This is a genomic window from Nocardiopsis codii, from assembly GCF_036327455.1.
GTDB classification, from domain to species: Bacteria; Actinomycetota; Actinomycetes; order Streptosporangiales; family Streptosporangiaceae; genus Nocardiopsis; species Nocardiopsis codii.
In genome coordinates, this window is sequence record NZ_JAUZMY010000001.1 from 115,344 (window position 1) to 173,014 (window position 57,671).

Annotated in this window: 43 protein-coding genes (2 of these 43 cut by a window edge); 18 read left to right on the plus strand and 25 right to left on the minus strand. The window is 73.5% G+C overall.

All coding sequences use genetic code 11. The features are described 5' to 3' along the window. The 4 genes from Q8791_RS00475 to Q8791_RS00490 form a co-directional block, all read right to left on the minus strand. Positions 1 to 2,024: the 5' portion of a DNA translocase FtsK gene (locus Q8791_RS00475; RefSeq protein ID WP_330089527.1), read on the minus strand. Its footprint begins 469 nt before the window's first position; only the first 2,024 of its 2,493 coding nucleotides appear in the window; it begins with the start codon at positions 2,022 to 2,024; the stop codon falls past the left edge of the window. Between the two features lie 278 nt (positions 2,025 to 2,302). Beyond that, positions 2,303 to 3,988, minus strand: a complete 1,686-nt coding sequence (locus Q8791_RS00480; RefSeq protein ID WP_330089528.1) for a ribonuclease J — start codon at positions 3,986 to 3,988, stop codon at positions 2,303 to 2,305. Beyond that, positions 3,985 to 4,956, minus strand: coding sequence for a 4-hydroxy-tetrahydrodipicolinate synthase (dapA, locus tag Q8791_RS00485; protein ID WP_330089529.1), 972 nt, complete (start codon positions 4,954 to 4,956; stop codon positions 3,985 to 3,987). Before dapA ends, Q8791_RS00480 begins: the two co-directional genes overlap by 4 nt. A 366-nt stretch (positions 4,957 to 5,322) precedes the next feature. Beyond that, entirely contained in the window at positions 5,323 to 5,703 is a 381-nt protein-coding gene (locus Q8791_RS00490) for a phage holin family protein (protein ID WP_330089530.1), read from the minus strand. A gap of 87 nt (positions 5,704 to 5,790) precedes the next feature. Here Q8791_RS00490 and Q8791_RS00495 point away from each other — a divergent pair, with 87 nt between their 5' ends. The 3 genes from Q8791_RS00495 to Q8791_RS00505 all read left to right on the plus strand — a co-directional run bounded on the left by Q8791_RS00495 (position 5,791) and on the right by Q8791_RS00505 (position 8,217). Continuing rightward, positions 5,791 to 6,345 carry a GNAT family N-acetyltransferase gene (locus Q8791_RS00495; protein WP_330089531.1) on the plus strand — a complete coding sequence of 185 codons (555 nt, stop codon included), beginning with the start codon at positions 5,791 to 5,793 and terminating at the stop codon, positions 6,343 to 6,345. 149 nt (positions 6,346 to 6,494) lie between these two features. Beyond that, positions 6,495 to 7,367, plus strand: a complete 873-nt coding sequence (locus Q8791_RS00500) for a 1,4-dihydroxy-2-naphthoate polyprenyltransferase (protein ID WP_330089532.1) — start codon at positions 6,495 to 6,497, stop codon at positions 7,365 to 7,367. Between the two features lie 160 nt (positions 7,368 to 7,527). Continuing rightward, a complete protein-coding gene (locus Q8791_RS00505; RefSeq protein WP_330089533.1) occupies positions 7,528 to 8,217 on the plus strand; it encodes a class I SAM-dependent DNA methyltransferase in 690 nt (229 codons plus the stop codon). Positions 8,218 to 8,338: 121 nt separating this feature from the next. On the opposite strand, the gene dapB is transcribed toward Q8791_RS00505, so the two are convergent. From dapB to Q8791_RS00555, 10 genes are all read right to left on the minus strand, one after another. Then, positions 8,339 to 9,082 carry a 4-hydroxy-tetrahydrodipicolinate reductase gene (dapB, locus tag Q8791_RS00510; RefSeq protein ID WP_330089534.1) on the minus strand — a complete coding sequence of 248 codons (744 nt, stop codon included), beginning with the start codon at positions 9,080 to 9,082 and terminating at the stop codon, positions 8,339 to 8,341. Between the two features lie 232 nt (positions 9,083 to 9,314). Further along, a complete protein-coding gene (egtD, locus tag Q8791_RS00515) occupies positions 9,315 to 10,289 on the minus strand; it encodes an L-histidine N(alpha)-methyltransferase (RefSeq protein WP_330089535.1) in 975 nt (324 codons plus the stop codon). A gap of 66 nt (positions 10,290 to 10,355) precedes the next feature. Beyond that, a complete protein-coding gene (locus tag Q8791_RS00520; protein WP_330089536.1) occupies positions 10,356 to 11,147 on the minus strand; it encodes a class II glutamine amidotransferase domain-containing protein in 792 nt (263 codons plus the stop codon). Further along, the gene (gene egtB / locus Q8791_RS00525) at positions 11,147 to 12,493 is read right to left on the minus strand and encodes an ergothioneine biosynthesis protein EgtB (protein ID WP_330089537.1); all 1,347 of its coding nucleotides are present in this window, start codon (positions 12,491 to 12,493) and stop codon (positions 11,147 to 11,149) included. Before egtB ends, Q8791_RS00520 begins: the two co-directional genes overlap by 1 nt. Further along, positions 12,490 to 13,785, minus strand: a complete 1,296-nt coding sequence (egtA, locus tag Q8791_RS00530; protein ID WP_330089538.1) for an ergothioneine biosynthesis glutamate--cysteine ligase EgtA — start codon at positions 13,783 to 13,785, stop codon at positions 12,490 to 12,492. Before egtA ends, egtB begins: the two co-directional genes overlap by 4 nt. Positions 13,786 to 14,595: 810 nt before the next feature. Next, positions 14,596 to 15,684: an ABC transporter ATP-binding protein gene (locus Q8791_RS00535; protein ID WP_330089539.1), complete on the minus strand. Its 1,089-nt coding sequence runs from the start codon at positions 15,682 to 15,684 to the stop codon at positions 14,596 to 14,598. 34 nt (positions 15,685 to 15,718) lie between these two features. Further along, positions 15,719 to 16,738, minus strand: a complete 1,020-nt coding sequence (locus tag Q8791_RS00540) for an ABC transporter ATP-binding protein (protein ID WP_330089540.1) — start codon at positions 16,736 to 16,738, stop codon at positions 15,719 to 15,721. Beyond that, positions 16,735 to 17,718, minus strand: a complete 984-nt coding sequence (locus tag Q8791_RS00545; protein WP_330089541.1) for an ABC transporter permease — start codon at positions 17,716 to 17,718, stop codon at positions 16,735 to 16,737. Before Q8791_RS00545 ends, Q8791_RS00540 begins: the two co-directional genes overlap by 4 nt. Beyond that, positions 17,715 to 18,785 carry an ABC transporter permease gene (locus tag Q8791_RS00550; protein WP_330089542.1) on the minus strand — a complete coding sequence of 357 codons (1,071 nt, stop codon included), beginning with the start codon at positions 18,783 to 18,785 and terminating at the stop codon, positions 17,715 to 17,717. The genes Q8791_RS00545 and Q8791_RS00550 overlap by 4 nt, the downstream gene beginning before the upstream one ends. Continuing rightward, a complete protein-coding gene (locus Q8791_RS00555) occupies positions 18,782 to 20,629 on the minus strand; it encodes an ABC transporter substrate-binding protein (RefSeq protein ID WP_330089543.1) in 1,848 nt (615 codons plus the stop codon). Before Q8791_RS00555 ends, Q8791_RS00550 begins: the two co-directional genes overlap by 4 nt. A gap of 272 nt (positions 20,630 to 20,901) precedes the next feature. On the opposite strand from Q8791_RS00555, the gene Q8791_RS00560 reads away from it, so the two are divergent. The 6 genes from Q8791_RS00560 (at position 20,902) to Q8791_RS00585 (ending at position 28,045) form a co-directional block, all read left to right on the plus strand. Beyond that, positions 20,902 to 21,615: a metal-dependent hydrolase gene (locus Q8791_RS00560; protein WP_330089544.1), complete on the plus strand. Its 714-nt coding sequence runs from the start codon at positions 20,902 to 20,904 to the stop codon at positions 21,613 to 21,615. A gap of 375 nt (positions 21,616 to 21,990) precedes the next feature. Beyond that, positions 21,991 to 22,491 (plus strand): beta-class carbonic anhydrase, encoded by a 501-nt coding sequence (locus tag Q8791_RS00565; protein ID WP_330089545.1) that lies wholly within the window; start codon positions 21,991 to 21,993, stop codon positions 22,489 to 22,491. 107 nt (positions 22,492 to 22,598) lie between these two features. Then, positions 22,599 to 23,258 carry an O-methyltransferase gene (locus tag Q8791_RS00570; RefSeq protein ID WP_330089546.1) on the plus strand — a complete coding sequence of 220 codons (660 nt, stop codon included), beginning with the start codon at positions 22,599 to 22,601 and terminating at the stop codon, positions 23,256 to 23,258. A 61-nt stretch (positions 23,259 to 23,319) separates the two neighbouring features. Further along, positions 23,320 to 24,477, plus strand: coding sequence for an exonuclease SbcCD subunit D (locus Q8791_RS00575; RefSeq protein WP_330089547.1), 1,158 nt, complete (start codon positions 23,320 to 23,322; stop codon positions 24,475 to 24,477). Further along, entirely contained in the window at positions 24,477 to 27,506 is a 3,030-nt protein-coding gene (locus tag Q8791_RS00580) for an SMC family ATPase (protein WP_330089548.1), read from the plus strand. The genes Q8791_RS00575 and Q8791_RS00580 overlap by 1 nt, the downstream gene beginning before the upstream one ends. Before the next feature lie 110 nt (positions 27,507 to 27,616). Beyond that, positions 27,617 to 28,045, plus strand: coding sequence for a hypothetical protein (locus tag Q8791_RS00585; RefSeq protein WP_330089549.1), 429 nt, complete (start codon positions 27,617 to 27,619; stop codon positions 28,043 to 28,045). 202 nt (positions 28,046 to 28,247) lie between these two features. Here Q8791_RS00585 and Q8791_RS00590 read toward each other — a convergent pair whose 3' ends face one another. Further along, a complete protein-coding gene (locus tag Q8791_RS00590) occupies positions 28,248 to 30,467 on the minus strand; it encodes a cytochrome c oxidase assembly protein (protein WP_330089550.1) in 2,220 nt (739 codons plus the stop codon). Between the two features lie 403 nt (positions 30,468 to 30,870). On the opposite strand from Q8791_RS00590, the gene Q8791_RS00595 reads away from it, so the two are divergent. The 4 genes from Q8791_RS00595 (at position 30,871) to Q8791_RS00610 (ending at position 35,604) form a co-directional block, all read left to right on the plus strand. Then, the gene (locus tag Q8791_RS00595) at positions 30,871 to 32,100 is read left to right on the plus strand and encodes an amidohydrolase family protein (RefSeq protein WP_330089551.1); all 1,230 of its coding nucleotides are present in this window, start codon (positions 30,871 to 30,873) and stop codon (positions 32,098 to 32,100) included. 177 nt (positions 32,101 to 32,277) lie between these two features. After that, positions 32,278 to 33,399 (plus strand): alanine dehydrogenase, encoded by a 1,122-nt coding sequence (gene ald, locus Q8791_RS00600; protein ID WP_330089552.1) that lies wholly within the window; start codon positions 32,278 to 32,280, stop codon positions 33,397 to 33,399. Between the two features lie 421 nt (positions 33,400 to 33,820). Beyond that, positions 33,821 to 34,975, plus strand: coding sequence for an enolase C-terminal domain-like protein (locus Q8791_RS00605; RefSeq protein WP_330089553.1), 1,155 nt, complete (start codon positions 33,821 to 33,823; stop codon positions 34,973 to 34,975). A gap of 173 nt (positions 34,976 to 35,148) precedes the next feature. Then, on the plus strand, positions 35,149 to 35,604 hold the full coding sequence (locus tag Q8791_RS00610) for a MaoC family dehydratase (RefSeq protein ID WP_330089554.1): 456 nt from the start codon (positions 35,149 to 35,151) through the stop codon (positions 35,602 to 35,604). Between the two features lie 78 nt (positions 35,605 to 35,682). Here the strand turns inward: Q8791_RS00610 and Q8791_RS00615 are convergent, their stop codons facing one another. The 6 genes from Q8791_RS00615 to Q8791_RS00640 all read right to left on the minus strand — a co-directional run bounded on the left by Q8791_RS00615 (position 35,683) and on the right by Q8791_RS00640 (position 46,674). Next, positions 35,683 to 37,368, minus strand: coding sequence for a glycosyltransferase family 2 protein (locus Q8791_RS00615; RefSeq protein ID WP_330089555.1), 1,686 nt, complete (start codon positions 37,366 to 37,368; stop codon positions 35,683 to 35,685). Next, positions 37,365 to 39,395 (minus strand): glycosyltransferase, encoded by a 2,031-nt coding sequence (locus Q8791_RS00620; RefSeq protein ID WP_330089556.1) that lies wholly within the window; start codon positions 39,393 to 39,395, stop codon positions 37,365 to 37,367. The genes Q8791_RS00615 and Q8791_RS00620 overlap by 4 nt, the downstream gene beginning before the upstream one ends. Positions 39,396 to 39,558: 163 nt before the next feature. Continuing rightward, positions 39,559 to 41,223, minus strand: coding sequence for a glycosyltransferase (locus Q8791_RS00625; protein WP_407941934.1), 1,665 nt, complete (start codon positions 41,221 to 41,223; stop codon positions 39,559 to 39,561). After that, positions 41,220 to 43,232, minus strand: a complete 2,013-nt coding sequence (locus Q8791_RS00630) for a glycosyl transferase family 2 (RefSeq protein ID WP_330089557.1) — start codon at positions 43,230 to 43,232, stop codon at positions 41,220 to 41,222. The genes Q8791_RS00625 and Q8791_RS00630 overlap by 4 nt, the downstream gene beginning before the upstream one ends. Positions 43,233 to 43,289: 57 nt before the next feature. After that, a complete protein-coding gene (locus tag Q8791_RS00635; protein WP_330089558.1) occupies positions 43,290 to 44,324 on the minus strand; it encodes a class I SAM-dependent methyltransferase in 1,035 nt (344 codons plus the stop codon). 286 nt (positions 44,325 to 44,610) lie between these two features. Next, positions 44,611 to 46,674: an acyltransferase family protein gene (locus tag Q8791_RS00640; protein WP_330089559.1), complete on the minus strand. Its 2,064-nt coding sequence runs from the start codon at positions 46,672 to 46,674 to the stop codon at positions 44,611 to 44,613. 479 nt (positions 46,675 to 47,153) lie between these two features. Here Q8791_RS00640 and Q8791_RS00645 point away from each other — a divergent pair, with 479 nt between their 5' ends. After that, on the plus strand, positions 47,154 to 47,768 hold the full coding sequence (locus tag Q8791_RS00645) for a superoxide dismutase (protein WP_330089560.1): 615 nt from the start codon (positions 47,154 to 47,156) through the stop codon (positions 47,766 to 47,768). Positions 47,769 to 47,953: 185 nt separating this feature from the next. Here Q8791_RS00645 and Q8791_RS00650 read toward each other — a convergent pair whose 3' ends face one another. Next, positions 47,954 to 49,429 carry an aminotransferase-like domain-containing protein gene (locus Q8791_RS00650; protein WP_330089561.1) on the minus strand — a complete coding sequence of 492 codons (1,476 nt, stop codon included), beginning with the start codon at positions 49,427 to 49,429 and terminating at the stop codon, positions 47,954 to 47,956. Positions 49,430 to 49,509: 80 nt separating this feature from the next. Between Q8791_RS00650 and Q8791_RS00655 the strand changes: the two genes are divergently transcribed. Beyond that, complete coding sequence (locus tag Q8791_RS00655; protein WP_330089562.1) at positions 49,510 to 50,028, plus strand: DUF3291 domain-containing protein; 519 nt, start codon at positions 49,510 to 49,512, stop codon at positions 50,026 to 50,028. A 130-nt stretch (positions 50,029 to 50,158) separates the two neighbouring features. Here the strand turns inward: Q8791_RS00655 and bioD are convergent, their stop codons facing one another. After that, positions 50,159 to 50,860 carry a dethiobiotin synthase gene (gene bioD / locus Q8791_RS00660; RefSeq protein ID WP_330089786.1) on the minus strand — a complete coding sequence of 234 codons (702 nt, stop codon included), beginning with the start codon at positions 50,858 to 50,860 and terminating at the stop codon, positions 50,159 to 50,161. Between the two features lie 159 nt (positions 50,861 to 51,019). Next, complete coding sequence (locus Q8791_RS00665) at positions 51,020 to 52,372, minus strand: adenosylmethionine--8-amino-7-oxononanoate transaminase (protein WP_330089563.1); 1,353 nt, start codon at positions 52,370 to 52,372, stop codon at positions 51,020 to 51,022. A 374-nt stretch (positions 52,373 to 52,746) separates the two neighbouring features. Here Q8791_RS00665 and Q8791_RS00670 point away from each other — a divergent pair, with 374 nt between their 5' ends. Together Q8791_RS00670 and Q8791_RS00675 are read left to right on the plus strand one after the other, a co-directional pair. Further along, positions 52,747 to 54,021 (plus strand): 8-amino-7-oxononanoate synthase, encoded by a 1,275-nt coding sequence (locus Q8791_RS00670; protein WP_330089564.1) that lies wholly within the window; start codon positions 52,747 to 52,749, stop codon positions 54,019 to 54,021. Positions 54,022 to 54,070: 49 nt separating this feature from the next. Beyond that, entirely contained in the window at positions 54,071 to 55,423 is a 1,353-nt protein-coding gene (locus Q8791_RS00675; RefSeq protein WP_330089565.1) for an SGNH/GDSL hydrolase family protein, read from the plus strand. 162 nt (positions 55,424 to 55,585) lie between these two features. On the opposite strand, the gene rocD is transcribed toward Q8791_RS00675, so the two are convergent. After that, entirely contained in the window at positions 55,586 to 56,860 is a 1,275-nt protein-coding gene (gene rocD / locus Q8791_RS00680; RefSeq protein WP_330089566.1) for an ornithine--oxo-acid transaminase, read from the minus strand. Positions 56,861 to 57,223: 363 nt separating this feature from the next. Between rocD and Q8791_RS00685 the strand changes: the two genes are divergently transcribed. After that, on the plus strand, positions 57,224 to 57,671 hold the 5' end (the start) of the coding sequence (locus Q8791_RS00685; protein ID WP_330089567.1) for an acyl-CoA synthetase. 1,256 nt of this gene lie beyond the right edge of the window; 448 of the gene's 1,704 nt are visible here — the first part of the coding sequence; the start codon lies at positions 57,224 to 57,226; its stop codon lies beyond the right edge, outside the window.

The following is a 57,671-nucleotide window of genomic DNA, read 5'->3' on the forward strand; positions in this document are numbered from 1 at the left end:
CTGGACGTCGCGAAGGCGAGGCGGGAGGGCACGTTGGCCTTGATCAGGCCGGTGACGACGTCGACGCTGGGGCGCTGGGTGGCGAGCACCAGGTGGATTCCCGCCGCGCGGGCCAGCTGGGTGATGCGCACGACCGCGTCCTCGACGTCGCGGGGGGCGACCATCATCAGGTCGGCGAGCTCGTCGACGATGACCAGCAGGTAGGGGTAGGGCTCGTACACCCGCTCGCTGCCGAGGGGGGCGGTCACCTCCCCGGTGCGCACGGCGGCGTTGAAGTCGTCCACGTGCCGGTAGCCCGAGGCCGCCAGGTCGTCGTAGCGGCGGTCCATCTCCCCCACCACCCACTGCAGTGCCTCGGCGGCCCGCTTGGGGTTGGTGATGATGGGCGTGATGAGGTGCGGGATGCCCTCGTACATGGTCAGTTCGACCCGCTTGGGGTCGACCAGGATCATCCGCACCTCGTCGGGCGTGGCACGCATCATCAGCGAGGTGATCAGCCCGTTGATGCAGGTGGACTTACCGGCGCCGGTCGCACCGGCGACCAGCACGTGCGGCATCTTCGCCAGGTTCGCGACCACGTTGGAGCCCTCGACGTCCTTGCCCAGGCCCACCAGCATGGGGTGGTCGTCGGAGGTCGCGGCCGAGGAGCCCAGGACGTCGCCCAGGCTCACGATGTCCTTGTCGGTGTTGGGGATCTCGATGCCGATCGCGGACTTGCCGGGGATCGGCGACTGGATCCGGACGTCGGCGCTCTTGACCGCCAGGGAGATGTTCTTGGCCAGGGCGGTGACCTTCTCGACCTTGACCGCCGGGCCCAGCTCGATCTCGTACCGGGTGACGGTCGGGCCGCGGGTGAACCCGGTGACCTCGGCGTCGATGCCGAACTGGGTCAGCACCCCCGACAGCGCGGCCACCACGTCGTCGTTGGCCTTGGTGCGCGGCTTGACCGGGCTGCCCGGCTTGAGCATGACCGGTGAGGGGAGTTCGTAGTCGCCCTCGACCACCCGGGAGGGGATGGTCATCTGCTCCGTGACGGCGGGGGCCGGCGTGGGGTCGGGGACGTCGGCCTTCCTGCGGCCGGGCTTCTTCCTCGCGGCCCCGGCGGCTCCGGCGGCCCCGGCCTCCTCCTCGTCGGTGAGCGCGGGCGAGAGGGGTTCGGCGGGCAGCACCGGGCTGTCGTAGGGGCGCTCGTGGTCGCCCGCGACCGTCTCGGCCTCTGCCTCCGGGGCCTTCCTCGGCTTGCGCTTGCGCGGCTTGGCCTGGGCGGGTGCGGGGTCCGCGCCCAGCAGGCCGATGCCGGAGTCGGGTCCGGTGTCGCGCTCCATGAGCGCGCCGAACAGCGTCTGGAGGCGTTCGGGGATGCGCCTGATGGGTGTGGCGGTGACGACCAGGATGCCGAAGACCAGGACGAGGACGAGCAGCACACCGGTCAGCCACGGGGTGACGACGGCGCTGAGGGGGCCCGCGGCGACGAAGCCGATGAGTCCGCCCGAGTCCTGGAGCGCCTCCAGTCCGTCGGAGGGTTCCGGGAGGCCGTTCGCGATGTGGATCAGCCCGAGCAGGCCCAGCATGATCGAGGCGGAGCCGATGAACAGCCGCCCGCCGTCGCCCTCCCGGCCCGACCCGGGGGTGCGCATGAGCTTGACGGCGACGGGCAGGAACAGCAGCGGCAGGATCGGCGAGAACGTGCCGAAGCCGCCGACCACGACCATACGGGTGTACTCCAGCAGCGGCCCCTCGCTGCGCCACCACACGGCGGCGGCGACGAGGACCCCCGAGGCCAGCAGGATCAGGCCGATCCCGTCGCGGCGCAGGTCGGGGTCGAGGTCGCGCGCGCTGCGGCCGACCGCGCGCGCCGCGCCGCCGACCGTGTGCGCGATCAGCTTCCACAGCACGAGCAGGAACTGCCCGAACATGGTGAAGGCGAAGGCGATGGGCCCGTCGGGCATGCGCTTCTTGGGGGCGGGTTTGCGGGCGGCGGGCTTCTTGCGTCCGGAACCACCGGAGGAGGCGCGCGTGGGCATCGGGGTCACCTCCACGGGGGACGGGGTCGGTCGGGCGATCGGGCAGAACGGCCCGCCACGGCGGGCAGCCTACTGGGGCGTCCACGCCGTTGGCCCGTACCGGCACGGCGTGTCGCCCGAATCGCCCGGGCGGTAGAGCACGCCGGGAGGGCGTGGCCGGGCGCGCGTGCTCGCCGGCGGCGGCGGGCGGGCCCCGCCACCAGAACGGCCCGAGCGCGCTGGAGCGCGGCTCGGGCCGTTCTGGTGCTGTGGTCCGGGGCGGCCCCGGACCGATGGGGTCAGACCTCGACCAGGACAGGGATGATCATGGGACGACGCCGGTAGGTGTCGTTGACCCAGCGGCCCGTGTTGCGGCGGATGAGCTGCCGCAGCTGGTGCGGGTCGTTGACCCCGTCCCGCGCCGCCTTGTCCAGGGAGTCCTGGATCTTGTCGATGACGTCGTCGAAGGCGGCGGCGCCGATGCCCGCGCCCCGGGTGTGGATCTCGGGCTCTCCGAGGATCTTGCCGGTGCCGGAGTCCACCGCGACGACGACGGAGATGAACCCCTCCTCGCCGAGGATGCGGCGGTCCTTGAGCGAGGCGTCGGTGACGTCGCCGACCGAGGAGCCGTCGACGTACACGTAGCCGGCCTGGACCGCGCCCACGATCTTGGCCCGGTGCTTGTGCAGGTCCACGACCACGCCGTCCTCGGCGATGATGATCCGGTCGGAGGGGACGCCCGTGAGCTTGGCCAGGTCGGCGTGGGCGCGCATGTGCCGCCACTCGCCGTGCACCGGCATGAAGTTGCGCGGACGCACCATGTTGAGCACGTACAGCAGCTCACCGGCGGACGCGTGCCCCGACACGTGCACGAGGGCGTTGCCCTTGTGGACGACCTTGGCGCCCCAGCGGGTCAGACCGTTGATCACCCGGTTGACCGAGTTCTCGTTGCCGGGGATCAGCGAGGACGCGAGCAGGACGGTGTCGTCCTGCTCGATGCGGATCTGGTGGTCGCGGTTGGCCATCCGGCTCAGCGCCGACATGGGCTCGCCCTGCGAGCCCGTGCAGATCAGCACGGCCTCGTCGGGCCGCATCTTGTCGAGCTGCTTCACGTCGATGATCGTGTCGCCCGGGATGCTCAGGTAGCCCAGGTCGCGCGCGATGTTCATGTTGCGGACCATCGAGCGGCCCACGAACGCGATCTTGCGGCCGTGCGCCGAAGCGGCGTCGATGACCTGCTGGACGCGGTGCACGTGGGAGGCGAAGCACGCCACCACGATGCGCTTCTCGGCCTGCCGGAACACCTTGTCGATGGCCTCGGACAGGTTGCGCTCGTTGACGATGAACCCGGGCTGCTCGGCGTTGGTGGAGTCCGACAGCAGCAGGTCCACGCCCTCGTCGCCGAACCGGGCGAACCCGGCCAGGTCGGTGAGGCGGCCGTCCAGCGGCAGCTGGTCCATCTTGAAGTCGCCGGTGTGCAGCACCGACCCGCCGGGGGTGCGGATACCGACGGCCAGCGCGTCCGGGATGGAGTGGTTGACCGCGAAGAACTCCAGGTTGAACGAGCCGAACTCGTGCCGCTCGCCCTCCTCCACCTGGATGGTCTCCGGCTTGATGCGGTGCTCGCCGAGCTTGGCGGTGATCAGCGCCAGGGTCAGGCGGGAGCCGACGATCGGGATGTCGGCCCGCTCGCGCAGCAGGAACGGGATACCGCCGATGTGGTCCTCGTGCCCGTGGGTGAGCACGACCGCCTCGATGTCGTCGAGCCGGTCCCGGATGTAGTCGAAGTCCGGCAGGATCAGGTCGACGCCGGGCTGCTCCTCCTCGGGGAAGAGCACGCCGCAGTCGACGATGAGCAGGCGGCCGCCGTACTCGAAGACCGTCATGTTGCGGCCGATCTCACCGAGGCCGCCCAGGGCGACGACGCGCAGAGCACCCTTGCCCAGGGGCGGGGGCGAGGTCAGTTCGGGGTGCGGGTGGCTCATACAGATCCCTCCGTGAGGCGCTCGACGCGCACGGCGCTGGCGGGGACGGCCTGGTGCGGGGCCAGACCGATGGGGCCCTTGACGCCGGCGGCGGCAAGGTCTTCGCGCAGCAGTGCCTGGAGCTCGACCGACGCGTCGGTGAGCGGGGTGCGCACGGGACCGGACGGCAGCCCGAACTGGTTCAGGATGGCCTTGGTGGTGATGACGCCCTGCGTGCGGAACATGCCGGTGTAGACCGGGGTGAGGCGGCGGTGGATGGCCAGGGCCTGTCCGACCTCGCCCTTCTCGAAGGCGTCGATCATCTCGCGCAGGTCGGCGCCGACGATGTGGCCGACGACGCTGACGAACCCGGCCGCGCCCACGGACAGCAGCGGCAGGTTGAGGATGTCGGTGCCGCAGTAGAAGGCCAGGTCGGTCCGCTCCATCACCCAGGAGCTGGCGCCGATGTTGTCCTTGGCGTCCTTGTTCGCGACGATGCGGGGGTGCTCGGCCAGGCGGACGAGGGTCTCGGAGGCGATCGGCGTGCCGGTGCGGTGCGGAATGTCGTAGAGCATGACCGGCAGGTCGGTGGTGTCCGCGATCTCGGTGAAGTGCCTGATCAGGCCTTCCTGGGGCGGCTTGTTGTAGTAGGGCGTGACGGTCAGCAGACCGTGCGCGCCCGCCTTCTCCGCGGCCTTGGCGAGCCTGACGCTGTGGCGGGTGTCGTTGGTGCCGACCCCGGCGATGACCCTGGCGCGGTCACCGACCGCCTCCACGACCGCCCGCAGAAGGCGGTCCTTCTCGTCGTCGCTGGTCGTCGGCGACTCACCCGTGGTACCGCTGATGATGAGGCCGTCGTTGTTCTGCTCGTCGACGAGGTACGTGGCCAGTCTGGCCGCGCCCTCGTAGTCGAGTTCGCCGTCGTCGAGCATGGGCGTGACCATCGCGGTCAGCATCTTGCCGAACGGGCGGTTCTTGGTGTCCACCATCGTGTGTGAAAGGCTTCCGGATCGCCGCCGGTGGGCGGTGGGTCCGGGGGTGCCCCTCCTCCTCTCGGTGTGCGTCAACAGCTGGATGTGTCCCGTGCACATGTCGCGTGCACGGGTGTGCGGCGCTGCGTGTCCGCCACCGCGACCGGCGGTACGCGCTCCGGTCGCGGGAAAGTTCCTTTGGTGCCCCGTCTTGGGTCGGGCCCGGGGTCGTGCCCTGCGCGGCCGCCGTCCTCGTGGGTCGAGGTTGACGGGCCGGCTATGTGAACCTACCCGTCCCGGGCCCGCGCCATCCGGCCGGGCCCGGGATCCGCGCGCAGGTCAGGGCCGCGGAAGGGGGTTGTTCGGGCTGTTGCCGCCCTGGGCTCAGTCGTCCTGTCCGTCCGGAAGGAACATGCTCAGAAGCCAGCTGACGAGGGTGACGACGATCGCACCCCAGAACGCGGGCCAGAACCCCTCGATGTGGAACGGGAGGGTGAACAGGCTCGCGATCCAGTTCGTGAGCATGAGCAGCAGCGCGTTCACCACCAGGCCGATCAGCCCGAGGGTCAGCGCGTAGAACAGGCACCCGACGGCCTTGACGATCGGTTTGATGATCGCGTTGACCACACCGAAGATGGCGCCGACCGCGAGGTAGACGCCGATCTGACCAGCGGTGGTCTGGGCCGTGACGTCGATCCCGTCGATCAGGAAGACAGCCGCCCAAAGGGCGAGCGCGTTCACGATAACTCTGATAATGAGGCTCACAACGTAGATGTTCCCATGCCGAGGCAAGGTCCGGAAACTCCGGCATCGGTGATCTTGCCGCGGCCCGCTCCCCCAGGAGGCTCCGCCGTGTCCAGTGCCCAGTTCGTCCGCCCCGCCCGTGCCACCGACGTGGACACCGTCGTGGAGGTCCAGGTGGCGTCGTGGCGGGCGGTGTACGGGACGCTGCTGCCCGACGCCGTGGTCGCCGAACTCGGCGGCGCCGACGCCCGGAAGCAGTTCCACGAGCAGTGGACGGCCGCCCTGGAGTCGCCGCCGACCTCCCGGCACCGACTGGTGGTGGCCACCGACGAGGTGGACGGGGTGCGGACCGTGACGGGGTTCGCGGCGTTCGGCCCGGCGGGCGACCCGGACCTGTGGCCCGCCACGGACGCGGAGGTGTTCGCCCTGCACGTGGACCCGGAGCGCGCGAGGGAGGGGCACGGCAGCCGCCTCGTGAACGCGTGCGTGGACCACCTCGTCGACGACGGTTTCGGCACGGTGCACGTGTGGGTGCCGGAGGCCGACAACGCCCTGCGCGCGTTCTTCGAGGCGTCGGGGTGGCGCGCGGACGGCGCCCGCCGTGAGATCGACCTGGGGACGCCGCTGCCGATGGTCCGGCTGCACGCGGCCATCTCGCGGTAGGCCCCGGCGTCCGCCCGTCCCGCGGTTCGGGCACGCACGCGGGGGTCGCCGCCGGTTGGGCCCAGCTCCGGACAGGGACTACCGTTGGGTGGTTGTCTGCGCTGTGCACCAGGTACCGCGCAGTGTCGTCGAGGGTGGAGGACCGCCGCGTGGCCACGGTCAGTGAATGGGTCTCGGGGCTGCGTCCCCGTACGCTTCCGAATTCGATCGTGCCGGTGGCGGTCGGCACGGCTCTGGCCCTGGCCCTGGACGGGTTCGTCTGGTGGAAGGCGCTGCTGGCCCTGGTGGTGTCCATGGCCCTGCAGGTCGGGGTCAACTTCGCCAACGACTACAGCGACGGCGTGAAGGGCACCGACACCGAGGAGCGGACCGGCCCCACCCGGTTGACCGCTTCGGGCCTGGCCGAGCCGCGGCAGGTGCTCGCGGCGGCCCTGGGGAGCTTCGCCTTCGCGGGCGCGGTCGGCCTGGTGCTGGTGGCGACGTCGTCGTGGTGGCTGCTGCTGGTGGGGGCCCTGGCGATCGCCGCGGCCTGGTACTACACCGGCGGTCGCGCACCGTACGGGTACCGGGGTCTGGGCGAGGTGTCGGTGTTCGTGTTCTTCGGCCTGGTGGCCGTGGTGGGCACCGTGTTCGTGCAGCTGGGCTCCGCCCCGTGGCAGGCCTGGGTGGCGTCGGTGCCGGTCGGCCTGCTGTCCTGCTCCGTGCTGGTGATCAACAACCTGCGGGACATCCCGACGGACCGGGAGACCGGGAAGGTCACCCTCGCGGTGCGGCTGGGCGAGACGGGCACACGGCGGCTGTTCGCGGGCGCGGTCGTCGCCTCCTACGCGGTCGCGCTGGTGCTGACCCCCGTGTTCTGGTGGACGCCGCTGGTGCTGCTGTCGGCGCCCCTGGCGGTGCCGCCGCTGCGGCGCGTGCTGGGCGGACAGGCGGGACGCGACCTGGTCCTGGGCCTGGGCGAGACCGGCAGGCTCCAGATGGCGTTCGGCGTCCTGCTGTCGGCCGCCCTCGTCCTGGGCTAGCCGCGGGCCCGGGCCGGGCCCGCGGGCGGGTCCCCCGGATCCGGAACACTCCGTCCGAACTGCGGCGACACGGTTCGAGCTCCCCGGCGCGCCCCGTGGGGCTAGGATGCGGGCCGGCCCCCAGACACGCGTCAAGCCACGGCAGGGAGAACACGACACCGTGCCCAGCGAGAACACCGCCCCCGACCCCCTCGAGATCGCCCCCGACCCGCAAGCGTGGGCAGAGCGCTCGGCCGGCCAGGCCGCCGCGTTCGACACGATCGGAGAGCGCTACGACGAGGCCTTCCCACGCAAGGAGGGACAGGAGGAACGGGTCCGGCGGCTGCTGGACCTGCTGCCGCCCGGAGCCCACGTGCTCGACCTGGGGTCGGGCACAGGTCTGCCCACCGCCCGCCAGTTCGCCTCCGCGGGCGTGCGGGTCACGGGCTACGAGATCTCCGGGCGGATGATCGAGATCGCCCGCCGGAACGTGCCCCAGGCGACGTTCGTCCAGGCCGACATCCTCGACCTGAAGCCGGTCGACTCGTCCTACGACGCCATCGTGGCGTTCTTCTCCCTGCTGTGCCTGCCCAAGTCGCGCATCCCCGAGGCGCTGAGCCGGATCCGCGCGTCCCTGGTCCCTGAGGGCCTGCTGTGCCTGGCCATGGTGGAGACGGACCTGGACGACGCGCCCATCCCCTTCCTGGGCTCGGACATCCGCGTGTCGGGCTATCCGCGTGAGGAACTGCGCCGGGTGGTGCGGGAGGCGGGCCTGGTCGTCGAGGACGAGCGGGTGGTCTCCTACGAGCCGGAGGCCCCCGGGGCCCACCCCGAGACCCAGGTGTTCCTCACCTGCCGCAGGGGCGCCTGAGCGGGTCCTGTCGGCGCCCGGGGCGGTCCGCGGCTGCCCGCGCGCGGCGGCCCGCCGGGCACGGCAGACGACGGGGGAGGCGCCCGCCAGGGGCGCCTCCCCCGTCGTGGGGCGTACGTCCCTAGTCGAGGTCCAGGAGTGCGTCCAGGCCCACGGTGAGGGGGTCCGCGAGGTCAGCGACGCCGCGGATCCCCAGGAGCACGCCGGGCATGAACGAGGTGCGGTTCATCGAGTCGTGCCGGATCTTCAGGGTCTCCCCGTCGGTGCCGAACACGACCTCCTGGTGGGCGATGAGCCCGGTGATGCGCAGGGCGTGCACGCGGACCCCGTCGACGTCGGCCCCGCGGGCACCGGGGATCTCCGCGGTCGTGGCGTCGGGCATCGGCGCGGTCCCGGCCTCCCGGCGCGCCTCGGCGACGAGCTCGGCGGTCCGGTAGGCGGTGCCGCTGGGGGCGTCCGCCTTGTTCGGGTGGTGCAGCTCGATGATCTCGGTGGACTCGAAGTACGGTGCGGCCTTGCGCGCGAAGTGCATCATCAGCACGGCGGCGACGCCGAAGTTCGGGGCGATCAGCACCTTCGCCCCGGGCTTGGCGGCCTGCCAGGCGCGCACCCGCTCCAGTTTGGCCTCGTCGAAGCCGCTGGTGCCGACGACGGCGTGGATCCCGTGGCCGATGAGCCACTCCAGGTTGTCCATCACCACGTCGGGGTGGGTGAAGTCGACGACGTAGTCGGCTCCCAGCACCGCACCGCGGTCGTCGGCGCTGTCCACGCCCGCGACGAGTTCCATGTCGTCGGCGGCCTGAACCGCGCGGACGACCTCTGACCCCATGCGCCCATCGGCGCCGAAAACTCCTACCTTGAACACGGCACGAGCGTACCGGAGACCCGGGCGCCCCCTGCGTGGTGCACCCCGCCCGGCGCCGTGCCGCCTGCGACGATCGGCGATGGCAGGGGGTCCCGCGGTCGGCCGGCGGAGCGGGCGGCGGCTCCTTCGCCATGGCGGTCACGTACCTGGTGGGCCCTCGCCGGGCGCGTTCACGCCGCCGTGACCCCTCCCCGGGGCGGGGCGGGCGGGGTCCGACCGGCCTCGGGCCGCGTCAGCGCGCGGCGGCGAGGGTGAGCGCGAAGTCCCCGGCGGGGTCGGTCCACCAGTGGGTCGGCTCGAACCCGGCGGCGTCGAGCTCGGCGGACAGCCCCTCGCGGCGGAACTTGGCGGAGACCTCGGTGCGCATCTCCTCCCCCGGCGCGAAGTCGACCTCCAGGTCCAGGTCGGCGACCCGGACGTGCTGGGCGGAGCGCGCGCGCAGCCGCATCTCGATCCACTCCTCCTCCGCGTTCCAGCGGGCGAGGTGGTCGAAGGCGCCGGGGTCGAAGTCGGCGCCGAGCTGGTGGTTGATGACGCTGAGGACGTTGCGGTTGAAGGCGGCGGTGACCCCCTGGGCGTCGTCGTAGGCGGCGACCAGGCGGGCCGGGTCCTTGACCAGGTCGGCGCCGAGCAGGAGCGAGTCCCCGGTGTCGAGCACGGCGCGGATGTCGCGGAGGAAGGCCGAGCGCGGCCCGGGCTCCTGGTTGCCGATGGTGGAGCCGAGTACGGCGAGGAGGCGGCGTCCGCCGTTCTCGCCGACCGGCAGGAGCCCGAGGTGCTCCTCGAAGTCGCCGACGACGCCGTGGACGTCGAGTCCGGGGTAGTCGTCGACGACGCCGCGCGCGGAGGCGGCGAGGAAGTCGCCGCTGACGTCCACGGGGACGAAGCGGGTGAGGCGGCCGTGGCCGAGCATGGCGTCGAGCAGGAGGCGGGTCTTGACGCCCGATCCGGAACCGAGCTCGATCAGCGTCTCGGCGTCGGCGGCGTCGGCGATGTCACCGGCCCGGAGTTCGAGGATGCCGCGCTCGGCGCGGGTGGGGTAGTACTCGGGCAGCCCGGTGATGTCCTCGAACATGGCGCTGCCGCGTTCGTCGTAGAACCACTTGGGCGGGAGCTGCTTCGGCACCGCGGTCAGCCCTGCGGCGACGTCGCTGCGCAGGGCCTTGTCGAGGTCGTCGGCGGTCAGGTTTCGGTCGATCCGGAACATGGTGCCTCCTGTGTCCCTTGGTGGGTACCCGTGGGCGTGCTGGTGCCGCGGGTGTCGCTCGGCCCGTCAGACGATCGGGTGGATCTCGGTGCGCTCCCCGGTCGCGACGACCACGGAGCCGTCGGGGACCTCCCGCCAGCCGCGCGCGCCGTCGAAGGGCTCCGACGCCAGGAAGACCCCTCCCCCGGGCTCGCGGAGGGCGTACAGGGTGTCCCCTGCGGCGGTGCCGACGATGCTCTCCCCGTCGCTGGCCAACAGGTTGTAGCGTCCGTCGGAGTGCTCGCGGGCGTGGCGGACCACCCCTGCCAGGGTCCCCGCGAGGTCGCCGGAGGCCCGCCACAGCCGCACGGTGTGCGCGAACAGGGGCGCTGAGTCCACCGGGGCGCGGGCGTCCAGCACACCGGGGGGCGGGGTGAAGGCCGCGGCGAGCGCCTCGTCGTCCTTGACCGCGCCGTTGTGGCTGAACAGCAGCCGGTCGGCCCGGAAGGGCTGCGCGCCCGACTCCTCGGACCCGAACCCGACGGTGGCGTCGCGGACCGCGGCCACCACGCACCCGGAGGTGATGGCGCGCGCGGCGTCGGCGAAGGAGGAGTCGCCCCAGATCGGCATGGCCCTCCGGTAGCGCAGCGGCTCCGGGGTTTCGGCCGCCGGTCCCGGCACCGCCGCCGGGACCGCGGGCGCCGAGGCGCCCGCGGTCCCGCGCGGCGGGTACCAGCCGACGCCGAAGCCGTCGGCGTTGACGGTGCCGTGGCGCTGCATGCGAGGCGCCCAGGACTGGACGTGCAGCGAGTGGGGCGCCGCGTACAGCAGCTCGTGCAGGGTGCGCGGCGGCCCCAGGTAGGCGAGGTGTCGGCACATCAGGCGGATTCCCCGTCGCGTGCGCAGCGGAACCCGCTGAAGATCTGCCTGCGGATCGCGTGGTCCCAGTTGCGGAAGGTGGAGCGGACGGCGGTGGGGTGGGTGGCCCAGGAGCCGCCCCGCAACACCTTGTAGCCCTGGTCGAAGAACACCTCCGAGTACTCGCGGTACGGGAAGGTCCGGAACCCCGGGTACCCCGTGAAGGTGGTGGAGGTCCACTCCCACACGTCACCGATCAGCTGCTGGACGCCCAGCGGGGAGGCGCCGTCGGGGTGGCGCCCGGCCGGGGACGGCCCGAGCTTGCGCTGCCCCAGGTTGGCGTGGCGGGAGTCGGGTTCGTCGTCGCCCCACGGGTACCGGCGGGACCGGCCGGTCCCGGGGTCGAAGCGGGCGGCCTTCTCCCACTCGGCCTCGGTGGGCAGGCGCTTGCCCGCCCACGCGGCGTACGCGGCGGCCTCGTGGAAGTTGACGTGCTGCACCGGCTCGTCGGACGGCACCATCTCCTGGCGGCCGAACCGGCGGCGGGACCACCCGTCGCCCTCCGGGCTCCAGAAGGCCGGGGCCCTGACCGAGGCCCGCTCCCGCCACTCCCAGCCCTCTCGGGTCCACCAGCGGCGGCTCTGGTACCCGCCGTCCTCGATGAACCTCTGGTAGGCGGCGTTGGTGACGGGGGCGGTGTCGATCCAGTAGGGCCCGAGGACGACCTCGTGGGAGGGCCCCTCGTTGTCGTAGGCCCAGGGGTCGTCGTCGGTGCCCATCGTGAACCCGCCCTCGGGGACGAACACCTCCTCCTCGACGGGCGGGCGCAGGGCCGCGACGGTCCCGACGTCCTCCAGGAGGACGGGCTCCCCCGTGCGGAGCTGGTGGGTGGCGAGCATGGTCTCGTCGTGCTGGTGCTCGTGCTGGATCACCATGTGGAAGACGAACCCCGCGTCGAGCAGGGACCGCCGGCCGTCGGGGGCCTCGCGCGGCTCGGGGACTCCGAGGTCGACGGACTCGAGGGAGTCGAGGACCTCCTTCCGCACCCGGTCATTGTACTCGCGGGCCTCCTGCGGCCGCAGGAGCGGCAGGGTGACCCGGTCGGCGCGCGGGTTCTCGAAGGCGTCGTAGAGGCCGTCGATGTCGGGGCGCAGTGCCTCGCGGCCCCCGGCCGCCCTCAGCAGCCACTGCTCCTCGTAGTTGCCGATGTGCGCCAGGTCCCAGACGAGCGGGGACATGAGCGGTGAGTGCTGGGCGAGCAGGCCCTCCTCGTCGAGGGCGTCGATCGTGAGCCCGTTGCTGCGGCGCCGACTCCGGTCGAGCTCGGCTGCGATGCGCTCCTTGGCGCGCTCCTGTTCCTGGTTCACCGTGGTCCTCCGCTGTCTCGGTGGGTCCCTGTCCGTCCCGCACGTGCGCCGGCGCTCTCGGGGCGCGGGGCGGGGACGCTCGGCCGCGTGTCGGCGGGGCACAGCCCGCGCCGCGTGTGGCGGTCGGCGTAGTCGTCGACGAGGGAGGCGAGTCCGGCGGCGCCCATGCGGGGCAGGGCTTCGACGGCCGCGTCGAAGCAGACGCGCGCGCACTCGGCGACGGCGGGGTCACCGAGGCCGTGCTGGGCGGAGCGCATCCACAGGTACCGGTCGGGGAAGGGACCGCCGCAGAGCTTCTCCGTGGCCTCCTCGGCCACGGCACGGGCGCGGGGGTCGTCGACGAGGGCTGCGGCGAGCGCCATGGGGACCGGCCACCAGCGGACCGGGACGGCGTCGATCATGCGCAGTTCCCACCAGCCGCGCGGCCGGACGGGCGGGAACAGGGTGCTGAGGTGGAACTCCAGGTCGGCGAGGGTGGCGGGGCGGGCTCCCTGTCCTCCGATCCACTCGGCGAGGGTGACGCCGGGGTCCGCGATCCAGGTTCCGCCGCCGCCGGGGATCTCGGGGACCGCCATGACGTTCGCGGCGAGGGCGTACGCGGCCCACGCGGTGGCCGGATCGGGGTGGCTGTCGTGGTCGAGGACGGGGCGGGTGCGGGTGGCGTCGGTGGCCGCCCAGATCGCCCAGCGGGTGGACTTCCACCCGGTGGAGCGTCCGCGCCACACGGCGGAGTTCGCGAACGCGGCGACGAGGACGGGCCCGAGCCTGTGGACGAGTTCCCAGCGGGCGCGGCTGTCGGCGGGGTCGGACCCGGTGTCCAGGCACACCTGGACGGAGGCGGTGCTGCACATCATGGTGTGGCCGCTGGGATGGCGGTGGTTGGCGAAGAACCGCTCCATGGCGGTGTAGCGGGGCAGCCGGAGCTGGCGTACGGGCGGCCGTACCGGGTCGAGTGCGGTCTCGACCAGGTGGAGTCCGCCCCCCGCGAGGGCCTTGGCGATGTGGTCCAGGTCGGCGGCGAGGGCCTCGTGCGCCAGGGCCGGGCCGGGCAGGGCGGGCGAGCTGAGCTCGATCTGTCCGCCGGGCTCGAAGGTGACCGTGCTTCCCGCGGGCGGCGGGCCGCTGGCCTCCAGCAGCGCCGCGAGGCGGTCGACGGTGACGTGTGCGGTCGGATGCGCGGAGTCGGTGACCAGCCACTCGGTCTCGGTACCGACCTTGCCGGGTGGGCCGGTCTTGAAACAGACCCCGTTGATGTACTCGTGAACGTCTTCCGTGGTCATGTGGTGCGCCATACGCGGCTCCCTCGGAACGACACCCCTCGGGGGTGTGACACCCCAGGGTCCTGCCCAGGGCTCCGGCGCACTGAACGTCTGTGATCACCAGAAATCGCGGGACGTGTCGGTACACGCACGCTTCCCTCCCGGTTGGCGGCGGCGACACGCCTGGTCGCTTCGACGTTGGCGGCGGGCACGGCGAAACCGCCCGCATCGCATGTGACGACCGTCACAATTTGGCGGACTCCTCCCACCCGGGTCCCGATGATCTTCCGTCCGTCCCGTCGGGTCCGACGCCCAACCCCTCGCCCGGCTCCCGCCCGCCTACCGGTGCCCCGCGCTCACAGCGGGCCCCGTCGGGCGGGGCTGCGGTGAGGGTGGTGTCCACGGGGACGGACTGTTCGCCGGGCCCGATCCGCCGCGCGGGCGTCCGGAGGTTGTCGAGGGGGTGGCCGGCCGAGGAGGTGGGCGCGGCGCACAGGGGGCCCGGGGCGGTCGGCAGGCCGCCGTGCGGTCCCGCGCGGGCCGGGCACGCGTCCGGGCCGGTCCCACCGCCCGCCGTGCCGGAGGCCGCAGCCGGTGGAGGAGCGCGTGGGACGCGGCGCCTGTGCGGGTCCGGCGGAGCCGCGGGAGGTGTCGGTCGCCGTGTACCGGCCGGCCCCCGGGCGGACGCGCCCGCTCCGTGGCGCGGCGGCCCCGGCCGTCCGCGGACGGCCGGGTGCGCACGCGCGGTGGTGTCCGGGCCGGAGGCGCCCCGGGGCCGGACACCGGTGTCTGACGGACGGAGCCGTGCGGTGCGGTGCGCGTCCGCGGCCCCGCGAGGCGCGCTCAGCCCGAGCCCGGCCCCCCCGGACGGACCCGGCCGGTCGCGTCGGCAGCCGCCCAGTGGCACGCCACCCGGCGCTCGGCGCCGCCCTCGAGGACGGTCGGGTCGACGGTACGGCACAGGTCCGCGACACCCGCCCGCGCGGCCTCGCCCGAGGCGAGCACCGGGCAGCGCGGATGGAACCGGCACCCCGTCGGCACCTGCTTGGGGTCCGGCGGCTCGCCCGCCAGGACCACCGGCTCCCCGTCGCCCGCGTCCGGCAGGACCGACAGCAGGGCGCGGGTGTACGGGTGGGCGGGCTCGGCCAGGACCTCCTCCACGGTGCCCAGCTCCACCACCCGCCCCAGGTACATCACCGCGACACGGTCCGCGATGTTCCACGCCAGGCCCAGGTCGTGCGTGGCCACCAGGGCGGACAGCCCGAGCTCGTCGCGCAGGTCCAGGAGGAGGCGCAGGATCTCGCCGCGCACCGACGCGTCCAGGGACGCCACCGGCTCGTCGGCCACCAGCACCTCGGGGTCCAGGACCAGGGCTCCGGCGATCACCACGCGCTGGCGCTGGCCGCCGGACAGCTCGTGCGGGTAGCGGGAGAGGAACCGCTCCGGCGGGCGCAGGCCCGCCCTGGAGAGCGCTCCGGCGACCTGTTCGGCCTCGTCCGCCGTGGTGCCCTCGTGGATGCGCAGCCCCTCGGCCACGGACTCGTAGACGGTGCGGCGCGGGTTCAGCGACCCGGTGGGGTCCTGTTGCACCAGCTGGACCCTGCGCCGGTACGAGCGCAGGTCGCGGGAGCCGTAGCGCATCGGCCTGCCCTCGAACAGCACGACGCCCCCGGTGGGCCGTTCCAGGCCCAGCAGGACCCGGGCCAGGGTGGTCTTGCCGCAGCCGGACTCCCCCACCAGCGCCACGATCTCGCCCGCCGAGACGTCGAGGTTGACGCCGTCGACGGCGCGCGCGGTGCCCTTCCCCCCGCCGGGAGCGAAACCGGCGTCGAAGGCGACCTCCACGCCACGGGCGCTCAGGATCGGTTCGGCCTCCCCGCCGTCCCCGGAGGCGCGGGGTGCGTCGCGGGGATCGGTCTCGGTGGTGCTCACGGGCGCGTCTCCTCGCTGGGGGCTGCGGACGGGGTCACGGGGTGCCCCCGTCCCGGGTCGTCGTCAGGGGTCTCGCGGGGCCCACGTGCACGCACGCCGCGTGACGCGCGGAGTCCCCCTCCGAGTCCGGGTCCACCGGCCACAGCGGCGGGTCGACCGTGGCGCACACCGTCTCGGCCACCGCGCACCGGGGCCGGAAGACGCAGCCGGCGGGAGGGTCCGACGGGTCGGGGGGGTCACCGGGCAGCCCCCGGGGCGCCAGGCGCGAGGCCGGGTCGCCGATGCGGGGGAAGGCCGCGCTGAGAGCGCTCGCGTAGGGGTGGGCGGGTTCGTGCACGACCTCGCGGGCGGGACCCTGCTCCACGATCCGGCCCGCGTACATGACGGCCACACGGTCGCACGTGGCCGCCAGGACCGACAGGTCGTGGCTGATCATGAGCATGCCGATGCCCTGCTCGGCGACGAGCCGCTTGAGCAGGGCGAGGATCTGCGCCTGGATCATCACGTCCAGGGCGGTGGTGGCCTCGTCCGCGATGACCAGGCGAGGCTCGCAGGCCAGCGCCATCGCGATCATGACCCGCTGGCGCTGCCCGCCGGACAGCTGGTGGGGGTAGTCGCGGGTACGGGAGGCCGGCAGGCCGACCTGCCCGAGGAGTTCGGCCACGCGCTCCGGGATCCGGTTCGCCGGGACGGTCCCGTGGATCACCATGGGCTCCGCGATCTGCTCCCCGATCCGCCGGACCGGGTTGAGGGAGTGCATGGCGCCCTGGAAGACGATGGCCGCGCCCACCCACCGGACCGCGCGCAGCCGACCCCACCGCATGTCGAGGACGTTCTCGCCCTCCAGCAGGACCTGGCCGTCGATGCGGGCCGTGTCGGGCAGCAGGCGCAGCAGGGCCAGGGCGACGGTGGACTTGCCGCTGCCCGACTCCCCCGCCAGGCCCAGGGTGCCCCCGGGGTCCAGGGACAGGTCGACGCCCCGGACGGCCGGGACGTCGCCGTTCCCGGCGCGGTAGGTGACGTGCAGTTCGCGGACGTCGAGGAGGGAGGTCAACGCTGCTCCCGGAGTCGGGGGTTGATGACGGACTCCAGAGCGCGTCCGCACAGGGTGAAGGACAGGGCGACGACCGCGATGGCCAGGCCGGGCGGGATCATGTACCACCAGATCCCGGAGCTGATGGCCCCCGCGGTGCGGGCGGCCTCCAGGATGCCGCCCCAGGAGATGGTGGTGGGGTCCCCCACGCCCAGGAACGCCAGCGTGGACTCGGCGATGATCGAGGTGGCCACGAGCAGGGTGGTCTGGGCGAGCACCACCGGCATCACGTTGGGCAGCACGTGCCAGGCCATGACGTGGGCGTGGCCGCCGCCCAGGGCTCGGGCGCGCTCCACGTAGGGGCGCGCTTCCACCGCCAGGGTCTGGGCGCGCACCAGGCGGGCCGTCGCGGGCCAGACGGTGAGGCCGATGGCGATGATGATGGTGCCGGTCCCGCGCGGCAGCACGGCCGCCAGGGCGACGGCCAGGACCAGGGTCGGCAGCACCAGGAACCAGTCCGTGACCCGCATGAGCACCGACGACACGATCCGCCCGGCGGTGCCGCCGGACGCGCCGAAGTGCCCGGCGGTCATCCCGACCAGGGTGCCCAGGACCACGGAGACGACCGTGGCCAGGAAGCCCACGGTGAGGGAGACCCGCGAGCCCCAGACGATGAGGTCGAGGATGGACCGGCCGAAGTTGTCCGTGCCGAGGGGGAACTCGCCGCTGGGCGGCTCGTACGCCTGCCCGGGGGCGCCGGTGACCGTCAGCTCCGACTGGTCCACCAGGAGAGGCGCGAACAGCGCCAGGAGGACGATGGCCGACAGGGCGACGAGGCCGAGCAGCCCGGCGCGGTTGCGGGCGTAGTCGCGGGCGAACCGGCGCAGCGCCTCCGCGCGCCGGCGGCGGGCCAGGGCCCGGGGCGACGCGGGGGCGGGGCCCCTGCCGTTCGCGTCGCCGCCCGGCACGCCGGGGCCGGGGGCTTCGGTGGCCGCGCTCATGGGCGCACCCTGGGGTCGAGCAGCGGGTACACCAGGTCGGCGAGCAGGTTCATGAGGATCACCGAGGCCGCGAAGACCACGAACAGGCCCTGGACGAGGCCGAGGTCGGGGACGCGCAGGCCGGAGTAGAAGAGCTGGCCGAGTCCGGGCCAGGAGAACACCGTCTCCACGAGGATCACCCCGGACACGACCTGGCCGAGGTTGAGGAAGATCAGGGTCACCGTGGGCAGCAGGGCGTTGGGGACCGCGTGCCTGCGGCGCACGAGGGCGTCCCTCAGACCCTTGGCCCGCGCCGTGGTGAGGTAGTCGGCGCCCCGCTCGTCCATGAGGGAGGAGCGCATGATCATCAGGTACTGGGCATAGATCACGGCGACCATGGTGGTGACGGGCAGCACCATGTGCCACACGGTGCTGAGCACGGTCTCCACGGGGCCGCTCGCCGCCGGGTCCACCATGCCGCCGGTGGGGAACAGGCCGGGCATGAACCCGCGCCCGGAGGCGAACGCCACGATGAGCAGCAGGCCCAGCCAGAACGTGGGCACCGACCAGAAGAACAGGGCGACGGCGCTGTTGGCCCGGTCTGACCGCCCACCGGGCCTCCACCCGGCGCGGACGCCGAGGAGGAGGCCGATGAGCGCGGCGATGACCGTGCCGGTCCCGGCGAGCAGGACCGTGGGGCCGAGGCGTTCGAGGATGAGCTCGGTGACCGGCTCCCGGAACTGGAAGGACGTGCCGAGGTCGAGGCGGAGCAGGCCCGTCAGGTAGTCGAGGAACTGCTGCCAGAGGGGCTGGTCGAGCCCGAACTGGCGGCGGAGCTCCTCGCGCTGCTCCGCGGTGACCTCCCGGCCCTCCGTCATGGCGCGGACCGGGTCGCCGGGCAGGATCCGGAAGAGGAAGAACCCGGCGACGACCACGGCGAGGAGGGAGAACACGGCGGTCGCCAGGCGTCCGGCGACGTACCGTGCGGCCCTCACCGCGCGGCCGGGCCCGGCGGGGGCCGCCGGGGCGGCGGCGCCGGGCGCCTCCGCCCCGGACGGGGCTCCCGTGGTGGCGGGATCGCTGGTCACTCGCGGTCCTCCGCGGTGGCGCGTCGGCGGAACAGGACGAACCCGCCCGCGGCCACCAGGACGAGCACGACCGCCCCGATGCCGATCCAGACGCCGGTCGACGGACCGGAGGGGCCGCCCTCGCCCGCCGCGACCGGCTGGGCGGACCAGAAGGCCCAGTAGCCGTCCTGGCCCCAGATGTTGCCTCCGGGGTCGGGCTGGATCTGCATGTCGGAGATCTGGTCGGTGCGGTACGCCTCCCGGATGTCCGGGTAGGCCAGGACGTTCACGACGGCCTCCTCGTAGATCACGCGCTGGAGGTCGTGGATGATCTCGGCGCGGGCGGTGCGGTCGTACTCGGCGAGCTGGGCCCGGTAGAGCTCGTCGTACTCCTCGTCGCAGAAGTAGGCGTCGCCCTGCATGCTGCCCGGCTCCTCCGGGAGCGCGTCGCAGGTGTGGATGCTGAACACGTAGTCGGGGTCGGGGTTGACCGTCCACCCGGTGAAGATGAGGTCGTACTCGGCCGCGTAGAGGGCGTCGCTGAGCACACCCGGGTCGACGGTCAGGTTCTCGACCTCGATGCCGACGTCGGCGAGGCGCTCGACGATGACCAGCCCGGCGTTGACGTTGTCCGGCCGGTCCTGGTGGACGTGCATGCGCAGTTCGAGGCGGTCGCCGTCGGGCGAGACGCGCACACCGTCGTCGCCCCGCTCGTACCCCGCCTCGTCGAGCATCGCGTTGGCGGCCTCGGGGTCGAAGGAGAGCGTGGCCTCCTCGCCCTCGGGCGACCAGTGGTAGTCGCCGTAGCGGGCCGGGATGTAGCCCCCGGCTGCCGTGGCGCGGCCGCCGTGCGCCTTGTCGACGATCTCCTGGTTGTCGATGGCTCTGACGATGGCCTGGCGCAGGGTGAGGTCGGACAGCGCCGGGTGCCCGTCACCGAACTCGTCGCCGTCCTGGGTGCGGGCTCCGGGGTTCATGGTGAAGGCCTGGAACCGCTTGCCGTCGGCGAAGTTGACGGCGATGTCGTCGGCGCCGTCCAGGGCGGTGGCCTGTGCCTCGGTGAGCTCGTAGACGAGGGAGACCTCCCCGCTGCGCAGCGCCTCGACGGCGGCGTCCTTCTCGGAGTAGTAGCGGAAGACCAGGTCGGCGAACCCCGGGGCGCCGCGCCAGTGGTCGGGGTTGGCCTCCAGGGTGATGTGCTCGCCCCGCTGGTGCTCGGTGAGGACGAAGGGGCCGCTGCCGACGGCGGGCAGGTCCTCGCCGGTGTAGTCGGCGAAGTCCTCGCCCTCCTCCTCCAGGATGGGCTCCCAGACGTGGCGCGGCACGATCGGCACGTTGAGCGAGGTCATCGTCGCCTGGGGCTCGTCCAGCTCGATCACCACCGTGTGGTCGTCCTCGGCGGTGACCGTGTCGAAGCCCGAGACGTAGCTGCCGTTGGCGATGGCGGCGGACTCGTTCTCCATGATGGTGGTGAACGTCCACGCGACGTCGTCGGCGGTGAGGGGTTCGCCGTCGCTGAAGGTGACGTCGTCGCGCAGGCGGAAGGTCCAGGTGAGGCCGTCGTCGCTGGACTCCCATTCCGTCGCCAGGGCCGCCGCGGGCTCGTTGGTCGCGGCGTCGACCGTGACCAGCGAGTCGTAGACGTGGTTGAGGATGTTGGTGGTGACGGCCAGCTGGGCGGTGAAGGGGTTGAACGAGTCGACCTGCTGGGCGATGGCGACGGTGAGGGTGTCGGTCTCGTTGCCCGTCTCGGCGGCGGCCGGCGCGGCCGCGGCGGCCCCGACGAGGAGCAGGGCGGTACCGGCCGTCGTCACACGTCGCAGGAGGCGCAGGGGTGGGGCGGGGGGAGGGCGGTGGGAGTGCATGTCTGCCCCTGTCAGGTTCGTGGGGTCGGTGGCGCGGGGTCCGGGCGCCGGGTCTGCGGTGCCGGTTCGGGTGCACGCCACCGGGGGGTTGTTGGTTGTTTACCAACCGACGTGGATTAACGTCAATGACCTCCGAGGAGCGCCGTGACATCGAAATACATTCGCGGCCGAGCTCTAGCACCGCAGGGTTTCATGTGCGTTAAGTGATGAATGTGCCGTCCGCAACCGCACCTGATTCGCGGCGATTGGCATACTCCGCTACGGTTCCCGCCATGATGGGGCACTCGCACGCACTGAGTGGCGTGGTCGGTTGGATGGCGGTCGTTCCGCTCGTCCAGGGCACAGAATTCTTCGGGCTCAGTTTCGACCTGGGACCAGGAGAGATCATCGCCGGTTCTCTCGTGTGCGCGGGTGCGGCTCTGCTGCCCGACCTCGACCACAAGAGCGCGACGGTGACCAAGACCTACGGCAAGGTCACCGAGGTCCTGGGCGGCATGCTCGGGTACCTCTTCGGCGGGCACCGCATGGGAACGCACTCGTTCTTCTTCGCGATCCTCATGGGCGTGATCGTCCAGCTGCTGGCGCTGTGGTCCGAGATGGCGGTCCAGGTCTTCGTGTTCCTGCTCGTCGGGATCGCGCTCCAGGGCCTGGGTTTCGGCCTCGACAAGAACCGGGTCGCGTCCGGTGTCATCAACGCGCTGGCGACGGCGGGGATCACGCTGGCGCTGTTCAGCACGGGCGTCAACTACACCTGGCTGGGCCTGGCCGTGGCCTTCGGCGTGATCCTGCACTTCTTCGGCGACATGGTCACCAAGATGGGCGTGCCGATCTTCTGGCCCCTCTGGAAGAAGCGCATCGGCCAGGGCAAGGGCTTCGTCACCGACGGCCCCGTCGAGCAGAAGGTCGTGACCCCGCTGCTGACCGTCGGCATCATCGTGGGCTCGGTCTACCTCTTCGACTGGCCCGCCATCCTCCCCGAGTACTAGGGCGTGTTCCGTGGATGCTTTCGGTTGACTCGGCGCTTGCGCCGATCGACGCGAGCGGCTTCCAGGCCATCTCTCGCAAGACGAGTAGCGCAGGTCAGCCCGGGTTTGGCTGTCCAAGCGCAGTCGGCGCAGCGAGAGGCAGCCCGGGGGACGCGAGCCCGGAATGATCCGCGGAACGCGGCCTAGCCCCGGGCCCGGGGCTGCGTCCGCCGCGCCCCGGCATCCGGGCACGCACCCGTTCCGAGGTGGGAACTTCCCTCGGAACGGGTTTTCTGGTTTCCCGCTCCCCGCGGTTGCTCGCGGACTAGGCTCCTGGCCGACACGCTGCGTGTCCACCTCGGCACCCGCACGGTGCCCGGCCCCGGAAGGTCTGCCATGAGCGCCACCGACCAACTGCTCGCCCGCACCCGCACCCGCGCCCGGGGCCTCCCCCCGGGCGACCACGCCTCGCCCCCCGCGCTGCGCCTCGCCGTCGTCGCCTGTATGGACGCCCGGCTCGACATCTACAGCATCCTCGGCCTGTCCGAGGGGGACGCCCACGTGATCCGCAACGGGGGCGGGGCGGTGACCTCCGACGCGCGCCGGAGCCTGGCGATCAGCCAGCGGCTCCTCGGCACGCGCGAGATCGTCCTCGTCCACCACACCGACTGCGGCATGACGGGTTTCACCGACGACGGCTTCAAGAAGCAGATCGAGGACGAGGTCGGCATCAGGCCCGACTGGGACGCCGAGGCCTTCACCGACCTGGACTCCGACGTGCTCCAGTCGATCAGGCGCATCGAGGTCGACCCGTTCATCCCGCACACCGACCAGGTGCGGGGCTTCGTGTACGACGTCGTGACCGGCGAGCTCCGCGAGGTCGTCCGGTCGGCGTGACCGCCGATGTCCGGCGGGTGGGCCCCGCCCGCCGGACGCGGGGAGGGCGTCCACGGGCACGGACCGGCTACTGGGCCGCGCGCCTCCCCTGTCCTAGGCTGGCGACCGTGACACGAACCACAGAAGGCCTCAGCCCGGAACTGCACGCCTACGTCGTCGCCCACAGCGAGCCCGTGGACGACGTCCTCGCCGACCTCGCGAAGGAGACCGCAGAGCTCTTCCCGACGCACAAGGGCATGCAGATCGGCCCCGAGCAGGGGGCGTTCACCACCCTGCTCACCCGGATCTCCGGCGCCCGGCACGTCGTGGAGGTCGGCACCTTCACCGGTTACTCCTCGATCTGCTTCGCGCGGGGCCTGCCCGCCGACGGCACCCTGCTGGCCCTCGACATCAGCGACGAGTGGACCTCCGTGGCCCGCCGCTACTGGGAGCGCGCCGGGGTCGCCGACAAGATCACGCTCACGCTCGGACCGGCGCTGGAGTCCCTGCGCGCACTGTCCGAGGAGCCGCGCTTCGACCTCGCCTTCCTCGACGCCGACAAGGAGGGGTACGTGGACTACTGGGAGGAGCTGGTCCCCCGGCTGCGCCCGGGCGGCCTGGTCCTGGCCGACAACACGCTCTCCCACGGCCGCGTCGTGGACTCCGACGACACGTCCGCGCACGTCCAGGGCATCCGCGACTTCAACGACCGCCTGGTGTCCGACGACCGCGTCACCCAGGTCCTGCTGCCCATCGGCGACGGCCTCACGCTGGCGCGCAGGAACTGACGCGCCCCGGCCGTCCACAGGGCGGCGCCCGTTCCCCGACGGATCACGCGCACCTTCGGTAATGTCCAGTTCCATGCGCCTGCTGCACACCTCGGACTGGCACCTGGGTCGCTCCTTCCACCGGGAGAACCTCATCGACGCCCAGTCCGCCTTCCTCGACCACCTCGTCGGCACCATCCGCGAACGCCGGATCGACGTGGTGGTCGTGGCCGGCGACCTCTACGACCGCGCCCTCCCGCCCGTCGACGCCGTCCGCCTCTTCGACCGGGCGCTCAGCCGCGTCCGCGCCACCGGAGCCCGCGCCGTCCTCATCAGCGGCAACCACGACTCCATGGCGCGGATGTCGTTCGCCACCGACCTCATCGACGCCTCCGGCGTCCACCTGCGCAGTTCACTGGACGGTGTCGGCTCCCCCGTCCTGATCGACGACGAGCACGGCCCCGTCGCCTTCTACGGAATCCCGTACCTGGAGCCGGAGATCGCCCGCCACCACTGGAACCTGCCCGAGCGCGGGCACACGGCAGCCGTGGGACACGCCATGGACCTCGTCAGGGCCGACCTGGCCGAGCGCCCCGGCACCCGCTCGGTGGTGCTCTCGCACGCCTTCGTCACCGGCGGCGAGGCCTCCGACAGCGAACGGGACATCTCCGTCGGAGGCGCGTCCCACGTCCCCGCGTCGGTCTACGCGGGGGTCGACTACGTCGCGCTCGGACACCTGCACGGGCGCCAGACCATCACCCCCTCGGTGCGCTACCCGGGCAGCCCCCTCGCCTACTCCTTCTCCGAGGAGCGCCACGTCAAGGGCTACTGGGTGGTGGACCTGGACGCCGACGGCCTGGCGGGGGCCGAGTTCGCGGAGGCGCCCGTCCCCCGGCCGCTGGCCCGCGTCCGGGGGAGGATCGAGGACCTGCTGACCCTGCCCGAATGGGAGCGGTACACCGACCACTGGCTCCAGGTCACCCTCACCGACCCGCGCCGCCCGGCCCACCCGATGGACCGGCTGCGCGAGCGCTTCCCGCACACCCTGGTCCTGGACTTCGCCCCCGAGGGCGGCGCCCCCGACACCCGGCCGGTCGCCGCCTCCGTCGCCGACCGCAGTGAGCGCGAGGTGGTCGCCGACTTCGTCGAGTGGGCCCGGGGCACCCCCGCCACCCCCGAGGAGGAAGCCCTCGTGAACACCGCGATCGAGCAGATCCGTCTCCAGGAGGGGATGCGCTGATGCGCCTGCACTCCCTCACCCTCCAGGCCTTCGGCCCGTTCGCGGGAACCGAGAGGGTCGACTTCGACCGGCTCGGCGCGGGAGGCCTCTTCCTCGTCCACGGCCCCACCGGCGCGGGCAAGACCTCCGTGCTGGACGCGGTGTGCTTCGCCCTGTACGGCAGCGTCCCCGGGGCCCGCGGGAGGGACCGCTCCCCCAGGAGCGACCACGCCCCGCCGGACCGGCGCCCCCTGGTCACGCTGGAGTTCACGGTCAGGGGCCGCCGCGTCCGCATCGAGCGCAGCCCCCGGTGGGAGCGGCCCAAGAAGCGCGGCACCGGCACCAAGCTGGAGAACGCGAAGGTCCTGGTCCTCGAACACGCCGACGGCCGCTGGACGGACGTCACCACCCGCCCGGACGAGGCCGGGCAGTTCGTCGGCGACCTGGTCGGGCTCACCCTCGACCAGTTCTGCCAGGTCGCGATGCTCCCCCAGGGAGACTTCGCCCGGTTCCTGCGCGCCAAGTCGGACGAACGGCGCGACTCCCTGGAGCGGATCTTCAACACCCGCGTGTTCCGCGACGTCGAGGAGTGGTTCAAGGGCCACGCCAACAGACTGCGCCGGGACGTGGAGTCCGCCGACGACGAGGTGCGCTCGGTCGCGGGGAGGATCGCCGAGGTCGGCCGGTCCGCCGCGCCGGAACTGCCCGAGGAGCTGTCCGCGTGGGCGGCCGAGCTGGCCGCCGTCACCGGCGCCACAGCGGCGGACGCCGTCCCCGTGGCCGCGGAGTTCACCGGCGCCCGCGAGTCCGCCCTGCGGGCCCTGGCCGACGGGCAGCGGACCCGCGCACGTCAGGACCGGCTGGCCGCCGCCCGGGACCGCGCCGCCGGACTCGCCGGGCACGCCGACCGGCGGGCCGGGATCGACGTCCGGCTCGACGCCGCCGAGCGCGCCGAGTCGGTGCTGCCGTTCCTCCGTGCCCGTGACGTGCGCCGCACCGAACTGGACAAGGCCGAACTGGCGGTCGCCGACCACCTGGCGCTGGTCTCCGGGCTCCCCGGGATCGGCCCGGCGGCGCTCCCGAGCGCGGAGCCGGCCGACCGGAACACCCCGGACGAGGCCGGTCCCGCCCGTCCCCAGAGGGCGCTGCGCGCCGCCGAACAGGAGCGCCGCGACGAGCTGGCCCGCCTCGACCTCCTCCGCGACGACGCCGAGCGCCGCCGTGTCCTGGGCCGCTCCGTCACCGCCCTCACCACGCGCCTGGACGGCACCCGCGAGGAGGCGGCCCGGCTGCGCGACCGGGCCCTCGCCCTGCCTCCCCGGGCCGAGTCCCTGAGGGAGGAGCTCCGGCGCGTCCGCGACCAGGCGAGCCAGGTGGAGGGGGCCGAGACGGCCCTGGCCGCCGCCGAACGGCGCAGGGAGGCCGCCCTGGCGCACGACCGGCTCGGCCGTGAACTGGAGGACGCCGAGGCGCGGCGCCACCGCGCCGTGGACGCCGCGCAGGCCGCCCGCGACCGTGCCCTCGTCCTGCGTGAGCGGCGGATCACCCACATGGCCGCCGAACTGGCCTCGGACCTGGTCGAGAACGGTCCGTGCCCGGTGTGCGGGTCGGTGGAGCATCCGTCCCCCGCGCTGCCCTCGGGCGAGGGGCTGGTCTCCGCGGAGGAGGAGCGGGCGGCTCAGGCCGCCTCCGACACCGCCGCCGTCCGCCGCTCCGAGGCGGAGAGCGCCGTGGCGGCGCTGGGCGAGCGCCGGACCGCGGCACGCGAGCGTGCCGAGGGCCGCACGGCGGAGTCCTCCCTGGCCGAGGTCGACGACCGCGGCAGGGCCCTGGCCGAGGCCCGTGCCGCCGCCGGTGAGTCGCGCCGGGTGGAGGAGGCGCTGGAGCTTCTCACCGCGGAGCTGGAGCGTGCCCGTACCCGGGAGGGCGAGCTGTCCAGGGCGGAGGCCGAGGTCTCGACCGAGCTGGACAACGCCGTCCGGGAGCACGGGCGGCTGACCGCCGTGCTGGACGGGGCGCGCGGGGACGACCCGGGGCTGGAGGAGCGGATCGCCCGGCTGCGCGGGGAGGCCGACCTGCTGCGCGCCGCCGCCGAGGCCGCGACCGCCCGCGACGGCGCCTCCGAGGAGTACCGCTCCGCCGTCGCCGAGGCCGAGCGCTACCGGGCCGACGCCCGCTTCTCCGACGAGGCCGAGGTGTGGGAGTCCGCCGTGGACGAACCGGGCAGGCGCGCGCTGCGCGAGCGCGCCCGCGCCTTCGACGACGAGCTGGCCGCGGTCCAGGCCGCACTGGCGGACCCCGAACTCCTCGCCGCCGACGGTCCGGCCCCGGACCTGGCCGCGTTGGCCGCCGAGGCCGAACTGGCCTCCGCGGCGGCCGACCGCGCGGTCGCGTGGCGGAGCATGCTGGAGGAGCGGGCCCGGCGCCTGACCGCCCTGCGCGGGGAGCTGCGGAGCCGGATGGAGGGCAGCGAACCGCTCCTGCGCCGCTACGCGGTGGCGGAGGGGCTGCGCGGCCTGGCCGCCGGCACGTCCGGGGACAACACCGACAACGTGCGCCTGTCCGCGTACGTGCTGGCGGCCCGTCTGGAGCAGGTGGTGGCGGCGGCCAACGACAGGCTGCTCACGATGTCGGACGGCCGGTACGAGCTCCGCTACACGGTGGACAAGGCCGCCGGTGACGGTCGGGCGCGGTCGGCGGGCGGCCTGGGCATGCGGGTGGTCGACGCGTGGACCGGGGTGGAGCGCGACCCGGCGACCCTCTCGGGCGGCGAGACGTTCTTCAGTTCGCTGGCCCTGGCGCTGGGGTTGGGGGACGTCGCCGCCGCGGAGGCGGGCGGCGCCGACATCGACACCCTGTTCGTGGACGAGGGCTTCGGCACGCTCGACGAGGACACCCTGGAGGAGGTGCTGGACGTGCTGGACCGGTTGCGGGACGGCGGCCGGGCCGTGGGCGTGGTCAGCCACGTGGCCGACCTGCGGCACAGGGTCACCACCCGGTTGAAGGTGGTCAAGGGTCCGTCCGGCTCACGGGTGGAGCACACCGGCTGACCGGCGGGGCGGCGCCGCCCCGCCCCGGGGCGGCGAGCGCACGGAGGCCGTCCCGGGGCGAAGGCCCCCGCACCCACCCCGGGTCGGGGCACCGGCGCGGCGGTGCGACAATGACCAGCGTGAATTCGCTGGTCGACATCGCTGTGTTCGGAATCGTGGGCGCCATCATGATGGCGGCCCTCATCGGTCTTCTCCTCGTGGTCTCAGGGAGCGCGCGCGGGGCCTCACCCCGGGTGCGGGTGGGGTTCGGGGTCGCCTCGGTGGTGCTGCTGGTGGCGCTGCCGACGCTCACCGCCGCCAACACCCTGTCCTCGGGCTCCGGTTTCTGGGTGGCGTTCGCCACGGCCACCTGTGTGGTGGCCGTCGTGTACGCGGTGAACGTGGCGATGCTACCCGTGGTGGCGCGGCGCCAGGCCGCGGCCACCGGGGACTCCGCCCTCGCGTCGCTGCGGCCCTCGCCGCCGGTCCTGGCCGCGGGTCTGCTCATCTGCCTGGCCCTGGGGCTGCTGGGCGCGGCCGTCGCCGCCCTGGTCGTCTGACCCCGGACACTCCCCGCACCCGTGCCCCGCGCCCCTCGGCGCGGGGCGCCCGCCGTTCCGGGGCCGGTGCGGGCGCCCGCCGCCGGGGCGCCTTCGGGCGGTGCCGGGGCGCGCCCCCGTGTCCGACCGCCCTTCCCGGACACGGGACGGGGGCGCACCTTCCGGTGCGCCCCCGTCCCGGGCTGGATCAGCTGCCCGGGGGTCAGCCGCCGGTCGCGGGGGCCGGGTCGTCGTCCCCGGCCTCGGCGACCTCCGCGGTCCGCTCCGGTTCGGCGGGCTGCTCGCCCTGCTCGTCCCGGTCCACCCGGTCGGCGGTCCCCGCGGGCTCGGCCGTCTTCGGCTCGGCGGCGGTCGCCGTCGCCGCTCCCGCGGGACCCAGGCCGCGCGAGCGGCGGTCCAGCTCGGCCAGGTAGGCGTTGTAGTCGTCCATGTCGGCGTCGTCGGACCCCCCGCGGCGGCTGTGCCTCTCCCGACGGCGCTCCTGCTTCTCGTCGTCGCGGGACCACTGCACCACGAGGGTGAGCATCACCAGCAGGGTGGGGATCTCCCCCAGTGCCCAGGCGACGCCACCGCCCGCGTACTGGTCCTCGGCCAGCCCGTCCAGCCACGGCACCTCGAACTGGCTGTAGAAATCCATGGCCATGGGGGCCGACTGCATCATGATCGCGATGCCGAAGAAGGCGTGGAAGCCCATCGCGAGCAGCAGCAGGAGGATGCGCAGCAGGTAGGGCATCTTCCTCGGCGCCGGGTCCACGCCAACAATGATCCAGTAGAACAGGAAACCGGTGATGAGGAAGTGCGCGCCCATGAACAGGTGGCCGAGGTGGTCGTTCATGAGCGTCGGGAACAGCGGCGTGAAGTACAGGGCGTAGGGGCTGAACACGAACAGCGGCGCCGCCACCGCCGGGTGCGTGACCACCTTGGAGAAGCGGCTGTTCAGGAACAGGTTCAGCCACTCGCGCGGCCCCCGGTCCCCGCGCCGACCCGCGGGCTTGAGCGCGCGCAGCGCGAGCGTGACGGGCGCGCCGAGGACCAGCAGGATCGGGGTGAGCATCGACAGGGTCATGTGCTGGATCATGTGCGTCGAGAACAGCACCATCGCGTAGGTCGCGAAACCGCTGAGCTGGATGACGACGATCGACACCAGGCCGGCGCCGAAGGCGACGGCGCGCCCGACGGGCCACTTGTCCCCGCGGCGCACCAGCCGGGTCACGGCGGCCGCGTACAGGCCGCCGGCGATGACCACGAACATGATGAAGAACAGGTCCGGACGCCACAGGGTGAGCAGGGTCTGCACGCTCATGGGCGGCGGGACGGGGAACCCGAGGATCGCGGCGGCCGGGTCGACGGTGCCCTCCAGCGGAGGAGGCGGGGCGGTGCGCCCCAGTCCGACGGACACCCCGATGACGGTGGCCATGACGAGCACCTCGACCAGCGCGATGCGCAGGAACAGGGGGCGCAGGAACGCGGAGTCCCCGACCCCCTTCAGGGCGAACTCGCGGTGCATGTAGCCGAACGCCCCGAGGACGCCGAACAGGATGATCTTCACCAGGATGATCAGCCCGTACTCCGTGGTGACGAGCTCCGCCGGGGAGGACAGCCGCGCCAGGGCGCTGGCGGCGCCGCTGATCGCGACGCCGACGTAGGCCCACAGGGCGAGGCGGCTGAACCGGTGGGCGGCGACCGACGGCTCCTGGGCGTCCCTGCGCACCGCGTGGTACGTGACGGCGGCGAGGCCGCCCACCCACACGCTGATGGAGATGACGTGCATGGCGAGCCCGGTCACGGCGAGCTCGTGGGCGCCGGAGGAGGCCGAGTGGCCGGTCAGGGCGGGCGGCGTGGTGGCGACCAGGGCGAGGACGAGCAGCCAGAGGCCGCCGGTCGCCGTGGTCGCCGTGCGGCCGAAGAGGGCGATGCCGGTCGTGAGCAGGACGACGAACATCAGCGCGATGCCGCCGGAGACCGATCCGGCGTAGGCGGTCACCTCGTCGACGCTGACCTGGCCGATGGTCCTGGCCAGGAACTCGGAGGCCTGGAAGTAGAGGGTGGCCACGGCGGCGACGGCCCAGACGAGGGCGGCCCAGGTGGCCCCGCGCACGTAGGTGGCCGCCTGCGCGGTGAGCCTGCCCTTGTGCGAGGGCAGCAGGACGGAGGCGAGCAGGAGGAGGCCGATCGCGACGACGGCTGAGGCGTCCATCGCGACCTTGGCCAGGGGCATGCCCCAGCGCACGGCCTCGCCGGCGTCGGGGAGGCCCGGGATGACCTCGGGGAAGGCGGCACCGCCGAGGACGAGGGTGAGGCTCAGCCCGGTGAGGCCGAGGGCCGCTGCCGCCACGGCGAACAGGGGGACCCGCCCCGTGCCCGGAGCGTCGTCATGGTGCTCCTGGGAGGAGGATGTCGCATTGTGAGCGAGTGGAGCCACGCGGCACTCCGTCGTCGATGTCGTTCGGTTGGCTGGTCAGCGCCCTGGGCCGTGACCGCCTCGCCGCCGCCCTGTCGGCTCCGGCAGGGGCTGTGCACGGAGGAACACCTCGACCAAGGTTAAACCGTCTACTACACGATGTCGGACTTGGGTGGGTCCGGACCTCATCCCCGCCCGGACGGACCAGCCGGGCCGTGGGAGGTCACGCCCGGGTGTGTTCCCCTTTGCACGCGGGTCTGCCGGTTGTCGGATTCCCCCCTTCTCGCCGAGCCCTTCGCGCTACGCTCGTGACCCAGTCGAGACGACGGTCTCCCTCCTCCTCGCGTTCGACGCCCCTCTCCCCCCGCGGTCCCTCCCGCGGTCCTGCAGCACTCTCCGTGGCGAGCGTACGAAGGAGACGGCGATGACCGAGTTCGACAGCGTGGTCCGCTCCAAACGGGTGGTCACCCCCGAGGCGGTCGTGGCCGCCTCCGTGGCCGTCCGTGACGGCCGTGTCGAGGCCGTGGCGGACTACGACGCGTGCCTGTCCGCGCGGAGGGTGACCGATCTCGGTGACGTGGCCCTGCTACCGGGGGCCGTGGACGTCGGCACCGGCGTGCACGTGCCCGGCTGGGGGCTGGCCGAGTCGTACCGCCTCGTGGGCGGGGCCGCCCTGCGGGGCGGGGTGACCTGCGTGGTGGCCGCGCCGGCGCCCGCCCGTCCCGCGATCACCTGCGCGGAGGAGCTGCGGGTCCACCAGCGGGCGGCGTTGGGCGCCGCGGTGTCGGTGCGCTTCCTGGGCGGGGTGACCCGGGACTCCAGCCCGCTGGACCTGGCCGACCTCCAGGCGGCGGGGGTGGTGGCGTTCCACTGCTCCCTGTCGGACGGGGGAGCCCCGGACATGGCCGAGCTGAGCGACGCCCGGCTGCGCAAGTCGATGGCGGAGCTCGCCGCCCTGGACGCCGTACTGCTCGTGCACGCCGAGGACTCCGACGCGCTGGGGACACCGCCTGTGGCGCCGGAGCAGCGGCCGCCCCGGGCCGAGCGCCGCGGGATGGAGCGGGTGATCGCGGCGGCGCGCGTGGTGGGGGCGCGCACGCACGTGTGCCCGTTCACGGCGGCGGACTGCGCCGCCCTGCTCGCCGCCGCGGAGTCGATCGGCGTCGCGATGACGGCCCACACCTGCCCGCACTACCTCTGCCTGCCGTCCGAGGGGCTGGATCCGGAGTCGCCCGCGCACGCCTGCCGTCCCCCGCTTCGCTCCGACGCCAACCGCCAGGCGCTGTGGAGCGCACTGCTGGCGAAGGGCTCGGCGATCTCCACGGTCGGCTCCGGCCACCTCCCGGCGCACGGCCTGTACACGCTGGAGTGGAGCCTGTCGGCGTTGTGGACGGCGGCGTACCGGCGCGGGCTGGGCCTGGCGGACCTGTCGCGCTGGACGGCCCGGGCCCCCGCCGAGCTGCTGCGGCTGGACGGCAAGGGCCGGATCGCGGTGGGGTTCGACGCGGACCTGGTCGCCTTCGACCACGGCCGCAAGGTGGTGGTCCCCCCGACGGATCCGAGCCCCTACGCGGGTAGGGAGCTGACCGGCCGGGTACGGCGTGTGTGGGTGGCGGGACGCGAGGCGGCGACCGGCGGCGTCCGGGAACCCTGACCCCTGGAGCACCTCAGCGGATCCTGGGCGGCACGTGCGCGTACTCGTGTCACACCCCACACATCGCCCTTACACACTGACAACAAGAACGCGGAGAGACATGCATGTTGGCGATAGCGTGAAAACGCCTTCGCAGTTCACAGTGGGGCTATCAACGGAGATACCAGTGGAGGAACCGTGCGCATCGGCGTGCCCCGTGAGATCAAGAACCACGAGTACCGGGTGGCCATCACTCCTGCGGGAGTCCACGAACTGGTCGGCCGGGGCCACGAGGTGGTCGTCGAACACGACGCAGGCCTGGGCTCCTCCATCACCGACGAGGAGTACGCGTCGGCGGGGGCCCGCATCCTGGACACCGCCGACGAGGTGTGGGCGGCGGGCGACCTCGTCCTGAAGGTCAAGGAGCCGGTCGCGGACGAGTACCACCGGATGCGCGAGGGGCAGACCCTCTTCACCTACCTGCACCTGGCCGCGTCCCGCGAGTGCACCGAAGCCCTGCTGGAGCGCAAGGTGACGGGCATCGCCTACGAGACCGTGCAGCTGCCCGACGGAACGCTTCCCCTGCTGGCTCCGATGTCCGAGGTGGCGGGACGTCTGGCCCCCCAGATGGGCTCGGTGACGCTCCAGCGGCCCAGCGGCGGGCGCGGTGTCCTGATGGGCGGCGTCCCGGGTGTGCGCCCGGCGCGGGTGACCGTGATCGGCGCGGGCGTCTCCGGCCTCAACGCGGCCCAGATCGCGGTGGGCATGGGCGCCGACGTGACCGTGCTGGACCTCAACGTGAACAGGCTTCGCCAGATCGACGCGCTGTACCGGGGCCGGATCAGGACCGTGGCCTCCAACGCGTTCGAGCTGGAGCAGTCGGTCCTGGAGTCCGACATGGTGATCGGCGCGGTCCTGGTGCCGGGCGCCAGGGCGCCCAAGCTGGTGTCCAACGAGCTGGTCTCGCGGATGCGCCCCGGAGCGGTGCTGGTGGACATCGCGATCGACCAGGGCGGCTGCTTCGAGGACTCGCGGCCGACCACGCACGACGACCCGACGTTCCGCGTGCACGACACCGTGTTCTACTGCGTGGCGAACATGCCCGGCGCCGTGCCCAACACCTCCACGCACGCGCTGACCAAGGACACGCTGCGGTACGCGGTAGCGCTGGCCGACAAGGGGTGGAGCAGGGCCCTGCGCGAGGACGCGGCGCTCGCCGGGGGACTCAACACCTTCGACGGCGAGGTGGTGTACGCACCGGTCGCGGAGGCGCACAACCTCAAGCACCGGATGCTGGACGAGATCCTCGCCCTCGGCTGAGCGCCCAGCAGCGGCGCCCCGGCGAGGGGCCGGCCGGGCGGGGTCCCGGCAGCGCCACGGCGTCCCGGTCCGCGCCCGCCGGGTCTCGCGGGTCCCCGGGCCGGTCGCGGGGGCCGTGTCCGGCCCGGAGCCCGGTCCCGTCCTCCGGAGCCCGGTGACCCCGGAACCGCCCGGGCTCCCGCACGGAGTGCCCGGTCGGACCTCCCCCTGCCGCTGGACGGCCCGGGTGTGCCGGGGCGGGCGGTCGCCCCCGCACGTCCGAAACGGGCAAAGGACCCCCGGCCGGTCCCGTCAGTGGGAAGGACCGCTCCGCTCGGGGTGGTCGGGCAGGTCGGGCGCGGGTACGGTCGGGAGGAAGGCCCGCGTCCGCCCACCTGGGACGGACGACCTGCGGGAGGACGAACACCGAGGTGGGGACAGCGTGGCACACACCGGCTCGGCGACCGCGACCCGGATCGTCGAACTCGAGCTGATCCGGCTGCGGCCCGCGCCCGGCGGGCGGAACACCGACTCCGACGGCCCCGTCCTGGTCAGGGTGGCCGACGACGACGGCGTCAGCGGGTGGGGCGAACTCCCCGCCGCCACCCCGGCCCAGTGGGACGCGCTGACCGCCGAGTTCGCCCCCGCCCTGCTCCGGCACTCCTGGAGGCGCCCCACCGAGGCGGGTGACGCCTGGGCCGACCTTCCCCGTGACTCCGCCGTGGCGAGTGCGCTGGACACCGCGTGCTGGGACCTGTGGAGCCGCCAGCGCGGGACTCCGCTGTCGCACGCCCTCGGCGGCGACCGCACCGCTCTCACGGCGGGGGTGACCCTGGCCCGCCAGGTGACCCTGGAGTCGGTGGTCACCGAGGTGAACCGGCAGGTCGGATCGGGTTTCCGGCGCATCAGGCTGGAGGTGGAGCCGGGCTGGGACGCCGACGTGGTCCGGGCCGTGCAGACGAGTTTCCCGTTCCTGGTCCTCCAGGTGGACGGCGGCGGCCGTTACACGGAGTCGTCCGCCGACCTGGACTCGCTGCGCTCCCTGGACGGGTTGGGCCTCCTGGCCGTCGAGGACCCGTTCGCCCCGGACGACCTGGCCGCGTACGCGCGCCTGGCCGCGGAGCTGCGCACCCCGGTGGCGCTGGGCCGGCCGCTGTCGTCGGTGGAGGACCTGGCGGACGCGGTCCGCGCCGAGGCCGGCGGGGCGGTGAACGTGGACCTCACGCGGCTGGGCGGGCTGACGGCCGCCCGGCGGGCGGTGGACCTCGCCGTGGACGCGGGCTGGCAGGTGTGGTGCGGCTCGTCGGCGGCGACGGGGGTCGGTCGTGCGGCCGTGGTGGCGCTGGCGTCCCTGGCGGGGGTGACCCTGCCGGTGGAGATGCCCGGCGCCGGGAGCCGGAACCGCGACCTGGTGGTCCCGCCGGTGCGGGCCCACGACGGTGTGGTGCCGATCCCGTTGGCCGAGAGCGGGCTGGGACACGGGGTGGACAGGGCCGCGGTGGCCGAGCGCGCCGCCCGGACCCTGGTGGTGGACGCCGACGGGCCGCGCGAGGTCCGTGCCGAGCGGGCCCGCGAGGCCCGTGGCCGCCGGCGCTGACCCGGTGCGCCCGCGGGCGGCCCCGGCGGTCCGGTGCGGGATGCTCCGTGCGACCGGCCCTCCGGGCGGCCCGCATGCTGCTCCGGGCTCCGCACTCCCAAAACCGAACGCTGTTAGGTAGAGTTGCGGCACCGTCCGGCCCCGACCCCGGACCCGACCACCGTGGAGGCTTGGTGCGCGTATTCGCCGACATCGACGAGGTGCTCTCAGCCGAGGGAGAGCACCTGGGCTACACCGACTGGGTGACCATCGGCCAGGACCGGATCTCCCTCTTCGCCGACGCGACCGAGGACCACCAGTGGATCCACGTCGACCAGGAGAAGGCGGCCGGGGGCCCCTTCGGCACCACCATCGCGCACGGGTTCCTGACCCTGTCGATGCTGGCCCACTTCTCCCAGTCGATCATCTCGGTCACCGAGAAACCGAGCATGTCCATCAACTACGGCCTCAACAAGGTGCGGTTCCTCCAGCCGGTCACGTCCGGCTCCCGCATCCGCGACGGCGTCGAGATCGTCTCGGTCACGGAGACGCCCAAGGGCTACCTGGTCTCCACCCGGCACACCGTGGAGATCGAGGGGTCGGAGCGCCCGGCCCTCGTCGCCGAGTCGCTCGGCCTCTGGGTGCCCTGACCCCGGTTCCCGACGCCCGGAGCCCGCACGGACGCGCCCCGGACCGCGGGGTCCGGGGCGCGTCCGACGGGCCCGGCCTCAGCGGGCGAACCTGCGCAGGATCCGGCGCCCCAGATCGGGGGTGAACCAGCGCAGCTTGCGCTCGGCCCGTTCCGCCCGCCTCCGCAGCCGCTGCGCCTCGACCTTGACCTGGTGCAGCTGGTGGCGGAGCGACTCCGGGGAGTCCTCAGACAGCTCCTCCACCACGGGTTCGGCCTCGGGGGCCACCAGGAACGCCTGCGCGGACGACCACTGGATGCCGAACAGCTCCTCCACCAGCTGGTCGAGCTCCTTCGGCGACGCCTCGGGCTCCAGGTGGCGGGCGCGGGCGAAGGCCGCCGTGCGCTCCAGGCGCAGCACCCCGTCCCCCGCGCGCGTGGCGCCCGGCAGGGGCGCGCAGAACAGGCCGTCACCCTGCCGGTCCAGCAGCGCCACCAGGTTCGCGACCGCGTTGGCGCGCGGCTCCGCGCCCACGGGGACGTGGAGCCGGAAGGGGACCCGGGCGTCGTCCTCCGGCTCCTCCTCGGTGAACCGCACCCTCGGGTCGCCCCGGAAGGTCTCCCGCACCAGCCGCAGGTCCAGGCGCTCCTCGCTCAGCAGGGGACGCCGCCCCTCGTCCAGTTCCCCCCACGGACCGCGCAGCCACAGCCGTACGTCCGGCGTACTCCCCCGCAACAGGCCGGAGGCGGTGGCGTCCACCTCCTCCAGGGTGGACCCGGCGACATCCAGGACGACGTCGACCCGGGGCACCTCCCACTGCCGGTCGGGACGCTTGTTGCGCAGGTGGAAGTCCGGGACGCGGTTGGCGACGTAGGGGCCCCGGTACCGCATGCCCCTCTCCCTCTCCTGCTGCATCTGGGAGCGGCCCAGGTGCCAGCTGCTGGTGTCCAGGTCCGGGACGAACACGGCGCCCTGCTGGGCCAGGCGGTGCCCCAGTTCGCTGTCGCCGCCCAGGACCAGGTCGGCGTCCATCCCGCCCGCCGCGTCGAAGAGGGCGCGGTGCAGCGAACCCGTGGCGCCGACGAACACCTTGAAGGCCCCGTGGTCGGCCTCCCGCAGGCCGTCGGTGCGCTCCACGACCTCCTCGATCCAGTGGGGGTCGGCGGTCTCCCGGTCGAACAGGACGTCCGCGCGGCCCGCGCGCACCTGCTCGGCCACGTACGCGGGGTTCATGGTCTCCGGGTCGAAGTCCACGAACAGCTTGTGGCCCAGGACCACCGCGTAGTCGAGGAGGTGGTGCCACCGCATCTGCGACTCGACGTGCTCGCGGTACACCAGCATGTCCGAGTCGAGGCGCAGCACGACCGTTCCCGTCGACTCGGCGACCCCGGTGTTGAAGGCGTGCCCCGACCCCCACCCTCCCGGAGCCGACGTGAGCAGACGCGTGTTGTCCGGGCACACCGCGGGCAGCACCAGCGGCTCGGGCGAACCGTCGTCCACCACGACCACCTCCATGAGGTGCGCCGGGTAGCTCTGCCCCGCCAACGACGCCAGCACCATCGCCAGCTTCTCGGGATGGCCGTGGGCGGGAACCACCACCGACACCGACAGGGTCGGCGTCCACTCCCCCAACGCGGGGACTCCGAGCGGCGAGTAGTCGTTGCGGTGCAGCCGGGGCTGCGCCGCGGGTGTAGAAGAGGTCCGCTCCGGAACCTCCCCCTCCGGCCCGCCGACACTGCCGTCGGCGGGCACCTCCCTGCTGGAGGCGCTGTCTGAGGTGGTCAACTGTGTCCCTCCGAGTGCTCGGTGTGCGGGGCGGCCCGGCCGAGCGCACCGGCCTCCCCCTCCATGAGGGAGTTGGGCCGCCAGCCGGACCACTGTTTGGTGTGGTTGCGCAGGAAGTAGCCCAGGTCCACCTCCCACGTGTGCCCGGCTCCGGCGCGGCGCAGGAGGTACCCGAGCCCGTGGGTGCGGTAGATCCGGCCGCCGCCCTGCCGTACGGAGAGCAGGAACTGGCTGTCGATCGCCCGGGGCAGCGGACGGAAGCCCCCGACGTCCTCCAGCACCACGCGGTCGGTGAGGATCGTGCTCCCGACCACCTGGGCGTTGGGGAACTCCGACCGGTAGCTGCGCCACACGGTCAGGTCGAGTTCCTGGAGGTAGGTGTAGTTCTGGCTGATGCCCACGACGTCGGCGCCGGAGTAGGCCCGCGCCAGCATCAGGTCGGCGAGGTGCTCGGGGCCGTACCAGTCGTCGTCGTCCCACTTGGCGATGACGGTGCCGGACGCCCGGTCCACCGCTTCGTTCATCACCGCGCCGAAGATCCTGTCCCCGTCCGCCTCGTGGACGGTGACCGGGTGGCCGAGGGCGGCGAACCCGTCGACGGCCGCCCGCACCGCCGGCAGGTCCGCGGAGAACCCGTGCAGGGCGAGGACCAGCTCGAACCTGACGTGGCGCTGGCGCGCCACCTGGGCGAGCGCGAACCCGACGAGGTCGGGGCGGCGGGTGCACAGGACCACGGAGACCAGCGGGTCCGGGACCACCGGGATCCCCACCTCCGCGGCCAGCGCGCGCCAACGCGTCCGCTGCCCGTGGGTGCGCAGCGCGGCGCGGCGCAGCCGGATGCTGTGCTCCTCCCGCGCCAGGGCGTCGATCATGTCGTCCTCCTCGACGGAGGTGAGGAGGTCGGTGAGGGGCTGTCCGAGCCCGGCGGCCCACGCGGGCACGGGGCCGCTCACCAGCGGGACCCCGCCCGCGGCGAGGGAGGCGACCGCGCGCACCGCGGCCGCCGGTCCGGCGTGCCCGGACCAGTCCACCCGGACGACGCGCAGTTCCCGGATCCCGGCCAGGTCGACGTCGGTGATGCCGCCGTCGGCGGGCACGGTCACCAGGACCGCGTCGGCGGTGCGGATGACGGCGTGCTCCCCGTCGACGGTCAGGTCGCCCACCGGGCCCTTGGTCTTCTTGTTGAATCCCATGGGGTTGACGAGGCGTTCGTCGATCGGGGCGATGGCGGTCACGGGGTCGGGGCCCCGGACGCGGAGCGCGGCGGACGTGCCGCCGGCGTCGACCAGGGACTCCCAGGAGCCCGCCCCGGTGGTGGAGCGGTCCAGGGCGGGGACCGCCACGTCCTCCCACAGGGGGAGGGCGGCGCCGTCCTGGGTGCGCAGCACCAGGTCGGCGGCGGGCGTCACCCGGATCAGGGGCACCGGTCCCGCCGCGCCGACGGGTGTGGCGGAAGGGTCCCCCGGGCGCCACAAGTGCGCCTGCGGCCCGTGGAGTCCGGCCTGGAGCCCGCTACCGGGCCCCCTCCGGCGTCCGCGACCGCCGTGGAAGATCGCGGCCAGGGCCGGCGCGACCTCGGTACCGCTGGGGAAGAAGAGTTCGCAGAGCCATCCCCCCTTCTCGGCCTTGCGCACCCGCAGTTCGTGCAGGTCGTTCCACTCCTCGATCCCGGGTGGGGACGGGACGAGGACGCCGTGGTGTCCGGGGATGTGCTCCACGGCCACCAGGAGGTGGACGGCCCGGGGCAGGTGCGCTGCGAGGGTGACGGCCCTGCGCAGGTCGGTGAGGCTGGCCGCGACGACGGCCACGAGGCCGACCGCGGAGCGGGAGCCGTCCTCGTCGACCGCTCCGCCGGGGTCGGCCGGACCTCCCACGGGGTGGGCCCCCAGGTCGAGGAGGAGATCGTCCGACCGCAGCCGGAGGGAGTCGAGTTCGTCGAGGGCCGTGCCCCCTGCCCCGATACGGCACAGCACGGCGCGCTCGTCACCGCGTGTGCGCAGGGCCTGGCTGATGGCGGTGGTGATCATCGGGCGACCTCGATGAGTTGGGAGCGCGGGGCGGGAGCCCGTCGGACGCGTGGTGGTCACTGCGACTCAGAGTAACCAATATGATCACTCTGAGTGCATTAACGACTGCGTGTCGTGACTGATTGGGCTCCCGATCCCCACGGTCCCGTGGGCCGCCCGCGGGTCAGCGCACGAGCCTGCGCACGACTCTCCCCGCCGCCCCCGGCCTGAACCAGCGCAGCTTGCGCTCGGCCCGTCGGGCGCGGGCCGTCTGGCGTTCGACCTCGGCGCGCGCCTCGGCGAGCTTGCGGCGCAGTGCGTCGGCGTCGACCGTCTCGGCCTCCTCGACCGCGTCCGCGGCGACGAACGGCTCCCCCGGCATCCAGTGGGTGGTGTGGACGTCCTCGACCACCCGGTCCAGGTCTCCCCCGGACGCTCCGGGCTCCAGGTGGCGGGCGCGGGCGAAGGCCGCCGTGCGCTCCAGGCGCAGCACCCCGTCCCCCGCGCGCGTGGCGCCGGGCAGGGGGGCGCTGAGCAGTCCGGCCTTCTTGTCGTTGACGGTGCGCACCAGGTCGGCGACCATCGTGGAGGTCGGGGTCGCGCCCACGGGGACGTGGAGCCGGAAGGGGACCCGGGCGTCGTGCCCGGGCTCCGCCTCGGTGAACCGGACCCTCGGGTCGCCCCGGAAGGTCTCCCGCACCAGCCGCAGGTCCAGGAGGTCGTCGTCCAGCGGGGAGCGCCGCCCCTCGTCCAGCTCCGCCCACGGGCCGCGCAGCCACAGCCGCACGTCCGGCGTGCTGCCGTCCAGCAGGGCCGACACGGTGGTGTCGACGTCCTCCAGCGTGTGCGCGCCGACGTCCAGGAGGACGTCCGCGAAGGGCACCTCCCAGTGGCGGTCCGGCCGCTTGCGCCGCAGGTGGAAGTCGGGGACGCGGTTGGCCACGAACGGCAGCCGGTACCGGGTGCCCGCGTCGCGGCGGGTCTGCATCTGGGAGCGGCCCAGGTGCCAGCTGCTGGTGTCCAGGTCCGGGACGAACACGGCGCCCTGCTGCGAGACCCGGTAGGCGAACTCGCTGTCGCCGCCCAGGATCAGGTCGGCGTCCATCCCGCCCGCCGCCTCGAAGAGGGTGCGGTGCAGCGAGCCCGTGGCGCCGATGAACACCTTGTACGAGAGGCGGTCGGCGGTACGCAGCCGGTCGTGCTTGGTGATCAGGCGCTCGACCCAGTGGGGGTCGGCGGTCTCACGGTCGAACAGGTCGCCCGCACGGCCCTCACGCACCTGCTCGGCGACGAACTCGGGGGTCATCGCCTCCGGGTCGAAGTCCACGAACAGCTTGTGGCCCATCGCGACGCCGTAGTCGAGGAGGTGGTGCCACCGCATCTGCGACTCGACGTGCTCGCGGTACACCAGCATGTCCGCGTCGAGCCTGAGGAGGACCTGGCCGGAGGACGCCGCGACCCCGGTGTTGAAGGCGTGCCCCGACCCCCACCCTCCCGGAGCCGACGTGAGCAGACGCGTGTTCTCGGGACGCACCGGGGGGAGGGACAGCGGCTCGGGCGAACCGTCGTCCACCACGACCACCTCCATGAGGTGCGCCGGGTAGCTCTGCCCCGCCAACGACGCCAGCACCATCGCCAGCTTCTCGGGATGGCCGTGAGCGGGAACCACCACCGACACCGACAGGGTCGGCGTCCACTCCCCCAACGCGGGGGGCCGGAGGATCCCGTGGTCGTTGCGCCGGACGCGTGGCTGCCGTGTGAAGTCGGTGTCCTGGCGGGGCAGCATGGCCGCGGACGCGGACCCGTGGTCCCCCGCGGTGAGGTGCTGTCCGGTCTCTGTGGTGGTCAACGCTGTCCCCCTGTGTACTCGGTGATGGACCGGCCGAACTCCGCGGGCTCGCCCTCGAGGAGGGAGCTGGGCCGCCAACCGGCCCACTGCCGGGCGTAGTTGTGCAGGAAGTAGGCCATGTCCTCGGACCAGGTGTGTCCGCCGCCTGTGCGGCGCAACACGTAGCCCAGCCCGTGGGTGCGATGGATGCGGCCGCCGCCCCGGGTGACGGCGAGGAGGAGCTGGGTGTCGATCGCCCGGGGCAGCGGGCGGAAGCCGCCCGTCTCCTCCAGCACCACCCGGTCGGTGAGGATGGTGCCCCCGGCGATGAACCTGGTGGCCGTCTCCGACTCGCGGCTGCGCCACACGGTGACGTCCACCTCCTGGAGGTAGACGAAGTCCTGACCGGTGCCGACCAGCTCCGCGCCGGAGTAGGCGCGGGCCAGGGCCAGGTCCGCCAGGTGGTCGGGGCCGTACCAGTCGTCGTCGTCCCACTTGGCGAGCAGGTCGCCCGACGCGCGGGCGGCGGAGTCGTTGAGCACCGAGCCGAACACCTGGTCGGCGTCGGCCTCGTGCACGACAATCCGCAGACCGGTCGCGACCGCCTCGGCGATCGCCGCGGCCACCCCGGTCAGGTGCGCCGGGAAGCCGTGCAGGGTGAGCACCACCTCCAGGTCGACGTCGCGCTGCCGGGCGATCTGGGCGAGCGCGAACCCGACCATCTCGGGGCGGCGTGTGCACAGGATGACCGAGATCCGGGGCGCGGGCGGGACGGGGACACCCGCCTCGACGGCCAGCGACCTCCAGCGGGTGCGCTGCCCGTGGGTGCGCAGTGCGGCGCGGCGCAGCCGGACGCTGTGCTCCTCCCGGCGGAGCCTGTCGGTGAGGTCGGCGTCGGTGGCCGCCGTCAGGAGGTCGCCGAGGGGCCGTCCGAGTCCGTCGGCCCACGCGGGCACCGGGCCGCTGAGCAGGGGGACCCCGCCCGCCGCCAGGGAGGCGACGGCGCGCACCGCCGCCGAGGGCCCGGTGTGCCCCGACCAGTCCACCCGGACCCCGCGCAGGTGGCGCAGCCGGCCCAGGTCCACGTCGGTGACGGTGCCGTCCGGTGCGACGGTGACGAGGTCCTTGTCCCCCGCGCGGACGACCGCGCGGTCGCCGCGGGCGGTGAGGTCCGCGAGGGGGCCCTTCTCGGCCTTGGTGAAGCCGACCGGGTTGACGGTGAGCTCGTCCACGGGGGCGACCGCGGACACCGGGTCCGCCCCGGCTGCCGGGCGCACCGCCCGCAGGCGGGCGTGGCCGTGCTCCCCGGCCAGGTCCTCCCAGGCGTCCGCGCCCGTGGTGGCGCGGTCCAGAGAGGGAACGGCGTCGTCCTCCCAGGAGGCGTGCCCGCCTCCGGAGGCCAGCCGCAGCGCGACGTCGGCGACGGGGGTGACGCGGCGCAGGGGGACCGGGCCGGTCGCGGGCACCCCGGCCGCGCCGGTGTCGCCCGGCCTCCACAGGGCGCCCTCCCGCCCGGAGAGCGCGGCCAGCGGGGTGACGGCGGGGCCGCGGCGGCGGCCCCGTGTCCCGTGCAGGACCGCGTCGAGGACCTGGGCGGTGTCCGCCCCGTTGGGGAAGAACAGCTCGCACAGCCACCCCTGCCGGTCGGCCCGGCGCACCCGCACCTCCTCCAGGTCGCGCCACTGCCCCATGCCCGGGGAGGCGGGCAGCGGCGGGTCCTGGTGCCCGGGGACGGCGACCAGCGCGACCAGGACGTGGACGGCCCTGGGCAGGTGGACGGCCGCGGTGAGCGCGCGGTGCAGGTCGGTGGTGCTGGCGGCGACGACCGCGACGAGTCCGACCTCCGGCCGCTCCTCCCCGGGGACGGCCACCGCCGTTCCCAGCGGGTGGGCGTCCAGGTCGAGGACGACGTCGGAGGGGCGTGTGGGCAGTCCGGCCAGCCTGGCCGGGGTACCGGCGCCCGTGTGGCACAGCACGGCGGTTTCGTCCCCGCGGGCGCGCAGGGCCTCGCGGAGGGCGGTGGTGATCATCTGACGGCCTCGGTTCGGGGGACGTGGGGCAGGGGTGTCCGGGAGGGGCGGCGGGGCTCAGGCGCGGGTGAACACGTGCGCGCCCTTCTCCGCGGCCTCCTCCGTGCGGCGCAGAGCGGGGTTCTCGGCGAGCCAGCGGTCCCCCAGGGCGCGCTCGTCGGTGCGCGAGGCGTCGTCCAGGACGATCACGGCGTCCTCGGTGCAGCGGGGCAGCAGTACGGGGACGGCCGGGTAGCGGGCCTGGGCGCCGGTGGCCGCCGGCGGGCCGTCGACGAACAGCAGGCCGATGCCCTCCAGGTCGGCGAGGACGGAGGTGTCGTACCACCGGGGGGCGTCCGCGCCCTCCCCGTCCGCGCCGTCCCCGGACGTGAACGCGGTGAGCGGCGCGGTCCGGATCTCCACCACGTCCTCCAGCCCGTGCGAGGCCACCAGGGCCCGGCTCAGTTCCGCGTAGCGGGCGTCGTGCTCGACGGCGACGAGCCTGCCGCCGCCGGCGCGCCGCAGCGCGTGACCGATCCAGACACTGGAGGAGCCGCTGCCGCACTCGACCACGAGGGCGGGGCGGCGCCGGTCGATCTCGCGGACGAGGAGGCGCATGACGTCGGGCGAGGCGGCCCAGCCGCGCAGGGGCGGCATGAAGGTGGGGGCGTCGAGGTGTTCGCGGAGCTCGGTCCAGGCGACCTGCTGCTCGTAGTCGTTGCGCCCCTGCACGGTGATCGCGTGGGTGACCTCGCGCGTCAGCTTGGGCAGGGAGTGGTCCCGCAGGTGTGTGAGCCTCTCCCGGACCCCGTCCATCGCATGGGCGGCCTCCAGCCGGTCGCGGCCCAGGGTCTCCGCGACCCTGCGGCTGTGGGTGTCCATCGCCGCGGACACGGAGCCCGACAGGCCGTGCACGGTGCGGCGCAGCAGGAGGAGGGCGAGGGCCAGCACGGACACCGCGCCCCCGAGCCCGCCGAGGAGGACGAGGACGGCCGCGTCCACCCAGCCGATCAGGCCGAGGACCCCCAGGACCACGGGGACGGCGAGGACGGCGGCGCCGACCGACGCGCCGATGGCCAGGATCGGGCGGAGACGGCTGCGAAGCGACCGCATGGGCGGGTACCTCCACGGGAGTTGGCGGCCCGGCACCGAAAAGGTGAACCGAGGAAACACAGAGGGGAGATCTGTTCTCTCCACGCGGAGCGGACGGTGGCGAACGCTGTTCCGACGGGAGTCGCGACAAACGGATCAAACGCTGTCGAGACTAACCCTTCACGCCGATCACGAGAGGCGCATGAGTCGAATCGAAACCCGCAGAAGTGTCAATTTCCCCGCTGTTCACCTTTTCCTCACCGATTCCTCGTTTCCGCGTATCCGACCCCGTCGCGGGAGGGCCGGTTCACCACCCGGTGGCGCCGCGCAGCGCCTCGTCCATCACCGGGCCGAGGGTCGCGGAGTAGGTGGCGGTCATGTGGGAGTAATCCCAGAACACCAGGACGTTCCCGATGACGGCGTCGCACCGCCCCCCGGGGCACACGTACTCGGTGAGGTCGACCAGCGTGACGTTGTCGGGCAGGTCCGCGACCGACGCCGGGTCGGTGGCGCCCTGGCTGTACTCGGCCGGGGACACGCACTCCTCCAGGGGGCGGCTCTCCACGCACTCGGCCCCCGCGCTGTCGCGGCGGGGCAGGTCGCGCACGCCGATCACCTCGATGTCCAGCGCGTCCAGCTGCCGCCAGCGCTCCACGAACCCGTCGTGGACCCTCTCCCCGGCCGGGCTGGCCCTCGTGGAGGAGGTGAACACGGCGTCGGGCCGCTCCCGTTCCAGGATCTCCATGGCCTCGGCGTTCCACGCCTCGCACTCGGGGAACGGCTCGCCGCCCCGGGTGGGGGCGTCCGTGCTGAACTGGCAGCCGCTCTTGGTGAAGGACAGGAGCCTCCACCCGTTGGCCGTGGCCGCCTCCAGGACCGACGGGTACCAGTGCGCGACCCGGGACGCCCCGACCAGGGCCAGGGTGTGCTCGGCGTCGGGAGGACCGGCCTCGCACACCGTGACCTCGCTCTGTGACAGCGGGACGTGGCAGCCCCGGGTGTGGTGGGCGGACAGGTCCTCCCTCGCGTCGGCGGGGTCGGGGCGCACCGGCATCTCCTGGAGCATCCGCTCCAGGGACGGGTCGGACGCCAGCATCGCGCCCGGGTAGTAGGCGGGTTCGGCGACCTCCTCCGCCCTGTGCCGCTGCTCCTCCGTGATCCGCGCCGACCACAGCGTCGTCGCGGCCACCACGGGGACGACCAGGGCGGCGGCCACCCCCAGGGACCAGGCCGGGGAACGCCGCCCGGGCGCCCGGGTGAGGCGTTCGACGCCGCCCTCCACGACCGTGGAGGTGACCTGGGCCAGGACCAGCGACAGCGCGAGCACCAGCACTCCCCCGAGGGGGTCGGCCAGGGACCGGCCGGTCGCCGCCAGGTAGAAGACGAGGACCGGCCAGTGCCACAGGTAGAACGGGTAGGAGAGCGCCCCCAGGGCGACGAGGGGCTTCCAGGTGAGCAGCCGGTCGGCGCCGAAGCGGGTGCCGGAACCCGCCAGGACGACCATGACCGCGGCTCCGGTCGGCCACAGGGCGACGTAGCCGGGGAAGAGCGTGGACACCTGGAGCAGGATGCCGCAGGAGACGAGCGCGGCCAGGCCTGCCCACCCGAGGACCGTCCTCAGTCGCTCCGGCAGGTCGATCCGGTGGACGACGAGCGCGAGCAGCCCGCCCAGGGCGGGCTCCCACAGCCGGGCGCCGGTGTCGAAGTACGCCCAGGCCTGGTTGGTCCCCGTGATCCACACCGAGTAGGTCAGGGAGACCGCGAAGACCAGGCCCACGACCGTGACGAGCGCCGGGCCGAGCCGCACGCGGACCCGGGTCGCGACCAGGGCGGTGAGTCCCAGCAGGAGGGGCCAGAGCAGGTAGAACTGCCCCTGGATGGACAGTGACCAGAAGTGCTGGACCGGGCTGGCCGCGGCCTCGCGGGCGAGGTAGTCGACCGAGGCCTCGGCCAGGGCCCAGTTCTCGTGGTACAGCGCCGCCGCCCTCACCTGCGCGATGACGTCGGTCCACCGCGAGCGCGGCAGCCACAGGTAGGTGGCGGCGAGGGTCGCGGCGAGCACGACGGCGGCGGCGGGGGTGAGCCGGCGCGCCAGCCTGGTCCAGAAGGCGGCGGTCCCGATACGGCCGTCGCGTTCCAGCGCCCTGGCCAGCGACCCCGTGATGAGGAAGCCCGTGAGGAACAGGAAGACGTCCACACCGCCGGAGACGCGGCCGAACCAGACGTGGTAGACGGCCACGAGGAGCACCGCGACGGCCCGCAGGCCCTCGATCTCGGGGCGGAACCCTCCGCCCCGGCGCGTGTCGGACGGGGCGCGGGAGAGCGTGTTCGGGGTGGCGGGCGCAGGAGCCCCTGCCGCGAAGACAGACATGAGTGGTGAACGGCCTCGAAGAATAGGAAGGTTTCCACCGAACGAGACGCGGAGCGGGTTCGGTCCCTCGAATTCGGCGATGAATCATCGCCGGTTCGGACACCGCTCCGGTGAATGGCCGGCCAACGCGCGGCCAACGGTCCGACGACACTCGTGGCGGCGCCCCGGGCGTATGTCCGGAACCCTAAGAGAAAAGGCTCCCCCTCGGCAGTACAGACCCGAACGGGCGATTTCGCCGCCAAAGTGATGATTGTGGGAGAGTCCTGTGGGGAAGGCCGGTAGGGGATCCGCGGCGAGCACCACCGGCGGACCGCGGCGCGGTGGCGCCGGACCGGGGCCGCGCGCCCCGGTTTATTCCCCGGCCGGAGTGTAAAGAGCCTGACACCCGGTGGTCGGCCACCTGGCTGATAGCTTGCTGCCTAGGCGATCCCATCGCTGGTGAACACGACGAGCCCCGTTCCTGGAAAGGTGCGTCAGAGATGTCTGCGCCATACACGCTTCCCGAACTGCCCTACGACTACGCGGCCCTGGAGCCGTGGATCTCCGGCCAGATCATGGAGCTGCACCACGACAAGCACCACGCTGCCTACGTCACCGGTGCCAACACCGCTCTGGAGAAGCTGGCGGAGGTTCGCGAGTCCGGTGACTACGGCACCGTGAACCTGCACGAGAAGAACCTGGCGTTCCACCTGGGCGGCCACGTCAACCACAGCGTCTTCTGGAAGAACCTGTCCCCCGAGGGCGGCGACAAGCCCGAGGGCGAGCTGGGTGCGGCCATCGACGACCAGTTCGGTTCGTTCGACGCCTTCCGCGCGCACTTCGGCGCCGCGGCCACCGCCCTCCAGGGCTCCGGCTGGGCGATCCTGGCCTGGGACCCCCTGGGCGGGCGGCTGATCATCGAGCAGCTGTACGACCAGCAGGCGAACATCGCCATCGGCACCCAGCCGCTGCTGATGCTGGACATGTGGGAGCACGCCTTCTACCTCCAGTACAAGAACGTGAAGGCCGAGTACGTCAAGGCGTTCTGGAACGTGGTCAACTGGGCCGACGTCCAGGACCGCTTCGACGCCGCCCGCAAGGTGCAGCTGGGCTAGGTCGTGTCCTCCGGGTCCGGGCTCCCCGGACCCCGGTACCGACCCGGTCGCCGGAGCCCCGGAAGCCCGGGGTGCCCCGGGAGCGGGCACCCCGGCGGCCCACGGCCCCGGCCGGGCAGCGCGAAGGGCGGCACCACCCCGGTGGTGCCGCCCTCGCGTGCGTCCGGGCCCGGCCCCCGGGCGGGTCAGACGACGAGCCGGACGGGGTCCTCCGCCACCGGCCCGTGCCGGTGGAACTCGCGCCAGGCCCGCGCGAGCCGCCAGACCAGCTCCTCGCGGGTGTCCGCGTCGAAGGCGACCGGGAGCCGGAAGTACTCGGCGTGACGCCCGTCGGGGGACGCCGACATGGTGGGGCCGGGGACCAGCTCCACGTCGTGGCAGAGCGCGACCTGGGCGTAGGCGCGGGAGTCCACGCCGGGGAGGTGCACCCACAGGGCCGCGCCTCCGTCGGGGCGCTGCCACTCCCAGGCGGGCAGGGAGGAGCGGAGCAGACCCTCCATGTGGACGATGGCTTCGCTCATCAGCGCGGAACGCTCCCGCGCGAGGTTCCCGTAGTCCTCCAGCAGGCGCACGGTCACCGCCTGGTCCAGCAAGGGGCTGGCCAGGTCGGCGAGGACCTTGCGGCGGCTGAGCCGCAGTGCCATCTCGGCCGGGGCCCGCAGCCAGCCCACCCTGAGCCCCGCCCAGGAGACCTTGGACAGGGAGTCGACGCTGATCACCTCGGCTCCGCGCGGGGCGAACGCGGCCAGCGGCGAGGGCTCGTCCGGGGAGCGCAGCCCGGTGTAGGCGGCGTCCTCCAGGATCGGCACCCCGTGGCGGGCGGACAGCTCGCCCAGCTCCCGGCGGCGCGCCGCGGACATCATCGTGCCCGTGGGGTTGTGGTACGAGGGCATGACGTAGACCAGGTGGGGCGCGTGCTCGACCACCGCCCGGCGCACGCCGACCGCGTCGATGCCCTGGTCGTCCAGCGGCACGGGCAGGAAGCGTGCCCCGCGGTCCCCCATCAGGTCCAGGCAGCCCGCGAAGCTGGGGTCCTCGACCACCACGGGCGACCCCTCGCGCAGGTACAGCTGGGAGACCAGGTTGACGGCCTGGTGCGCTCCGGTGGTGACCACGATCTGGTCCGGGGTCGTCGGCAGGTCCAGACGGCAGTAGTGGTCGGCGATGGCCTGGCGCAGGGCGGGAAGCCCGCGGGGGTAGTAGGTGCTCTCGGCCATGAGTGACGGCAGGTCCTCGGCGACGACCCGGCGGATCGCGGTCTCCACCCCCGACAGCGCCGGGGTGTTGAGGCAGGAGGCCGAGATGAGGCCCTCCTCGCGCTGGAACAGGTTGCGGTACATGGGGTTGCCGCTGCCGTTGCGGGTCCAGCCGTCCGGACGGACGGGGGCGACCCTGCCGCTGATCCGGGTGCCGCTGCCCTGCCTGCTGTCGAGCAGGCCCTCCGAACGCAGGGAGTCGTAGGCGGACACCACGGTCGTGCGGCTGACCCGGAGCGCGGTGGCGAGGACCCGCTCGGAGGGCAGGCGTTCGTTCGCCGTCAGGGTGCCCTGTTCGACGAGGTCGCGCAGGGTGTCCGCGAGGCGCCGGTAGAGGGGGCCCTCTCCCCGGGACCAGGTGCCGAGGAGGTCCGCGAGTTCGGCGGGCTTCCGAGAAGAGTCCATTTGCCACTCCATTGGATCTGTGGGGACGACCCCCCGGCTTTCATAATGGCATCCAAGAAGAAGATGCCACCAGAGCCAAAGTGGACCCTTGGATTGAGGTCCACTTCTCGATCGGAGTCGTCATGAACATCCTCGCGCAGCGCCCCCGCACCTCCGCCTCCCACCCGCGCACGGCCCGTCCCCTGCCCCGGGGCCAGGGCCTCGGGGAACGGCGGCCCGTGCTGGTCGAGTCGCGCACGCTCCGGGGCGACCGCCGGCACCTCGCAGCGCTCGCAGCCGCGCTGCGGCAGCGGGCCGCCGAGGGGGCCGGCGCCCCGGAGGAGGTCCACTTCTCCGACGGAGGCGACCGAATACACGTCATCGTGCTGTGGCGCTCGCCGACGGACGTGCGGGAGTTCGTCGAGGCGGCGCACCGGGACCTCCTGGGCTTCCGCGCGCGGACCGGCGCCTTCCCCGAGGTGGAGCGCGTCCTGTGGTGGGCGGTCGGCGGCTCCGCCGTGACCGCGGAGGAGGCCGCGGCCCGCGCGGACCACCTGCGCGAGCACGGTCCGGGGCGGCGCGCGTTCTCGCTCGCCTCCCCCGTCCCCGCACCGGCCTGACCGCCTCCGCCGGCCCGGCCACGGGGAGCGCGGCTCGTGTCCCGGTCACCCGGTCGCCGCGCAGGAGCGGCCGGGGGGCGTGGCCGCCCCGGCCGGCCGGAACCTCCGGCCCGTTCCCGGCGGCGGGGGGTCAGCGCATGGCGTCGACCGCCCAGGTCCCGCCCAGCCCGGGGGCCAGCGAACGGCTCGCCGCCTCGGCGAACCCGTCCGGCCCCAGGCTCCCGGTGCCCTCCGGCACCGCACCCGCCAGCGGGCCAGCCCCCATGTCCGGCAGGTCGGTGAGGTTGCAGCGCATCGCCAGGTCCGGACGTTGCGGCCAGGACCCCACCACGACGCCCACCGGGTGCAGCCCGCGCGTGCGCAGCGCCTCACCGGTCAGCGCGGTCGCGTTCAACGTGCCCAGGTCCGGCCGGGCCACCACCAGGACGGGCGCGGACAGCAGCACGGCGGCGTCGGCCAGGGTCTCGCCCTCCGGGTTCAGCCGCACCAGGAGCCCGCCGGCTCCTTCCACCAGCACCAGGTCGTGTTCGCCGACCAGGCCCCACACCGTGTCGGCCACGTGCTCGGCCCGCACGGCGGGAGCTCCGCAGCGGGCCGCGGCGGTGGCGGGCGCGAGCGGGTCCGGGTAGCGGGCCAGCTCCACCGTGGTCACCCCGGGGACCAGTCCGGCGACGACGTCCACGTCACCGCGTCCGGTCGGCCCCACCCCGGTCTGGGCGGGCTTGACCACGGCCACCCGCTGCCCCGCAGCCCGAGCCAGAGCGGCCACCGCCGCCGTGACCACGGTCTTGCCGACCTCGGTACCGGTCCCGGTCACCATCAGGACGGTCACCGCCACCACGCTCTCTCCCCGTCATCGCCCACGCGACCTCCCGTCCTCTCGTCTCTCGTCCCTGTTTCTCCTGAACGAGCAGCCTTCCCAGTCAAGAGGGCTCCAAGCACGTCCCCTCCCCGAGCGGCCTGTGACCCGTGCCTCGGGCGCCGCGCCCGCTCAGCGCCCGGCGTCCCCGTCCGCCCGCACCGAGGCTCCCGCGGCGGCGACCATCCCCTCGGCGATCACGGCCACGTCCTCGGCCGTGCAGGTGTAGGGCGGCATGGCGTACACGTGCTCGCGGAAGGGCCGGAGCCACACCCCCGCCTCCACGGCCGCCCGTGTGGCCTCGCGCATCCGCACGGGCGCCTCCAGCTCCACCACGCCGATCGCGCCGAGGACCCGTACCTCCCGCACCCCCGGCATCCCCTCCAGCGGGGCGAGGCCCGCGCGCAGGCCGGCCCCGATCCGCGCCACGTCGCCCTTCCAGTCGCCCCCGGTCAGCAGTTCCACCGACGCCACGGCCGTCGCGCAGGCCAGCGGGTTGCCCATGAACGTGGGCCCGTGGGCGAGGACCGGCACCTCCCCCTCCGCGATCCCCCGGGCCACGCGCCCGGTGCACAGGGTGGCGGCGAGCGTCAGGTACCCGCCGGTCAGCGCCTTGCCCAGGCACATCACGTCGGGGGCCACCCCTGCGTGGTCGGCGGCGAACAGCTCACCCGTGCGGCCGAAACCCGTCGCGATCTCGTCGAAGACCAGGAGCAGCCCGTGCGCGTCCGCGATCCTGCGCAGCTCCCGCAGGTAGCCGGGGTGGTGGAAGCGCATCCCCCCGGCGCCCTGCACCACGGGCTCCACGATGATCGCCGCCAGCTCCCCGGCGTGCTCGGCGGCCAGGCGCTCGAACCCCGCCACGTAGTGCGGGTCGGGAGGGGTGTCGAACCCTCCGGGGGGCGCGGGCGCGTGCACCTGGGCGGGGAGGAGGTCGCCCCACAGGGCGTGCATGCCCCCGTCGGGGTCGCAGACGCTCATCGCGTGGAACGTGTCGCCGTGGTACCCGCCCCTCCAGGTGAGGAAGCGGCGCCGCTCCGGGCTCCCGGCGGAGCGGTGGTACTGGAGGCACATCTTCATGGCGACCTCCACCGACACCGACCCGGAGTCGGCGAGGAAGACGTGCTCCAGCGGCTCCGGTGTGATCTCCACCAGCGCCTCCGCCAACTCGGCCGCCGGACCGTGCGTGAGCCCCCCGAACATGACGTGGCTGAAGGCGTCCACCTGTCCCCGCACCGCCGCGTCGAGCACGGGGTGCCGGTACCCGTGGATCGCCGACCACCAGGACGCCATCCCGTCGACCACCCGGTGGGACCCGCCGTCCGACCACAGGGTCAGCCGGGTCCCCTCCGCCCCGGTGACCACGTACGGCCGTTCGGCCGCGGGGACCGTCGAGTAGGGGTGCCACAGGTGCGCGGTGTCGGCCTCGCGGACCCGGCCGGGTCCGTGCCCCGGGCGGACCGCCCCTGTGTCTGTGCGCGTCATGGTGCCCCATTGTTCACCCGGCGCCCGCGGACGGCCCCCCTGCCGTCCCACCAGGAATCCGCGCGGAACTTTGTGGGCTTCCACCGGTGACGGGCGACCCCGGGACCGGCAGAGTCGTAGACGCCTCCCTGGCACCAGGACCGGACCGCCCCAGCGGGATTGGCCGCCGCTGGGCCGGTCCCCTCCGGGGAGGCGTCCGCCGTCGGGCGGGCAGCCGCACCCGCCGCGACGGTGGGCCCGCGGCGGCGCCGCCCCGGGACGGCGTCCCCGCGCCCGAGCCGCACGGTCCGCACCGGATCCGCTCGTCCCCCTCCACCCCCTGCCCCCACCGGAGTGTGCCCGACACCGACCACCGCATCGAGGAGCCCGCGCGTATGCAGAGCCCCACCGCCACCGCACCGTCCCGCCGCCCGTGGACCCTGCGCGCCACGCGCCTCCCCCCGCCGGCCACGGCCGCCGCTCGCGCGGCCTCGGCGTTCTCACCCGCAGCCGCACCGCACCCCTTCGCGTGGTTGGACGGCGCGGCCCGGCGCCGCGCGGACGCCGGACTGACCCGGCGCACCGTGCCCAGAGCGGTGGACGACGACCTCCTTGACCTGGCGGGCAACGACTACCTGGGGCTGCTCCGCCACCCGGACGTGGTGGGCGCGGCGGCCGACGCGGCCCGCGCGTGGGGCGCGGGCGCCGGTGGATCGCGCCTGGTCACCGGCGACACCGACCTCCACCAGGAGTTGGAGCGCGAACTCGCCGCCTTCTACGGCACGGAGTCCGCCCTGGTGTTCTCCTCCGGCTACACGGCGAACCTGGCGATGGTCACCGCGCTGGGGGCCGCCGACGACGACGGCGCACCCCTGCTGGTGTGCGACAGGTACAACCACGCCTCCCTCATCGACGCGACGCGGTTGGCGAAGGCCGCCGGGGCGCGTGTGGCGCTCTTCGACCACGCCGAGGCCGACCGCGCGGCGGAGGCGCTCGCCGCGGCGCGGGGCCGGGCACTGGTGCTGAGCGACACCGTGTTCTCGGTGGACGGCGACCTCACGGACGCGGCAGCCCTCGCCCTCGTGGCGCGGCGGCACGGCGCGGCCCTCCTGCTGGACGACGCGCACGGGCTGGGCGTGGTGGGTCCGGGCGGTCGGGGCGCGCTGACCGCGGCCGGGCTGCGCGGCGCGGACGACGTCGCGGTGTCGGTGACCCTGTCCAAGTCCCTCGGTGCGCAGGGCGGCGCGGTCCTCGGGTCCCGACGGGTGATCCGGCACCTGGTCGAGACCGCGCGCACGTTCGTCTTCGACACCGGTCTCGCCCCGGCGGCAGCGGGAGGGGCGCTCGCGGCCCTGCGCGTGCTGCGCGGGGAGCCCGAACGGGCGGACGCGGTCCGGGACCGCGCCCGCCGGCTGTCCGAGGGTCTGCGCGAACGGGGCCTCGACGCGAGCAGACCCGACGCCGCCGTGGTGTCGGTGAGGGCGCCCTCGCCCGAGGCGGCCCTGGAATGGCGCGCGGCGTGCCTCGCGAAGGGGGTGCGCGTGGGGTGCTTCCGTCCCCCCTCGGTCCCGGACGGCCGATCCCGGCTGCGGTTGACCGCCCGCGCCACCCTGGGCGCCGCAGACGTCGACCGCGTCCTCTCCGTCGTCGGATCGACCCGTCCCCGGTAGTCTTGCGAAGGAATCAGGAGCCGTCCGGTAGGGGGAGGCGGTATCGGCCGTGTCAGCACGTGGTGACGACCCGGGGACCCCGGAACCCGTGTCCGGCGACTCCTCCGGGGACTCCGCCGCAGGGGTCGGCGGTCCCGGCGACGACCCCCGGACCGTTGCGGACGGCTCCCCTCCCGAACTCCCCGAACTCCTGGGCGGCCCGGGCGAAGGCTCCCCGGACAGCGGCGCCCCGCGCGGGCGGCGGCGCGGAGCCCGTGTCGCCGTCGCGCTCTCCCTCCTCCTCGTGCTCACCCTGGTCGTCACCCTGACCGTGCCCGCCACCCGCGAGGGGCTCATGCGCCTGTGGTGCGACGCCACCGGCGGCGTGTGCCCCGGCGAGGAGCTCCCCCCGATCACCGAGGACGAGGAGTCCGACTGGCGGGTCCGGATGGAGCCGGAGGAGGCCGCCCTGTGGGGCAACTACGTGGCCCTGGGCGACTCCTACTCGTCGGGTGACGGCGCGGGCGACTACGACCCGGACACCGCCGAACCGGGCGGTTGCTGGCGGTCGGAGAACGCCTACCCCAGGGTCATCGGCGAGGAGTTCGACTTCGCCGGTTCCCTGGCCTTCTACGCGTGCAGCAGCCACAAGGGCAAGGACATGCTCAGCCAGGTCGGCACCCCCGAGTCCCAGATCGAGCGGGTCACCGAGAACACGTCCCTGGTGACCATCGGGATCGGCGGCAACGACCTGGGGTTCACCCCCGTCCTGCGCACCTGCATTGTGCGGATGCCGCTGCTGGAGAGCAGCGTCTGCGTCGAGCAGGAGGAGGACCTGGAGAGCCGGATGGACGCGTTCGAGGAGACCCTGGCCGAGGTGCTCGGCGAGATCCGCGACCGCGCGCCCGACGCCCGCGTGCTCGTGCTGGGATACCCGCGGCTGTTCCCCGAGGAGCCCCCGGGCATGTACTACACGCTGACCGTGAGCGACCAGGTCTGGTTGAACTCGGTCGCCGAGCGCTTCAACGAGCGCATCCGCGACGGGGTGTACGCGGTGGACGGGGACGTGTACGGCGGCCGCCGGACCGGCAGCGTCGAGTACGTCAACACCTTCTCCGCCCTCAACGGGTACGAGGTGAGCGCGGAGGAGTCCTGGTTGAACGGCATCGTGCTCGGCCAGCTGGGCGAGGGGCTGCGCGTGGACCGGGCGAGCTTCCACCCCACGGCCATGGGCCAGATGTCCATCGCCGAGCGCGTACGGCTCCAGATCCTGGAAGGACCGGAACGCACGATGTACGTGTCCCGGGAGACCCTCGACGACGTCGACCCGGACCAGCTGATGTCGGAGCTGGGCGGTCCCCTGGACCCCGTCGGCGTCCCGGACCCCTCGGAGTCGCCGGCCAACGAGGCCGACGCTCCCTGACACCCGGTGTCCGCGGAGATCCGTGACCGCACCACGTACGGGCTCCGCGCCGGCCGCGACGGACGCGGAACCGGCAACCGGCGGGCCGGACGTCCGCCGTCGCGCGCGGGGCCGGGCGTCCCCCCGGGCGCGGGCCCGGCGGGACACCCTCCTCGCGGTCCTCTACTGCTCGGCCCTGAGCTCCTCCAGGACCTCACCGAACCGGTCCAGACCCCAGTTGAGGTCCTGCTCGCTGATCACGAGGGGCGGTGACATGCGCACCGTGGAACCGTGGGTGTCCTTGACCAGGACCCCGTGCTCCGCGAGGCGCTTGCACAGCTCCTTGCCCGAGGCGAGCCCCGGGTCGACGTCGATGCCCGCCCACAGCCCGATGCTGCGCGTGGACACCACCCCGTTGCCGACGAACTCCTTCAGGCGGCGCCGGAGCACCTCGCCGAGGCGGCGCGTGTTCTCCAGGTAGGGCCCCTCGGTGAGCATGCGGACGACCGTCGACCCGACCGCTCCGGCCATCGGGTTGCCGCCGAACGTGCTGCCGTGCTGGCCCGGCTGGATCACGCCGAGCACGTTCTCGTCGGCGACCATCGCCGACACGGGCAGGATGCCGCCGCCCAGGGCTTTACCGAACAGGTAGGCGTCGGGCACCACGCCGCTGTGCTCGCAGGCGCGGATGGTGCCGGTGCGGCCGAGGCCGGACTGCACCTCGTCCGCGATGAACAGCACCCTGTTGGCGTCGCAGATCTCCCGTACCCGGGGCAGGTAGTCCGGGGGAGGCACGATCACGCCCGCCTCGCCCTGGACCGGCTCGATGAGGACCGCCGCCGTGGTGTGGTCGACGGCCTCCTCGATCGCGCGAGCGTCCCCGTACGGCACCGACCTGAACCCGGGGGTGTACGGGCCGAAGCCCGTCTTGGCCTCCGGGTCCGAGGAGAAGGAGATGACCGTGGTGGTGCGCCCGTGGAAGTTGGCTCCCGCCACGACGATGGTGGCCTGGTTCTCCGGGATGCCCTTGACCTCGTAGCCCCACTTGCGGGCCACCTTGATACCGGTCTCCACCGCCTCCGCGCCGGTGTTCATCGGGAGGACCTTCTCCTTGCCGACCATGTCGGCGAGGGCGCTGACCCAGGGGCCGAACTGGTCGTTGTGGAAGGCGCGGCTCGTGAGCGTGACCCGGTCCAGCTGGCGGTGCGCCGCCGCCAGCAGGTCGGGGTGGTGGTGGCCGAAGTTCATGGCCGAGTATCCGGCCAGGCAGTCCAGGTACTTCTTTCCCTCCACGTCCGTCACCCAGGCGCCACGGCCCTCGGCGATCACGACGGGAAGGGGTGAGTAGTTGTGCGCGGATCGCGCCTGAGCCAGCGCGATGTGGTCGGCGCTGGAGAGTCCCTGTCCGCCGGGGTTTCCGGCAGAGTCCTGCTGTCCCAGATTCTGGGTGGTGTCCATCTAGCCGCTCCGATCACCATTGACCGATGTCAGACAGTAGATACCCACCGGACGGCCCGGTAGAGCCCTCCGGCGGGCGGTCCCCAAAGAGTTGAGCAGATGATCCGGTGGACCCACAAGGGGTGAGGCGTATCACAGGTTGCGGCCCAGGCCCGAAACCCGCGCGCGACGACACCCTCCGAGCCCCCTGAGCGGGCGCCTTACATCTACGGTGACCTGGGATAACACCCTGGGTGACGCGCTCCACAGCCCCGGCGGCGATCGGGCCGCTCCCGGAGGGGTACCGTCGCACCAACAAGCCACCGTGCCGCCGCGAGCCCTCCGCCGTGGACGGCCCGTCGACCAACGTCAGGGAGGTCGGACGTGCCCACCGCCGTGTCCCCAGCGTCCACGGACGCGCACTTCTCCCTGGCCGCGCTGCTCGCCGCGGTCACCGACGCGGTCCCCGACCGGACAGCCCTGGTCGCGGGTCCCCGGCGCCTCACGTACCGGACTCTGCACGAGCGCTCGGTCCGCCTCGCCCGCCACCTGGTCGGCGCGGGGGTGGGCCCCGGCGAACACGTCGCGATCCTGGCGTACAACCGCGCCGAGTGGGTGGAGTCCTTCCTCGGGGTCCTGCGCGCCGGCGCGGTGCCCGTCAACGTCAACTACCGCTACGTCGCGGGTGAGCTGCGGCATGTCCTGGCCGACTCCCACGCGGTCGCGCTGATCGCCGAGGACTCCCTGGCCTCGACGGTGTCCGCCGTGCGCCCCGACCTGCCCCGGCTGCGCCACGTGGTGCTCGTCTCCGACGGCTCCGCGCGCGGCGCCG

Coding starts and splice junctions, on each gene's coding strand:
- Q8791_RS00580 (WP_330089548.1), top strand. CDS start 24,477: ATGCGCCTGCACTCCCTCACCCTCCAGGCCTTCGGCCCGTTCGCGGGA.
- Q8791_RS00645 (WP_330089560.1), top strand. CDS start 47,154: ATGTCTGCGCCATACACGCTTCCCGAACTGCCCTACGACTACGCGGCC.
- Q8791_RS00545 (WP_330089541.1), bottom strand. CDS start 17,718: ATGAGCGCGGCCACCGAAGCCCCCGGCCCCGGCGTGCCGGGCGGCGAC.
- Q8791_RS00635 (WP_330089558.1), bottom strand. CDS start 44,324: ATGCGGTCGCTTCGCAGCCGTCTCCGCCCGATCCTGGCCATCGGCGCG.
- Q8791_RS00575 (WP_330089547.1), top strand. CDS start 23,320: ATGTCCAGTTCCATGCGCCTGCTGCACACCTCGGACTGGCACCTGGGT.
- Q8791_RS00630 (WP_330089557.1), bottom strand. CDS start 43,232: ATGATCACCACCGCCCTCCGCGAGGCCCTGCGCGCCCGCGGGGACGAA.
- egtD (WP_330089535.1), bottom strand. CDS start 10,289: ATGTTCCGGATCGACCGAAACCTGACCGCCGACGACCTCGACAAGGCC.
- Q8791_RS00480 (WP_330089528.1), bottom strand. CDS start 3,988: ATGAGCCACCCGCACCCCGAACTGACCTCGCCCCCGCCCCTGGGCAAG.
- Q8791_RS00560 (WP_330089544.1), top strand. CDS start 20,902: ATGATGGGGCACTCGCACGCACTGAGTGGCGTGGTCGGTTGGATGGCG.
- Q8791_RS00555 (WP_330089543.1), bottom strand. CDS start 20,629: ATGCACTCCCACCGCCCTCCCCCCGCCCCACCCCTGCGCCTCCTGCGA.
- Q8791_RS00640 (WP_330089559.1), bottom strand. CDS start 46,674: ATGTCTGTCTTCGCGGCAGGGGCTCCTGCGCCCGCCACCCCGAACACG.
- Q8791_RS00520 (WP_330089536.1), bottom strand. CDS start 11,147: ATGTGCCGACACCTCGCCTACCTGGGGCCGCCGCGCACCCTGCACGAG.
- Q8791_RS00665 (WP_330089563.1), bottom strand. CDS start 52,372: ATGACGCGCACAGACACAGGGGCGGTCCGCCCGGGGCACGGACCCGGC.
- Q8791_RS00670 (WP_330089564.1), top strand. CDS start 52,747: ATGCAGAGCCCCACCGCCACCGCACCGTCCCGCCGCCCGTGGACCCTG.
- egtA (WP_330089538.1), bottom strand. CDS start 13,785: ATGGCGCACCACATGACCACGGAAGACGTTCACGAGTACATCAACGGG.
- Q8791_RS00565 (WP_330089545.1), top strand. CDS start 21,991: ATGAGCGCCACCGACCAACTGCTCGCCCGCACCCGCACCCGCGCCCGG.
- Q8791_RS00650 (WP_330089561.1), bottom strand. CDS start 49,429: ATGGACTCTTCTCGGAAGCCCGCCGAACTCGCGGACCTCCTCGGCACC.
- Q8791_RS00585 (WP_330089549.1), top strand. CDS start 27,617: ATGACCAGCGTGAATTCGCTGGTCGACATCGCTGTGTTCGGAATCGTG.
- Q8791_RS00595 (WP_330089551.1), top strand. CDS start 30,871: ATGACCGAGTTCGACAGCGTGGTCCGCTCCAAACGGGTGGTCACCCCC.
- Q8791_RS00620 (WP_330089556.1), bottom strand. CDS start 39,395: ATGATCACCACCGCCATCAGCCAGGCCCTGCGCACACGCGGTGACGAG.
- dapA (WP_330089529.1), bottom strand. CDS start 4,956: ATGGTGGACACCAAGAACCGCCCGTTCGGCAAGATGCTGACCGCGATG.
- rocD (WP_330089566.1), bottom strand. CDS start 56,860: ATGGACACCACCCAGAATCTGGGACAGCAGGACTCTGCCGGAAACCCC.